Below are 50,031 nucleotides of genomic sequence, written 5' to 3'. Positions count from 1 at the left end.
AACCACCCTATGATGTAACGCCACTTTAGATAGCAATATCTATCGGGGATTAAAGGTCGGAGGTGTAAGCCGTTAGTACGACTGGGCAGTTACAAGCCCATGACCTTTAGGTCGTGGGTAGTTGACATGGGAAAAGGAAAAAAGAGAATTATTTTAGTTGCGGCTTTAGTGGCGGTTTTACTCTGTGGCAGTGTATTTGCCAAGGAAACAATCCGGGAGTGGAGAAGCAATCTTATTGTAAAACAGGAAGAAGATGGTTTACGGATTGAATATGGTGGAAAAGAAAAGGAAGATACCAGGGAAGATAGCAAAAATGCAGTTTTGCAAAATGAAAAGCAATCAGAAAACAAAGAAAATGAGAAAATAACAGCAAATCAGAAAAAAACAATTGATTATAGTGTACCAGCTAAGTATAAATTAAAGTGGGTTCCTGAAGGCTACAAAAAAGAGACTGAAAACAGCGATGAGAAAGATCTATACTGGTATTATATGACTTATAGTAACGAAAAAGGAGATTTGATCATATATAATCAGCATGATGCAGATTATGTGATTCAGATGGCTTTTGACAAACAAAAAGACAGGAAAGAAGAGGTTTCTGTTTGTGGTGTAAAAGGAAAATACTTTACGCATGAAGATAAAGGAGTCATAATCTATGAAGTAAATGGAGTTACATATACGATACAAGGTGCTGTATCAAAGCAGGAGTTAATCAAAATGCTGGAGAACAGAGAAAGGATAGGGTGACTTCTAAACAAAAAAATATCCCCACCATTGTGGAGCAGCACTCCACCCGGTGGGGATATTTTTATGTCATTAACAAATAAAAATTGATGAACGCTATATTAGTAAACGATAACAGGGAATCCTTCTTCTACATATTTATAAAGGACTGCGGCAGTAGAATATGGACAGTTTACACATCCATGAGAACCGTTGCCTCTGTAAATAGAACCGCCGAAAGAAGAACGCCATGTTGCATCATGAAGTCCCTGACCACCATTAAATGGCATCCAGAAGCTTACCTTAGAAGAATAGGAACCGCCGCCTGCATTAGGACCGGTTAAAGTTGCGTTTCGCTGCTTGTAAGTGAGCGCATAAACACCGGTGTAGGTCTGGTGTCCTTTTGTTGGGTCCCCGGTAACAACAGAGGAGTTTACTTTACATTCTCCATTTACGAAGAGCCATACTTCCTGATTAGAAATACTTACTTCAACATAAGAGTTACCGATATCATTTTTAGCAGATTTTCTGCATCTTGCCTTGTAGGAATATACAGGTTCTCTTTCAACATCTTTTCCGGATTTTAGTTCTTCGATCAACTGGGCTTTTTCTTTATCGAAGTAGATCTTCCATCCATAGTCACCACCGTATACATTGATTTTAGAACCGTAGGCAGTTGTGAAAGGACGGGAAGAACCCATCGTATTGTATTTAGAACCAAGTTTTTCGATATAGTCTCCCACTTTGCTTTCGTCTAAAGTTACTTTAAAGTCTTTGGAAATCTTAACCCAATCTTTGGATGTATTGTAATCAAGAGTTTCCTTTGTGTAGTCAAAATCATAGGTAATTGTGCCGCTGGCGTACTTATTCGCTTTGGCAAGTGCATCTGTCACAGCCTGATCTTTCGCATAGTATTTTGGAAGCTTGTAAAGATTTTCTTTTTCAAAATCAATCTTTGTAATACCGGTAGATAAGTCAGTTCCGATTAACTGAAGCAATGCTTTCTTTTTCACAGTGTTTCCGAGAACTTCCGGAACAATCTCAAACTGGCTGTCTCCTGCTTTTATGTAAGCACTCTTTGGTGCGGTTACATTCTCTTTTTTGAAACATTCAAGATTATTTACAACTTCCTCTAACTTCGCTTCATCATAAGTTACATCTAATTTAACTGTATATTTCTTTTCTCCAAACAGGTTTGTAAACCATAACCATGGATTCATAGAATCATGAAGATCGGTAATCTGACTGCCGACATTGATTACGGTTCCGACATCATTCGCATCGATTACTTCAGTACGTTTCTTTTCTTTTAAGGAAATCTTATGTGATGCGAGATCATCTGTAAATGCCTTCTCTGCGGCTGCGGTATCCATCTCTCCGACTTTTACGTGATTGATTACGGTATTGTGTGGAAAATGATTGGAATAATAGTAAACACCGCCACCGTAAACAGCGATTAGAAGAATAAGAATAACAGCTACGATGATTTTACCTGTATTAGAGGCTGCCTTCTTATTACTGCGGCGATTTCTTGTTGCATTGCTGCCAGAAGCAGCATTCTTTGTTTGTGTATTATCACTCATTCGTTAATATTCTCCCTTCTCAAAATAGTTTTGTTAAAAAAAATATAAAGCTCAAGTAACAAAACAGTATCATTATAATACATTTCACAAGAAAATGATATTAATTATTCTTAAAATTCTGTTACAAATCAAAAATCACATTGTTTGGATAAGCCTAAGAAATTCTTTGATCTGGTCTGGAGTACGCTTACTTAAGCTTGAGTTATGAAAGCGGGAATCCATGGTAACTTCCGGACCAAACCAGGAAGGTGCCTTATAAGCGTTGGCATGCTCGATATCAGGAAATTCTACCTCTGCCATACAAAATCCGCTGTAGTCCCCTTCAAATACATCTAGTTCAATCAGATAAGGGTCATCTGGAATCTTATAGCGTTTTTTTTCAATAGAAATCCCATCTTTTTTTGTAAGAAGATGTGCAAAAGATTCTTCTGACAGGGGCATCTCAACTTCTTCTCTTGCAAGAAGACCAGCTGATTTTAAGGTTAAGATATAGTCTGTATTTTTTTGTCTGACACGTATAACTGGTTCTGTAGAAATATAGGCCTGTGTTAAAGTATCACAAGGGTAATGATTCAGGTCATCAGGTAAAGATTTTATTAAAAACTTTCTTTCGATTTCCATTTCAATTTTCCTTTCTAATCAGATGAATTATTATAATAATAACAACGTATTTTTATATGATAGCATATTTTTCAAAGAAATAAAGTGAAAAAAGTATGACCAAGCTTGATAAAAAGAGGTAATTAAGCTACAATTAAGGTTAATGAATTTATCATAAAGACAAAGGAGGGCTTATTTATGCGTTCAATATATGTATTTTGTGCCGATGGTTTTGAAGAAGTGGAAGGCTTGACGGCAGTAGATTTATTAAAAAGAGCGGGTATCGATGTGAAAATGGTGTCTATTATGGGCAGATTACAGATAACAGGCTCACATAATATTTCTGTGAATACAGATATTTTAATAGAAGATATCAAGGAAGAAGCGGATATGCTTTTACTGCCGGGCGGAATGCCAGGAACGAATTATTTAAGGGAACATGAAGGTTTAGCGGATCTTTTAAAGAAGCAATATGAAGCTGGAAAGTGGGTCGCAGCTATCTGTGCAGCGCCATCAGTATTTGGCGGTCTTGGTTTTTTGAAAGATAAAGAGGCAACAAGTTATCCGGGATGTCTTGATGGTATTTCGGTTGGAGTATATAAAGAAGACCCGGTTGTTGTTGATGGGAATGTAGTAACGAGCAGAGGTGTAGGGACAGCGATTGCATTTGCGCTGAAGCTTATTGAAGTATTAATCAGTAAGGAGAAGGCAGAAGAGATTGCTGCTTCTATCATATACTCAGCGTAGGAGGAAGAAGATGCAGCAGGAGAGTAAGATTGGATTTTTGTGGCAATACGTGATTGCCTGTGTCCATCCGTCTCAGTATAAAGAACTGATCAGAAAGAAAAAAGGAGCGTTTATTGGATATATCAGTGTTCTTATTATGTTTCTTGTTTTTATAGAGAACGTGATTCCGTTTGCAGCATGGACAGCGAGTGTGGGAGGATTTGAGAACCTGTTTTTAGAGCGTATTCCTGGATTTACTTTAGAAAAAGGAGAGTTCCATAGTGAAAGCCCGATTGATTTTACCATAGGTGGTGTGGTTCGTGTTAAAGCGGATTCATCGGTAGAACAATTTAAGGAGTCCGATTTTCAATCAGACTATGTACAGGAGCTTTTGGTTGGAAAGAAGAATATTTTGATTAAAATGCCAAGTGGGAAGCAGGTTATCAGTCTTTCTCAGTTTAAAAACTGGAGGCTTAATAACCAGGGATTGGTGGAAATGCTGCCTGCGCTGTATATGTTCCTGGCGTTTTATCTGGTAGTGCTGCTCATTACGAAGGCAGTACAGTATCTTCTTGTGGCATTGGCATTTGCTTTAATCTGCAGGGGAAGTGTCCGAAGAAGTGATGGGAAGATGGTGTCCATGGCAGAATCTTTTTATATTGCAGTGTATGCAAGAACATTGGCTGCAATAATCGGGAGTGTGAATGCAGCGCTTGGGTATAGGATAGATAGTATGATTCTTATGATCGTGACAGTATTTATTACGATGGGATTTATCATGCGTGGAGAGATTTCTGTGCTGGATACACAGACATCAAAGGAATAATGAGTGTAAAAGAGTTCATAACGAACTTGAAAAGAGACGAATCAGTAATCTGTTGAGAAATCAGCAGAGAGGTTTAAGGAGGAATTTGTTATGTCAAAGGTTATTATGGTTACCGGCGGTAGCCGAAGCGGAAAGAGCGTGATCGCAGAGCAGAAGGCAAAGGAATATGGAAAGCGCAGTGTTCTTTATCTTGCGACAGCGATTCCAGTCGATGATGATATGAAAGAACGTATCCGTATCCATCAAGAAAGACGAGATTCCGAATGGGGAACTTATGAAGGATACCGAGATCTTGGAGAAGTTGTAAAGAGTACAGAAAAGAATACGATCCTTCTTGATTGTGTTACCGTTATGATTACCAATATTTTATGTGAAGATGAGGAGAGAGATTTTGATAAGATTTCTGCTTCCGAAGTAGAGAAGCTTGAGAACGAAGTGATAAAGGAACTGAGTAATCTTGTAAAGGCAATTCGTGATGAAGATAAGACACTTATCATTGTATCTAATGAGGTTGGAATGAGTGTGGTTCCGTCATATCGTCTTGGAAGAATTTTTAGCGATATTTCAGGAAAGGCAAATCAGGTTCTTGCTTCTTTAAGTGATGAAGTTTATGTAGCGATCAGTGGTCTGCCACTTCGTCTTAAATAGGTGTGCCTATGGCTAAAAAGAAAAAAAGAAAAGGGAGCGGATTTTTTTCAAATCTGCTTCTTATATTGTGCATTCTCATTTTTTGCGTTGCGGCATGGAAGCTGTGGGGGTATTATAGACATTACCATGGTGGGAAAAAAGAGTATGAGCAGTTAAGACAATATGTGAAGGAAAATGCTGATCTTGACGAACAGAAAACGAAGAAGGGGAAGGATAAATGTCCGGTTACAGTAGATTTTGAGGCACTTGCTAAGGTGAATCCGGATGTAAAGGCCTGGATCTATATTAAGGGTACGGGCATTAATTATCCGATCGTTCAAGCGGCAGATAATACGACATACCTTCATCGGACATTTGAAGGAAAGGACAGTTTTATTGGTGCGATCTTTTTAGATGCAGGATGTGAACCGGATTTTTCTTCGGAAAACAGTATCGTTTATGGACACAATTTGAAAAATGGACAGATGTTTGGTATGCTAAAGAAGCATTATGATACAGAGTATAATCCGGATGCCGATTATAAAAAGCATCAGAAAATCTGGATCATCACACCGGAGGAAGAGATAGAATATAAGGTGTTTGCAGCAAGAGAGATTGATGTTAATGAGGATTCTGATGTATATACGATTGCATTTGCTTCTGAGGAAGACTATGCATCTTATTTGAAGAATTCTATTGAAAAGGCACTTTATAGTCTGAAAACAAAACCAGACAGTGAAGAAGATATTTTGACATTATCCACATGTACTTCTTCTTCGGAAGCCGGCCGTTTTATTGTGCAGGCAACACAGATACAAAGGACAGCAAAGTAGTAGACAAGGAGTAGATATGAGAGAGAAAAATATATGGGAGAGAATCAGGAATTCTTCGAATTGCAGAGTTCTTATTCTTAATCTGATTCTGACTCTTTGCCTGAATCTTCTTTTAGAATTTACGGAGAGGAGATCTGTAGGTGAGGTGATTACATTTGTTCAGGAAAGAACATTTGTATTTCTCTATAATGGATTTATTATATTTTTATGTTTTTCCATTGTATTTTTAGTAAGGAAAAGGATTTTTGCCTATGTATTTATCAGTGGCTGCTGGATTTTAGTAGCGATTGCAAACGGAGTAGTTTTAAGTGACAGAAAGACACCGTTTACGGCAGTAGATCTTACATTAGTAAAGTCAGTTCTGCCGATTCTGGGCAGTTATCTTGAAGTGTGGCAGATTCTTGGAATAGTCATCTTATTAGTGGTCGGGACAGGCGCTCTTGTATGTCTTTACCTTTATTCTCCGGAAGATAAGCGCTCGAGGCATTTGGTAACAGAAGTTTTATGTACAGCAGTTACTGTAGTATGTTTTTGTGCGGTGACGTATGTCGGAGTCGGTAAAGGAATGCTGATTAAGAAGTTTGATAATCTGATCGCCGGTTATAAAGATTATGGAGTTGCCTATGGTTTTTGTGTCACGGCAATAGATACAGGGATTGACCGTCCGATTAATTATTCAAGAGAAACGGTAAACCGCATAAAGAAAAAAGTAAAAAAAGCAGAAAAGAAACAAAAAGAAGCAAAAAAGGCAGGAGTTGTACGTCAGCCTAATATTATATTTATTCAGTTAGAGTCTTTTTTTGACGCAACAACAGTAAAGAATTTAAATATTTCAGAAGATCCGATACCTACATTTCATAAGATTCAGAAAGAATATACATCAGGATATTTAAAAGTTCCAGTTTATGGAGCAGGAACAATCAATACAGAATTTGAAGTCATTACAGGAATGAATATCGATTATTTCGGTACAGGAGAATACCCATATCGAAGTATTCTTCACAAAACAACCTGTGACAGTATAGCTTATTGGTTAAAAGAGAAGAAATATGCATCAAGTGTGATTCATAACAATAATGCATCTTTTTATGATAGGGATGCCGTTTTTTCCAATCTTGGATTTGATAATTTTATCAGTATTGAAAATATGGATATCGAAAGCAGAAACGAAGCTGGATGGGCGAAAGATTCTGTTTTAACCAGATATATCATGGATACTTTACAGCAGACAGAGAAGAAAGATATTATTTATACGATATCTGTACAGGGGCATGGAGATTATCCTACAGATGATCAGAGTAATTCTCCAATTACCGTTTCTGGTGAAGGTTTGAGTCAGAGCTATCTTAATCAGTTTACATACTATGTGAATCAAACAAGAGAAATGGATGATTTTATTAAAGCACTGACAGAAAAACTTTCCGATTATCCAGAAGACGTGATGGTGATCGCCTATGGTGATCATTTGCCGGGAATGAATCTTGAAAATAAAGACCTCAAGGATAATTCAAAGTACGAGACACCGTATTTTATCTGGGATAATTTTGGATATAACAAGGCAAACAAAAAGAAAGAATCCTGTAAAGTAGAAGCCTGGCAGCTTGCATCGAAAGTACTTAGCGAGGTAGGAATCTATAATGGATTTTTAAATAAATATCATCAGACGATGCAGTCTAGTGAAAAATACCGTAAAAATCTAAAACTTTTACAGTACGATATGCTTTATGGAAGTGATTTTGTACGAGAAGGCAAAAAGCCTTTGGAACCGACCAAGGTAAATTACAGCTTAGATCCTGTAGAAATTACAGAAATAAAAGAATGTGAAGATAGCTATTTATTAATTGGAAATAATTTTACAGATGCAAGCCGGGTTTTTGTAAATGGAGTGAAAGTAGCTTCAGAAAAACAAAGCAGTGGTGTGTTAAAAATTTCTAAAAAGGCTGTAAAGGAAGGTGACAAGATTACGGTTCATCAGGTAAGTGTGACGAATGAAAATATTACACTGAATCAGTCTGAAGAATATGAATTTCGTAAAGATAAAGTAAGATTGTTATACAAAAATTTGTATGATGAATAAATTAAAGCAGCTGTTTATAACAAAGTTATAGAACGTGGCCTTGCCACGTATGGACAACTGCAAATAAGAGAAAACAGGAGGATAAAGTATGTCAACAACAACCGCAATATTATGCGCCTTTGGCGTGTACTTGCTGCTGATGATTGGAATTGGTGTCTGGTGTATGAAAAAGACAACGGGAGCCGATGACTATTTCTTAGGAGGAAGAGGTCTTTCCGGTCCGGTAGCTGCATTATCTGCACAAGCATCCGATATGAGTGGATGGCTGCTTATGGGACTTCCAGGTTCTGTATATGCATTAGGTACAGGACAGGCATGGATCGCTGTCGGTCTTGGACTTGGAACAATCGCAAACTGGTTAATTATTGCAAAGCCGCTTCGTGCGTATACGATCGTGGCAAATAATTCCATGACTCTTCCGGAATTTTTTGGAAATCGTTACCATGATAAGAAGAAGATTCTTTTAGGAATCTCTTCAGTTATCATCGTTGTATTTTTCTTGGTATACACAGCCTCTGCGCTGGCATCAGGAGGAAAGCTTTTTAATACGGTATTTGGTATTGATTATCATGTAGCATTATTTATTGGAGCAGCCGTTATTTTAATTTATACATTTATGGGCGGTTTCCTTGCAGTATGTACAACTGACTTTGTACAGGGAACCTTAATGCTTATCGCATTATTAGTTGTTCCGATTGTTGCATGGGGATTTGTAAGCGGAGATTTCTCTGCATTATTAACACAGAGTGGAGTGAATTCAGAACACTATATGAGTCTTATGTATAATGGAGATCATCCGATTACGCCGATTGAGATTATATCTAATCTCGCATGGGGACTTGGATACTGCGGAATGCCTCATATTTTGATTCGATTCATGGCAATCAAGAATGAAAAAGAACTTCGTAAATCATCTGTTATTGCAATTGTGTGGGTTATTATCTCTCTTACACTTGCCGTAGCAATCGGTGTGATCGGTCGTGCTTATCTTCTTCCGGCAATTCTTGGAGAAACAGCAGGAGCCCCATCAGCAGAATCCGTATTTATTCAGATGATTCAGGAAACATTTACAAATAAGATTAATCTTCCATTTATCGGAGGAATCTTTATCTGCGGTATTTTAGCAGCAATCATGTCTACGGCAGATTCTCAGCTTCTTGTATGTTCCTCTTCTGTATCCGCCGATATTTATCAGGATATTTTTAAACCAGAAGCAACAGATAAAGAAGTATTAAATGTAGGACGAATTACGACAATTGTTGTCGCAGCACTTGCATTTATTATCGCCTGGAATCCAAATAGCTCTGTTATGGCCCTTGTATCTGATGCATGGGCAGGACTTGGTTCTGCTTTCGGACCATTAGTAGTAATGAGTCTTTTCTGGAAGAGAACAAACCTTCCGGGAGCAATCGCAGGACTCCTTTCTGGAGCGTTAACTGTAATTATCTGGGATTATATCCCACTAATCGGTGGACAGACTCCATATGTCGCAACTGGATTATATTCACTGGTTGTTGGATTTATCATCAGCTTGCTCTTCATCATTGTAGTAAGCCTTATAACAAAAGCACCGGAAGAATCCATTGTTGAAGAATTTGAAACCTATAAAGCATATAAAGAACAGTAATTTGCTGGGGACACAGACGCCGCTTTAGTAGAAGATATTGAGCTAAATTGTAGTTAGCCTTCTAAAGAAAAAAGAATTGTGATAAGTTTGATTTTGTTCCGTTGCGCTAAGCATTCCATTCTGCCCGGAAAAACAGGAACTTGGGAAAAACGAGTCCCAAGTTCCTATGGTCAGAATTCCATAGCGCAAAGTCTCAAAATGCAATACTTATCACAATTCTTTTTTCTTTACCATAGTTTCCTTACAATTCAGCAGGAAATTTTGTTTCAGCGGCTGTCTGTTTTTAATAGCAAATAGCAAATTAGTGATTTCTGTTGGAAAGAGAAGGGGATTCCCCAAAAGATTATGATTTTTATTCAGAATGAAAATTTTCAGAAGGGAAATCTCTTCTTACGGAATTGTAAGGATATTATGGTGAAAGAAAACGGATTAAGTAGAAGGCATTGGCTGTCACTGTTCTCTGATTAAAAATTATAGACTTCTGGACAATCTCCTTATTCCCATCCAAGCTTTAAATACTAATTTCCATCTGGAGCCAAAGAACAGAAAACCAGAAATTTGATATAAAAGAAAATGTGATGTCGGAGCGAGTAAAAATGCCGAACAGGCATTTTCTACGAAGCGACTATCTTCACATTTTCTTTTATATCAAATTTTTGGTTTTCGTTTCTTTAGTTCCTCAAATTCGCATTTAAGCCCCATTCTCACCAACCGTAGATTTAGATAGTCAGAAAAAAGAAATACCGGCATATCCCAGATGCGGCTTCGGAGCGTGTTTAAGATGCGAACGAGCATTTTAAACACAGCGACTATAGAGCAGATGGGATATGCCGGTATTTCTTTTTTCGTCTACACGAAATCTACAAATTAGTATTTGTTTATTTTATTCTTGAAAGTACCGCTCTTGCGGCTTTAATTCCGGAAGCTCCTGCCTGTGCAAGTCCTCTTGTTGTGCCGGCACCGTCTCCAATCGCGAAGAATCCAGGAAGCTTTGTTTCAAGTTCGTGGCTTAACTCTAAACGGGAAGAGTAAAATTTAACTTCCGCACCGTATAAAAGAGTGTCATAATTTGCAGTACCTGGGGCAACTTTATCAAGAGCGTAGATCATCTCGATAATATCATCAAGCTGACGTTTCGGAAGTGCTAAAGATAAGTCACCTGGAATAGCCGCTGTCAGTGTCGGTTTTACGAAAGACTGACTTAAACGATGTTCATTTGTGCGGACTCCTTTTACAAGATCACCGAAACGCTGTACAAGGACACCACCTGCTAACATATTAGAAAGAGAAGCGATGTGTTTACCATAGCGATATGGTTCGTCAAATGGTTCTGTAAAACGGTTGGAAACAAGAAGGGCAAAGTTTGTATTCTCACTGCGAAGAGAAGCATCAGAGTAAGAATGTCCATTTACAGTGTTGATACCTTCTACATTTTCAGCAACAACGTGACCGTAAGGATTCATACAGAAAGTACGAACACTGTCACCATATTGTTTGGTACGGTAAACAAGCTTTGATTCATATACAACATCTGTAATGTGTTCGAATACTCTGGCAGGAAGTTCAACACGAACCCCGATATCTACCTGATTATTAATAAGTTTAATTCCAAGATTCTTGCACTGATTTGCAAACCATTCGGCACCACTGCGGCCGGGAGCGGCAATCAGATACTGACAACGTGCAATATCTCCCTTTTCTGTTACAAGCTCATATCCTTCAGAACAAGTTTTGATCTCAGAAATAGCTGTATTAAAATGAAAATCCATTTTATCTTTTAAATCTTCATAAATATTTGTAAGAATCATAAGATTTTTTTCAGTACCAAGATGTTTGCACTGTGCCTGCAGAAGATGAAGGTCAAATTCAAGAGCTTTCTTTGCAAGAGCCTGTGCCTCCGGAGTAGTTGTAGAGAAATAATTTGTAGTAGCCCCATGAGCTACATTTACATCATCTACATAATGGATCAATTCCATAACTTCGTTATGATCCATGTAGTCTGTCAGCCAGCCGCCAAATTCCGTAGTAAAATTAAACTTACCATCAGAAAATGCACCAGCTCCACCAAAACCACACATAGTATCACAGACTTTACAGTTAATACACTGTTTCACTTTCTTTGCTACAATCGGGCAGCTTCTTTTATAAATATCTCTTCCCTGCTCAAAAACCCCAATTTTTAAGGAAGGATTTTTTAAACTAAGCTCATAACCGGCATAGATACCAGCCTCACCACAGCCAATAATAATAACATCATACATCTGATTCATGCGTACCTCCAAAATCAATAGTTTACATTTGGTGTAATGTAAAGATAAGTGACATCCTCCCCCACCTTAGAGGTCGGAGTCTTCTTGCTAGAAAAGGATAAAAAATCTTTACATATTATAAAATATTATAAAATAAAAACATGTCAAATGCAATTCGGTCATTCACTTTTTCTTATGTATTCTATGTTCACTATAGCAGATAAAAATAGTATGAGTTGTTTTCGCTGCGTTCTCATGTTATGATGAATGGGACAATCTTGAAAGGAGCTGAACGAAATGGAATTTTGGGATATTTATGATGAAAATAAACAGTTAACTGGACGTACAATGAAGCGTAATGACTGGTGCTTAAAAGAGGGAGAATACCATCTGACTGTTCTTGGCGTAATCGCAAGACCGGATGGGACTTTCTTAATTACAAAGCGTGTTATGACAAAGGCATGGGCACCTGGATGGTGGGAAGTTTCCGGTGGCGGAGTACAGGCAGGAGAATCTTCCGAGGAAGCGGTAAGAAGAGAAGTGAAGGAAGAAACTGGTCTTGACGTGCGTAATGCAGAAGGCGGATATGCATTTACTTATAAAAGAGTGAATCCTGATGAGGGAGATAATTATTTTGTAGATGTCTATCGTTTTGTGATGGATATTGATGAGAAGGATGTATCTTTTCAGGAAGCAGAGATTGACGGTCATATGTTTGCAACAAGAGAACAGATTGAAAGTTTTGCTAAAGAAGGCAAGTTTCTTCACTATGACAGTATCAAACAGGTATTTTCTTTTGACTGAAAATCTTTGCGGTGAAAGCTCCATCTGAACTATGGCTCAGGTGGAGATGTTTACAGGTAGTGTAGTATAAGTAAAGCAGAGGTATTATCTTTGTAAAAAGGGGAAAACGCTTGCTTTTATAAGTATATTATAGTAGAATGTCAACGGTTTAAGTTTGATTTTGATTAGGAAAAGAGGTGAAATTCATGGACAGTTGTGATAGTACGGGGCAGAGTATAATTTGCGGTGGTATGTGTTATAAAGAAGAGTTTAAAAATTTGGATGTGACTGGATATGGATTTCGTCAGAGAAGTAGTTTAAGAAACATCTGATTTTTTATGTTTTTATTGTATAATATATAGAACTACTACTTTTAGATAGTTACCATTATACATTGATCGTTTTTCCACCGCGTGGATTCCTATACTTCACAGTTAGTAATTGGTTGACATACTGCTGAAAAGTTTTGGAAACTTGATGCGGTGGGTTTTTTATGCCCTTTTAAGGGTCGAAGGGAGATGTATGATGGAGAAAATGTTAAAAAAACCAGATTATGCGAAAGAGATTCTGGAGATTATGCATGGCTCTTTTTCGGAAGAGGATATGCTGGAAAGAATTTCAGATTACCATGAGAATGATATCGCAGAAGCCTTTGAATTACTGTCAGAAGCGGAGCGAAAAAGATGGTATCGGATGTTTGGTCCGGAACAGATTGCAGAGATTTTTTCTTATATTGATGATCCGGATTCCTATTTGAAGGAATTACCGCTAGATGAGGCTGCAAAGGTACTTTCTTATATGGATTCGGATGATGCAGCTGATATTTTAGATGAAATGGATGACTCCACCCAGGAAAAACTGGTGGGATTACTTGATGAAGAATCAGGACATGATATTAAGATGATTCTTTCCTATGAGGATGATGAAATGGGTAGCAGAATGACTACGAATTTCATTGTGATTCATAATAATCTGACAATTCGTCAGGCGATGCGTGAACTGGTGCAGCAGGCAGGAGAGAATGATAATATTTCTACAGTGTATGTTCTTGATGAGAATGACAAGTTTTACGGTGCGATTGATTTAAAGGATTTGATCGTAGCAAGACAGCAGGATAACTTAGAGGATATCATCAGTACTTCTTATCCGTATGTAAATGATCATGAAAAAGTTGACGAATGTATTGAAAGAATTAAAGATTATGCGGAAGATTCGATTCCGGTTCTTACGCAGGAACATCTCCTGATCGGTGTCATCACAGCTGTGGATATTGTAGAAGCTGTTGATGAAGAGATGGGAGATGACTATGCAAAGTTAGCCGGTTTGACTGCGGAAGAAGATTTAAAAGAGACGACAGCGCAGAGTATGAAAAAAAGACTGCCATGGCTGATTATTCTTTTATTTTTAGGAATGGGTGTATCTTCTGTTGTCGGAGTGTTTGAGACAGTTGTTGCTGTACTTCCAGTTGTTATGTGTTTCCAGTCTTTAATTCTTGATATGGCAGGAAATGTCGGAACACAGTCTTTGGCTGTGACAATTCGTGTACTGATGGATGAAACATTAAGTACAAAGCAGAAATTTGGTCTTGTAGTAAAAGAAATGCGAGTTGGATTTTGCAATGGTCTTTTCCTTGGAATTCTTGCTTTTGTATTTATCGGATGTTATATCTGGCTGCTAAAAAGTAATCCGATAACACATGCCTTTGTAATTTCCGGCTGCGTTGGATTTTCTTTGATGACAGCGATGGTTATTTCAAGTATGGTCGGAACACTCGTACCGATGTTTTTCCATAAAATTAAAATAGACCCGGCGGTTGCATCAGGACCGTTGATTACAACAATTAATGACCTGGTTGCAGTAATTACTTATTACGGTCTGGCATGGCTTTTGTTAATCCATGTCTTACAAATGGTTTGATTACTATTTGATTCATTAGGGAAAACAGACGAAAATAAAAAGAATAGACCATAGTAAATGTAAAGATATCACTGCGTAGAAAATGCCTGTTCGGCATTTTTACTTGCTCTCACATTACATTTACTATGGTCTATTCTTTTTATTTTCTGTGTTTTGGCTCCAGAAGGAATGAATGAAATAGTCTTTGGAGAGAGATGGGGGGAGAAATCAGAAGACTACTGCTTGCTCGGAAGATGTATCGTATAGGAGATTAAAGTAGTCACCTTTAGATTTGTCTTGTTGCGAGATATTGTGACAATATAATGATAAATTTATCATGTATAGTGATAGCTTGCAATAGCATCTTATCATCATTGACAGCATCGCGGAGATAGTATCAGAATAAGCCACAACTTTTTGAACTCTTCCCCCGTCCTTCTGGAGCCAACAAACAGAAAATAAAAAGAATAGATTATAGGAAATGTAATGTAAGAGCAGATAAATAAAATTGTCTGACAGATATACTTTCTAAGCAGCAGGAGACTTCAGACCTCTTCCCCTCAACCCTCCCAGAGACTATTGCATTCCGTCCTTCTGGAGCCAACAAACAGAAAATAAAAAGAATAGACTATAGGAAATGTAATGTAAGAGCAGATAAATAAAATTGTCTGACAGATATACTTTCTAAGTAGCAGGAGACTCCTGACCTCTCCTCCTTCTCTTCTCAAAAACTATTGCATTCATTCCTTCTGGAGCCAACAAGCAGAAAATAAAAAGAATAGACCATTGCAAATGTAATGTGAGAGCAAGTAAAAATGCCGAACAGGCATTTTCTACGCAGTGATATCTTTACAGTTGCAATGGTCTATTCTTTTTATTTTCGTCTGTTTCCCTCTAATGAATCAAATAGTTATGTTGTAAATTTTCTTGGGGTAGGGTATACTATTATACTGACACAAAAGAAGGTGTTTCATTTGTTTTTTTTCTGGAAATTTTAATAGTAGAAGATGGTTTTCAGAAAGTGTTGCAGGAGACATCTGAAGAAAGGAAGTGTATGGCTGGTGAAGGATGATGAAATGAAGAGGTATTTAAAGATAGGAATTACCGGAGCAGCAATACTGACATCAGGTATTTTATGTGCGTTTGTACTGTTTAAAATGAGGGTTATTATTGAACTGTTAAAAGGCATTACAGGAATTTTGAAACCATTTTTATATGGGGCAGTAATTGCATATCTGCTTGCGCCATTATGTAATAAAATAGAAGAAAAGCTGTTTCAGACTTTTCCAAAGGCCAATAGAAAAGCAAAACGTTTTATCTGTTTTATAGCGATTGTCATATCGTTATGTGTGGCATTGGCAATCGTGTGGATGGTAATTATGCTTATTATTCCACAGGTATGGGACAGTGTAATGAAGATTATTGATATGGTACCGCAAAAAATTACGATACTGAATAATTGGATTGAACATATGCTGGAAAATCAGCCAGAACTTCAGGCATATTTTGAAGAATTTGCAAATCAGGCAGAGAGCCATATTAACAGTCTTTTAAATGTGGATACGATACAAAAAGTACAGAGTATTATCAATAGCCTCAGTGTACAGGTTTTTGGTGTGCTTGGTGTTTTAAAAAATATTTCGCTTGGATTTTTGATTTCGGCATATCTTCTCGGAAGCAGGAAGCTGTTTGGAGCACAGGCAGGATTGATTTTACATGGTGTATTTCCTGATAAATGGGCAAGAATTATTGAAGAAGAGATTCGTTATACAGATAAGATGTTTAATGGATTTTTAGTAGGAAAGATTATTGACTCTGCGATCATCGGATTATTGTGCTTTGCGGGACTCTCTTTCATGGGATTTGAAGCGCCGGCATTTATCGGTGTGATCATAGGAATTACCAATATTATTCCGTTTTTTGGACCGTTTATCGGGGCAATTCCATGTGGTCTGCTGTTACTTTTAGAAAACCCGATGCACTGTCTATATTTCATTATTTTTATTTTTGTATTACAGCAGCTTGATGGTAATGTAATCGGACCAAAGATTCTTGGTAATACGACAGGTGTTTCAAGCTTTTGGGTATTATTTTCCATTCTTTTATTTGGAGGAATGTGGGGAGTTGTCGGTATGGTTATCGGAGTACCGTTATTTGCGGTTATTTATGACATTATAAGGAAACTGGTTTACCGCGGACTTCGCAAACATAAGAGAGAATCCATGATAACGGATTACGAAGAAAAATATCATAAATCTTGATTTGTAGATTTAATGTAGACGAAAAAAGAAAAACTACCCTATCCCATCTGCTCTGTAGTCGCGGCATTTAAGATGCTCATCCGCATCTTAAATACGCTCCGAAGCCGCATCTGGGATAGGGTAGTTTTTCTTTTTTCTGACTAATATAAATCCATAGTTGGTAAGAATGGGGATTCTTCAGCAGGTTGTGGCTTCCCAGAAAATTAAATTTGAAAGGATTGACGTTCAAATTGTTGTAGGTTGTCTACTCTTTCTATTCAAATGGAAACTTCCAGAGGAAATGTGTCAGACCTTTAGAAGTTAAATTCCCGAAAAGTCATATCCTTCTGGTGCATTCCATGTTGCCCAACTGTGGATTTAGCATAGTCAGAAAAAAGGGAAAAATACTATATCCCAGATGCGGCTTGGGAGCGTGTTTAAGATGCGATAAGCATCTTAAATATAGCGACTACAGAGCAGATGGGATATAGTATTTTTTCCTTTTTTCGTCTATATCAAATCTACAAATCAGAATTGCATTTTTTCTTCCGAAGGTGTATAAATATTTTATATTATGCGATTTGAATTAGGAGGTGTTGGTATGACATATGAAGAGGTAATGAAGAAAGCAAAATCAGAAATAGGACCATATTGTAAGGTTTGTCCGCAGTGTAACGGAAGAGCCTGTAAAAACCAGATGCCAGGACCGGGGGCTAAAGGTGTGGGCGATGTTGCTATGAGAAATTATGATGCGTGGAAAGAAATCCGTATTAATATGGATACCATTTGTGAGAATGTAACACCGGATACAAGTATTGAGTTGTTTGGAGAGAAGTTTGCCTATCCGTTTTTTGCAGGACCGGTAGGTGCGATGAAGCTTCATTATGGAGAGAAATATGATGATCTTGAATATAATGATATTTTAGTATCTGCCTGTGCGGCAAATGGAATTGCAGCATTTACGGGAGATGGTACGAATCCGGATGTATTTAAAGGGGCAGCGGCAGCGATCAAGAAGAATCATGGACAGGGAATTCCAACAGTGAAGCCATGGAATATTGAGACGATTCGTGAAAAGATGGATATGGTACAGGAGGCAGGTGCTAAGATGGTTGCGATGGATATTGATGCAGCAGGTCTTCCATTTCTTAAGAATCTGAATCCGCCGGCAGGAAGTAAGACAGTAGAGCAGCTTAGTGAGATTGTTAACGCAGCTGGAATTCCTTTTATTGTAAAGGGAATTATGACTGTGGCAGGTGCAAAGAAGGCATTTGATGCAGGTGCGAGTGCAATTATCGTGTCTAATCATGGAGGAAGGGTGCTTGACCAGACACCGGCAACAGCGGAAGTGTTAGAGCGGATCGTAGAATGGAATCAGGGAAGAATGAAGATATTTGTAGATGGCGGTATCCGTCAGGGAACAGATATTTTCAAGGCGCTGGCGATGGGAGCCGATGCTGTCCTGATCGCAAGACCATTTGTACAGGCGGTGTACGGTGGAGCAGAAGAAGGAGTAAAGCTTTATATTGAGAAGCTTGCAGCAGAACTTGCGGATACGATGGCGATGTGTGGAGCAGCTTCGATCAAAGATATTAATCGAAGCATGCTGTACCGTCCAATGTAAATTTTAGATGTGGGAGTCATCTCACATCTGATATAAAAAGAGAAAGACAGGAAACAGGAAAATGAATAAAAAAGACACTGTGGTATTTGATTTAGACGGAACATTACTTGACACATTAGAAGATTTAAAAAACAGTGTAAATTATGCAATGCGTCATTTTGATTATCCGGAACGTACATTAGATGAAGTTCGAAGATTTGTCGGAAATGGAATTATGCTACTTATCCAGAGGGCGATTCCGGGAGGAAAAGATGATCCGAACTTTGAAGAGGCATTTGCCTTATTTAAAGAGCATTACGGAAAGCACTGTAATGATACGACAAAGCCATATGAAGGAATCATGGAGCTTTTGCATATTTTAAAAGAACATAACATTAAGATTGCGATTGTTTCTAATAAGGCAGATTTTGCAGTAAAAGAATTAAATGAAATATATTTTAAAGGGATGATTTCTGTCGCAATCGGTGAAAAAGAAAGTGAAGGAATTCGAAAGAAACCAGCGCCGGATACAGTGAGAGAAGCCTTAAAAGAGCTTGGAAGTACGGCAGAAAGTTCTGTTTATGTTGGAGATTCTGATGTAGATATCGAAACGGCACGAAACAGTGGTATGGATGAGATTTTATGTGACTGGGGATTTCGTGGCGAAGAATTTTTAAAAGAACATGGAGCTAAGATCATAATCAAAAAGCCAGAGGAAATCCTGACTTTTATCGGAGTGGATTAGAGAATCCAAGAAGTAAGAGTAAAAATAAAAAACTTACCTTTATTTGCCATTATATTTCTTTTGAATCTGCACACAATAGGATTACGGTATTCCAATCGAAGACTCATTACGGAGGTAGAGACAATGGCAAGTAATAAAAATTCTTCATCCAACAGAACAGAAGTACCGGAAGCAAGAGATGCAATGGATCGTTTTAAAATGGAAGTAGCTGATGAGCTCGGTGTGAATTTAAAACAGGGTTATAACGGCAATATTACTGCAAAAGAAGCCGGCTCCATTGGAGGAGAAATGGTTCGTAAGATGATTAAGAAACAGGAAGAGGAGATGGCTGGTCAGAGCCGTTAAATCTTGTTGATTCTTTAGCGATTCTTTAGAGAAAGTCCCTTACTGAAATCAGAATACCGTAAGAACAAGCTGCCTGTCCTTTAAAAATATAAGAACAGACGGCTTGTTTCTATGTTTTTCTATCAGTTTTTCGTCAAATTTTTATAGACAGTGAATATTTCTCATGTTATAATATTTAAATGTGTTTTCATATATTAAAATACAAAGTGAGTTTACTATGAATAAACTTTAAATAAGGAACATATTAAGGAGGATACTAAAAAATGAGCGTACAGGTTGAAAAATTAGAGCATAATATGGCCAAGCTTACTATCGAGGTAGAGGCATCTAAGTTTGATGCAGCAATGAAGAACGCTTACAATAAGAAGAAAGGCTCTTTTAATCTGCCAGGTTTCCGTAAAGGAAAAGTACCTATGTATATCATTGAAAAAGAATACGGAGCAGGAGTTTTCTATGAAGATGCAGCGAACGAACTTATGCCAGAAGCATATGCAGAAGCATTAGAAGAGAGCGGTCTTGACGTAGTTTCCCGTCCGGAGGTAGACGTAACTCAGATTGGAAAAGGACAGAACTTCATTTTCACAGCAGAAGTAGCTTTAAAGCCTGAAGTTAAATTAGGTCAGTATAAAGGTTTAGACGTACAGAAAGATTCTGCTGATGTAACAGATGAAGAAGTAGAAGCTAAATTAAAGGAAGCACAGGAACAGAACGCCAGAGAAATCATTGTAGAAGACAGAGCAGTTCAGGATGGAGATATCATTACTCTTAACTATGCAGGAACTGTTGACGGTGTTGCATTTGACGGCGGTACAGCAGAGAACCAGCAGTTAGTGATTGGTTCCCATACATTCATTGACAACTTTGAAGAGCAGTTAATCGGTGTTGAGATTAACGGTGAGAAAGATGTAGAAGTTACTTTCCCAGAAGAGTACCATGCAGAAGACTTAGCTGGTAAAGCTGCAGTATTCCATGTAAAAGTTCTTGGAATTAAAGAAAAACAGCTTCCAGCAATTGATGATGACTTTGCACAGGATACAACAGAGTTTGATACTCTTGAAGAATACAAGAATGATATCAAAGAAAAGCTTGCTACAGCAAAAGAAGAGCAGGCAAAAGCTGCTGCACAGAACGCTCTTATCGATCAGATCGTAGAGTCTTCTGAGATGGATATCCCAGATGCTATGGTAGACTTCCAGGTAGACCAGATGGTAGATGAGTTCAAGCAGAGACTTGCTTATCAGGGACTTTCTCTTGAGCAGTACGTTCAGTTCTCCGGACAGAGCATGGATGCTTTAAGAGAGAGCATGAAAGGTGATGCGTTAAAGAGAGTACAGGGAAGCCTTGTTCTTGAAGCAATCGTTGCAGCAGAGAACATCGAAGCAGACGAAGAAGACTTAAAGAAAGAGTTTGAGAAGATGGCTCAGATGTATCAGATGGAAGCAAGCCAGATTGAAGGTATGATTCCAGAAGAACAGAAAGAGAACATGAAGAAAGACATCGCAGTCCAGAAAGCAGTTGAATTTGTACTGGATCAGGCAAATGTAACAGAAGCTACGGAAGAGCTTGATTTCGAAGAAAAATAATCGTAACTATAATCTGGTTACAGATCATTAAAATTTCTGGTTGCTGTTTATGTAGAAACAGGAGGAATTATGAGTTTAGTACCTTATGTCATTGAGCAGACAAGTCATGGGGAGAGATCTTATGACATCTATTCCCGCCTTTTAAAAGAGAGAATTATTTTTCTCGGAGAAGAAGTTAACGATACCACAGCGAGTCTGATCGTATCTCAGCTGCTTTTCTTAGAGTCAGAAGACCCTGAGAAGGATATCAGCTTATACATTATGAGTCCGGGTGGTTCTGTAACTGCTGGAATGGCGATTTATGATACCATGCAGTTTGTAAAATGCGATGTATCCACTATTTGTATGGGTATGGCAGCCAGTATGGGAGCATTCCTTCTGGCTGGCGGCGCAAAAGGAAAACGTCTGGCTCTTCCGAATGCTGAGATTATGATCCACCAGCCATCCGGCGGTGCTCAGGGACAGGCTACAGAGATTGAGATTGTAGCAGAACAGATTCTGCGTACAAAAGAGAAATTAAACAGAATTCTCGCAGAGAATACTGGTCAGCCATACGAGAAAATCGTGCAGGATACGGAAAGAGATAACTATATGACGGCCGAACAGGCAAAGGCATATGGTATTATTGATGCCGTCGTTGAAAAAAGACAGTAGTATGTACTTTCAGAATCTCAATGTATCAGCTTTTATGGTGGATTTTAGAAGATTTTGAGAACGCATCAAATAATAGGGTTACCACAGCTTTTATAGTTGTGGTAACTTTTCTATGAGACAGATTGCAGCAGGAGTGAGGTGACAATATGGCAACACGATCCGACAACAACAAGCAATTCAGATGTTCATTTTGTAATAAAACCCAGGATCAGGTAAGAAAGCTCGTAGCCGGTCCAAAGGGTGTCTATATCTGTGATGAGTGTATTGAAGTATGCATGGAAATCATGGAAGACGAGTTTGAAGGTTTTAACGAAGATACACAGGAAATCAATCTTATGAAGCCAAAAGAAATGAAGGCTTTTTTAGATGATTATGTTATCGGTCAGGACGAGGCAAAAAAGGTCTTATCCGTAGCAGTATATAATCATTATAAACGTATACTGGCAGGTGGAAGCTATGATGTAGAACTTCAGAAGAGTAACATCATCATGCTTGGACCTACCGGTTCTGGAAAGACCCTTCTTGCACAGACATTGGCAAGACAGTTAAATGTACCATTTGCAATTGCAGATGCGACAGCTCTTACAGAGGCAGGTTATGTAGGTGAGGATGTAGAGAATATTCTTCTTAAGCTGATTCAGGCTGCTGATTATGATATTGAGCGCGCGCAGACAGGTATCATTTATATTGATGAGATTGATAAGATTACGAGAAAGTCAGAGAATACTTCAATTACCAGAGATGTTTCCGGTGAGGGAGTACAGCAGGCTTTATTAAAGATTTTAGAAGGAACGGTTGCTTCTGTTCCGCCACAGGGTGGAAGAAAGCATCCACATCAGGAATTCCTTCAGATTGACACAACAAATATTTTATTTATTTGTGGTGGAGCTTTTGATGGGCTTGAAAAGATTATTGAGAACCGTATCGGTAAGAAGTCGATTGGTTTCCAGGCAGAGATTATGGAACAACGCAAGAAGGATGTTGGTGTTTTATTAAAACAGGTTCTTCCGGAAGACTTTGTGAAGTTTGGATTGATTCCAGAATTCATTGGTCGTGTTCCAGTTAACGTATCCCTGAATCCATTAGACAAGGAAGCTCTTGTGCGAATTCTTACAGAACCAAAGAGTGCATTAGTAAAACAGTATCAGAAGCTGTTTGAGATGGACAGCGTTGAACTGAAGTTTACAGAGGATGCTTTAGAGGCAATCGCAGAAAAGGCTATTGCAAGAAATACAGGAGCCAGAGGACTGCGTTCTATCATGGAATCTGTTGTGATGGATTTAATGTATACTATTCCATCGGATGATATGGTAGCATCCTGCACGATCACAAAAGAGACTGTGGATGGAAGTGGAGAACCGGAACTGGCATATCATGACCAGCCGGTAACGAAGAAGACGGTTACAAGAAAGCGTCAAAAGAAAAATAATGATGAAATCGCTTAACAGTTACTGTTAAGAGGCACAGGCTGACACAGGAGGGAGATTTGTTACCTTTGTGCCAGCCTTTTTATCTCAGTCGAGAAGACTCCCATTTCTATAAGTGGTGAGTAATCAATACATTACTCCCAAAAAGGAGGAAAAGATGAAGAAACAGATATTACCTTTACTTGCTTTGCGAGGAAAGATGGTTTATCCAGATACTTCTGTATATTTTGAAGTATCCAGACCAAAATCAATGGCAGCTTTAGAGCAGGCGGTAAATCATGAACAACAAATATTTCTGGTGAATCAGATAGATCCTTCTATTGATAAACCAGATCAGGAAGATTTATATACAGTCGGAACGATTGCGAAGATTCTTCAAATGGTGAAGGCAGGACAAGGAGTTTTAAGAGTATTTGTAGAAGGGCAGACAAGAGCACGTATCTCTTCTTATACAGAAGTTGATGGATGTGTGAAAGTAGAAGTAGAAGAACTGCCTGATACAGGCTATCCAGAAACCCCTGTGGAAGAGGAAGCCTTTTTCAGAATGCTTGAAGAAGGAGCGGAAGAATTTTCCGAGAAAAATCCGGGATTTTTTGCTCCACAGCTTCAGAAGGCTATCGATGAAAGAGATTTACGTTCACTTGTGAGCGAACTTGCTTCTCAGCTTCCATTTGAACTTGGAAAAAAGCAGCAGCTTTTAGAAGAGTCCGATATAAAACAGCAGATTCAGAGTCTGCTTGCTATTTTGACAGAAGAAGTAGAAATCAGCATCATTCGTAACGAACTTGCAGAAAAAGTAAAGAAGAATGTAGATAAAAATCAAAAAGATTATCTTTTAAGAGAACAGCAGAAGGTGATTCGGGAAGAGCTTGGCGAAGAAGATATTGTTTCAGAAGCGGATGAATATCTTGAGAAGTGTGAAAAGCTAAAGGCATCGAAAGAAGTAAAGGATAAGATTAAAAAAGAGATAAAGCGTTATAAAAAGATGCCTCCGATCGCAGCGGAAAGCATAATGACAAAGAACTATATTGAAACGATGCTTGAAATGCCATGGAATAAAGTTTCTAGAGACAGTAAAAGTCTTGAGAAGGCAATGGAGATTTTAGAAGAAGATCACTATGGGCTTAAAAAAGTGAAGGAACGAATTCTTGATTATCTGGCAGTCCGTTTCCTTACCAAAAAAGGAGAGACCCCTATTCTTTGTCTCGTAGGACCTCCGGGAACCGGTAAAACATCTATCGCAAGATCGATTGCAAGAGCGCTGAATAAAAAGTATGTCCGTATTTCTTTAGGTGGAGTGAGAGATGAAGCGGAAATTCGTGGACATAGAAAGACATATGTAGGTGCGATGCCGGGAAGAATTGCTGAAGGAATCCGTCAGGCAGGCGTGAAGAATCCGGTAATGCTTTTAGATGAGGTAGATAAAGTAAGCAGTGATTATAAGGGAGATACCGCATCTGCACTGCTTGAAGTGTTAGATGGAGAACAGAATATAAACTTCAGGGATCATTATCTTGAAGTGCCGATGGATTTAAGTGAGGTATTTTTTATTGCCACTGCGAATGATCTTTCTCCAATTCCAAAACCATTGCTTGATCGTATGGAAATCATTGAACTTTCTAGCTATACAGAGAATGAAAAGTTCCATATCGCAGAAAATTATCTTATAAAGAAGCAAAGAAAGCTGAGCGGACTTACGAAAAAACAGGTAAGCATATCCGAGGAAGTTGTCAGAGAAGTCATTCACTCCTATACAAGAGAAGCAGGTGTGCGTAATCTCGAACGTACCATTGGCCAGCTTATGCATAAAGCAGCCCGTAAAATTGTCGAAGGGGAAAAAGAAGTTGATATCAAGAAGAAGTCTTTAAAAGAACTTCTTGGTCCGGCACCGTTTGAAGATGAGGATGAGAACCTGAAACCACAGATTGGTGTCGTGAGAGGACTTGCATGGACCAGTGTTGGTGGAGACACGCTTTCTATTGAAGTAAATGTTATGCCGGGAAAAGGAAAGATGGAGCTTACCGGATGTATGGGCGATGTCATGAAAGAGTCGGCACAGATTGGTCTTAGTTATGTACGCTCTATTGCAGAAGCATATGGAATTGACAGCGACTATTTTGAAAAACATGATATTCATCTGCATATTCCAGAAGGAGCTGTACCAAAAGATGGACCATCTGCAGGTATTACAATGGCTCTGGCAATACTTTCTGCAATTACAGAAATTCCTGTTCGCGGAGATATCGCCATGACAGGAGAAATCACACTTCGAGGTAAAGTACTTCCAATCGGCGGATTAAAAGAAAAATTATTGGCAGCCAAAATCGTTGGAGTAAAAGAAGTACTTGTTCCTGCAAGAAATAAAAGAAATGTTGCAGAACTTGATGAGGAGATCATAAGCGGCCTGAAAATTACTTATGTAGAAGAAATGAACGAAGTAATTAAATGCGCTCTGAAAAAGTAACTGCGATGTTTGCATAATTAAGTCATTGATTTCGATCAAAGATAATACCTAAATAATCAATAGGAATGAAAAAATGAGTCAGGGAATCAATACATATTATGATTTAGATTAACTGATATATTGAAAAATGGTTTAAAAAGTTAGAGAAAGGAGGAAAATATATGGTAATCAAAAATGTAAACTTAGAAACGGTATGCGGAATTACAAGCAAGCTTCCTAAAAATACTTTGCCGGAAGTTGCATTTGCAGGCAAATCCAATGTAGGAAAATCCTCACTGATTAATGCACTTGTAAACAGAAAGTCTCTAGCAAGAACTTCCGGTCAGCCAGGAAAAACGCAGACTATTAACTTCTATAATGTCAATGAAGAGATGTATATCGTAGACCTTCCAGGTTACGGTTATGCCAAAGTATCCAAAGAAGTCGCAGCCAAATGGGGTCCGATGATAGAAAACTATCTTCATACTTCTGAGCAGCTTCGTATGGTATTTTTATTGATTGATCTTCGTCATAAGCCAACCAATAATGATGTACAGATGTACCGTTGGATCTTAAGCAACGGCTTCTCCCCGGTAATTGTAGCAACCAAAGCCGATAAAATCAAACGAAGCCAGCTTCAAAAACAGTTAAAACAGTTAAAAGACACTTTAAAAGTAATCGAAGGCGTTCCGATCGTACCATTTTCTGCTGTCACAAAAGCAGGAAGAGATGAAATCTGGGAACTAATTGAGGAATATGCGTTAGTAGAAGAATAAGACGAAAAAAGAAACAATACCCTATCCCATCTGCTTTGTAGTCGCTGTATTTAAGATGTTCGTCCGCATCTTAAATACGCTCCGAAGCCGCATCTGGGATAGGGTATTGTTTCTTTTTTCTGACTATCTAAATTCACAGTTGATGAGAATGGGGATTTTCCAGAATCTCCTTGTTTTTTGACTGATTTGCAGAATGAGGTTAGACAGCTACTGTAATAGAACTTTTTGCTGAATTGCAAGAGAAATATGGTAAAGAAAAGATAAAACACTTTACGATAATAGATAATATCTTTATGCGAAATGTATTAAAAGGAACAGAGGAGGGAGTAAAACAAATGTGTAAGGAATTAGAAGAAATGCGTCAATTCTTCCGAATTTAGTTTCTTGGGAAACCATAACCTTCTGGAGAATCCCATTTTCACCAACTGTAGATTTAGAATAGCCAGAAAAAATAATACATCCCAAATGCGGCTTGGGAGCGAGTTTAAGATGCGGATGAGCATTTTAAACATAGCGACTACAGAGCAGATGGGATGTATTATTTTTTTCTTTTTTCGTCTCTTACCAAATCTACGAATCAGAGTTTGTCAGCAGCAACATTTCCATTAACTTCCCGTAGACAGCATCGCTTTTCTTCTCCCAGCTATCGCAGATCGCGATGGCTTGTTCTTTGGAGACGACGTTGATGCTTAGTTCTAAGAGCAGGGAACCTTTTTCTTTAATCTGTGTTTTTACCATATATTCTCCCCGTTTCTTTTTGAGGGGGTAATAGTCGGCAGTGATATCCACTTCTTTTCGGAGCTGGTATTTTTTTTCAGCAAAATAATCAAGAATATCCTTTTTGATCGGTTCAGAAATCTGGGTGTGGAACATTGAAAGTGCTTCTTTTCCGGATTCCATGAGATGATAGTTTGTTGTGTTGCGGATAGTTTCTGTACGTACAAATTCAGATTCTACCAATTCGCTGATTGCCTGTTGTAAATGAAAATAGGATGTATATCCATGATTTACAAAAAATTCGCTTAGCTGGGAATTGGTCAGTGGAAAATCCAGATTATCTAACATAAACAGTATCATTAATTTATATAATGTTAAAGATTCTTCTGACATAGGCTTCCTCCCTGCATAAAGTTTCGTTGTTTCATTTCTTTATGAATCGTATTTAATACAAGACGTTTGTGTCCGATCCATTTTGGAGTGATCAGGAGATCTTTTGGGCCGTCACCGGTAATTCGTTCCACAACGATATCTTTTCGAAGCCAGCTAAGACAGCCGATCAGGTGATCAATATATTCCTCCATTGTGAGGATATGAAATGGATGTTGTTTATAATATTCAGCCAAAATCGTGTTTTTTAATACATAGAGCATGGAAATCTTAATGCCGTTTATTGGAAGAGAATTCAGATAACGTATTGTTTCGATTTCCATATCAGCTGTTTCACCGGGAAGACCGAGAATGATGTGAGCGGTGACCCGGATTCCTGCATTTGAAAGAGCATGACAGGCAGCAGTAAAGGTTTCTGTTGGATAAGCACGATTTAAAAAGGCAGCAGTATGATCATGTGCTGTTTGTAGTCCCATTTCAATAAATACAGGCTTTCTTTTATTTAATTCCTTTAGTAAAGAAAGAACTTCAGGAGAAAGACAGTCAGGTCTTGTGCCAATCGATAATGCAACAATTTCCGGAGCCTCTATCGCCTCTTCGTAAAGAGCCCGGAGACGTTCTATTGGTGCATAAGTGTTTGTAAATGCCTGAAAATAAGCAATATAATGTTCCCCATGGTATTTTTCAGCGGTCTGTGCTTTTCCAAGACGAATCTGTTCAGAAACAGAGAGGGAAGCGTTCTCTGTAAATTCTCCGCTTCCCCCTTCACTGCAAAAGATACATCCGCCGGTTGCAAGTGTCCCGTCACGATTTGGACAGGTAAAACCACCATCCAGACAGATCTTGTATAGTTTTTCTCCAAAATATTCTTTAATAAAACGACTGTAGGTATAATAGCGTTCCATAAAAACTAGTCAATATATTCTTTGACAGCAGCGCTTACAACATCAGCAATCTGTGGGTCGAATGCATGTGGAAGAATATTGTTATCGCTTAATTCTTCCTGGGGAACCAGACCAGCGATCGCATGAGCAGCAGCAAGCTTCATTTCAGAAGTAATATGTGTAGCGTGACCTTCTAAGGCACCTTTAAAGATGCCAGGGAAAACAAGTACATTATTTACCTGATTTGGAAAATCAGAGCGACCGGTACCAACAACCTTTGCACCAGCTTCTTTTGCAAGGTGAGGAAGGATTTCCGGATCTGGATTCGCCATAGTAAATAAGATAGAATCCTTTGCCATAGAACGAACCATATCCTGATTTATAATACCAGGAGCGGATACTCCGACAAAAATATCAGCACCTTTCATCGCATCGGCAAGAGTTCCTGTTTTATGAGAAAGATTTGTAACCTGAGTCATCTTTTCCTGCATCCAGTTTAAAGAAGGATCACCAGAACACAGTATTCCCTGACGATCACAAAGTGTTAGATCATGAAAACCGTAAGCTAAGAGCATCTTTGCGATAGCAATTCCGGCAGAACCGGCACCATTGACTACAACTTTACAATCTTCTTTTTGTTTGTTTACAACTTTTAATGCATTAATGATTCCTGCAAGAACAACGATAGCTGTACCATGCTGGTCGTCGTGGAAAACAGGAATGTCAAGCATCTGATCAAGGCGTTCTTCTATTTCAAAACAGCGTGGAGCTGCAATATCTTCTAAGTTAATGCCACCAAAAGCCGGGGCGATTCTGACAACAGTTTCAATAATTTCTTCTGTATCCTGTGTATCAAGACAGATAGGGAAGGCATTAACACCGCCAAAATCTTTAAAAAGGGCAGCTTTTCCTTCCATAACAGGCATAGCAGCAAGAGCACCGATATTGCCAAGTCCGAGTACGGCACTTCCATCAGATACCACTGCTACGGTGTTTGACTTGATCGTGTAAGTATAGGCTTCTTTAGGATTTTCTGCGATAGCGCGGCATGGCTCAGCAACACCGGGAGTATATGCAATCGCAAGATCTTCTGCGGAAGCTACCGGACATTTGGCTTCTACAGAAAGTTTACCGTTCCATTGTTTGTGCATTTCTAAAGCTTTTTCTTTATTTGTCATAATTATTTCCGTCCTTTCCCAGAATATATTCTAGCATCGCTTTTCTTATTGTGCAATCAAATATTTCACAAAAACAGGTTGTTTTCTTCCTAATCTGTGGTATTATAAAAAAGATAATTCTAATTCGTCTTAATAATCTGATGTGAAAAGATGTTTTTTCTTGGTATCACATCATGTTTTTAGTTATAATCTTTTGATTTCCCAAATGATTTAATTGTTATTTTTTTTATCTCAGTCGAGAAGACCCCCACCTCTTTCAGGTGGCTGCTCGACTTGAATAGTATGTGAAAATATCCCTGTCAGTGAAGTTGACAGGTGATATTGAAATGAACATATAAGACAGATTTTTTGTGGAGCCGGCAGAAAAATGCAGAGACATTCTTGAAGTCGGTTGTGAAAACGTATACAAAACGTATTTAAAAATATTTTAGAGAAATTTTGGAGGCAGGAATGGATTTTAAAGAAATGACACTTCTTCAATTGAAGGCATATGCGAAAGAAAAAGGAATTCGTGGGATAAGTACGCTGAAAAAGGAACAGTTGGTGGAAAAGCTTATGAAAAGCGAAAAATATGAAGAAAAGAGAGAAGAGAAAAAAGAAGAGAACATAGAAGTAAAGAGAGAAGAAAACAGGAAAGAGAATAAAAGAGCAAACAAAGAAGAGAAGCGAAAAGAACATAGAAAAGAACATACAGAAGAAAGTAAAAAAGAAAACAGAGAAGAAGAAAAAGCAGAGGAAAAAGCAGAGGATACAGAAGAAAAAAAATCAGAAGCAGAAGGTAAAAAGAATGACATATCCAGCTTAGACAGTGGAAATATGGCAAACGGTATCCTTGAAGTCATGCCGGATGGTTATGGATTTATTCGTTGCGAGAATTATCTTCCGGGAGAGAATGATGTCTATGTTTCACCGTCTCAGATACGTCGTTTTAATTTAAAAACCGGGGATATTTTAGTGGGAAATATTCGTATTAAAACGCAGAATGAAAAGTACAGCGCTTTACTATATGTACAGTCAGTCAATGGATATAAACCATTTGATGCAGCAAAAAGAAAGAACTTTGAGGATCTTACACCGATTTTTCCAAATGAGAGAATTAATCTTGAAACAGAGAATGCACCATTATCCATGCGTATGGTAGACCTTCTTTCCCCGATTGGAAAGGGACAGCGTGGAATGATCGTTTCTCAGCCAAAGACAGGAAAGACCACATTATTAAAACAGATTGCAAGAAGTATTACGGCAACAAGACCCAATATGAAGGTTATCGTTCTTCTAATTGATGAACGTCCGGAAGAGGTAACGGATATCAGAGAATCCATTGAAGGACCAAATGCAGAAGTTATTTACTCTACGTTTGATGAATTACCAGAACATCATAAAAGAGTATCTGAAATGGTATTAGAGAGAGCAAAACGTCTTGTAGAGCATAAACAGGACGTCGTGATTTTATTAGATAGTATCACTCGACTGGCAAGAGCATATAATCTGCTGGTTCCTCCAAGTGGACGAACACTTTCCGGTGGTCTTGATCCGGCAGCACTCTATATGCCAAAGAAGTTTTTCGGAGCAGCAAGAAATATGCGTGAAGGAGGAAGTCTTACAATTCTTGCGACAGCACTCGTTGAGACAGGAAGTAAGATGGATGACGTTGTATTTGAAGAATTTAAAGGAACCGGTAATATGGAGCTTGTGTTAGATCGTAAACTGGCAGAAAAGAGAATTTTTCCGGCAATCAATATCCAGCGTTCCGGAACACGAAGAGAAGATTTACTGTTAACAAAAGAAGAGCAGGAAATCGTATATGCACTTCACAGAGAATTATCCGGCAATCGTGCAGACGAAAATATGGAGCAGATACTGAATTTCTTTAAAAGAACAAAGAATAATAAAGAGTTTATCCAGCTCATGAAACAGTCATTACTTAAAAAATAACAGAGAATCACGTAATACCGACATAATTCGTAAACGACAGTGATTGACGGACAGAATAATGTGTAGTATTATTTGGAGCGAAACAGTTATAAAAGCAAATATCTATAAAATAAATCAAATTGAAAAGGAAGATAAGATGATTAAACATTATTTAACAGTATTTTTAATTTCCATGGTTCCAATCGCAGAATTGAGAGCAGCCATTCCTTACTCACAGGCAGTAGGACTTCCATTGATTCCTTCTTATATCATTGCGATTATCGGAAATATGATTCCGGTACCCTTCATCTATTTATTTGCAAGAAAGGTACTTGAAATTGGAAACGATATGCCGGGAATCATCGGTAAGTTCTGTCGCTGGTGTACGGCAAAGGGCGAGAAAGGCGGAGAGAAACTTCAGGCAACAGCAGGAAAGGGACTTTTTGTTGCGTTACTTTTATTCGTAGGAATCCCGCTTCCGGGAACAGGAGCATGGACAGGAACATTAGCAGCTAGTTTCTTAAAGATGAATTTTAAATCCAGTGCGATTGCAGCTATGTGCGGTGTTTTACTTGCAGGAGTCATCATGATGACATTAAGCGCAGGATTTTTTACATTGATTCGCTAGATAAAAGGAGTAATGTTGGGGATGAAACGGTTAGGAAGTTTTTTAGATGGAATATACGGTTTTGACGGAATGTCCTGTTTCTTACTGGCAGTCAGTGTCATTTTGAACTTGCTTACAGGACTGTGGCCGTCACAGGCGGTGAATAACGTTAACTTAATCAGTTATCTGCCATTACTCTGGTGCATCTTCCGGGTATTTTCTCATAACTACGAAAAAAGAGAACAGGAGAATGAGAAGTTTTTGCATATGATCCGCCCAATTTGTGAAAATGTCATTGAAAAACGAGAAGAAAAAGCCGAAGCAAAATTATTCCGCTTTTTTAAATGTCCGCTGTGTAAGCAGAAACTTCGTGTCCCGAAAGGAAAGGGAAAAGTAGAAATAACCTGCCCAAAATGCGGAAATAAATTTATTAAAAAAGCTTAGAATTTCTGATTTTGCCGCAGGCAAAGGAGACGCCCACTGAAAGGGTTGATTAAAACAGACGAACTTATAAAACAGAATCGTATAGAAATGCTCAGTAGTCGCTGCGAGCAAAATGCCTCAGTCGGCATTTTCACGCGCTCCGAGTCGCATTTTCTATACGATTCTGTTTTATAAGTTCTGTTTGCTGACTGAATTTTTCGGTGGGCTGTGCTACGGCTGGAGGAGCTTAGAATTTCTCGCTTTTTGTTGAGGAAGAAGGGGATAAGACAGAAGGTTGTGGAAGGTATAAGGGGTTAAAAATTTGAAGAGGTGGCAGAGAGGAGGTTTATATGAATAAGAATAATAATACAAATAATATGCAGAAAATAAATTACCAAAAGCTGCTTGATAAAGTCACAGATAAGATTACAAAAAACTGTGCGGAAGGAAACAAACGTCCATCCCTTTTCCTTCATGCCTGTTGTGCACCTTGCAGTAGTTATGTACTTGAATATTTAGTAAAATATTTTAAAATCACGATATTTTATTATAATCCAAATATCACACCGGAAACAGAATACATAAAAAGAGTAAAGGAACTGAAACGCTTTATTCATGAAGCCGGATATGAGAATGATGTTACTTTTGTAGAAGGTACTTATGATCCGCAGGTATTTTTTGATATGGCAAAAGGAATGGAAGATCTGCCAGAAAGAGGACCCCGCTGTTATCATTGTTATGCACTCCGTATGGAAGAAGCTGCTAAGAAAGCTGCGGAAACTGGGGCAGATTATTTTACAACAACACTTTCAATCAGTCCGCATAAGAATGCACAGTGGATTAACGAAATCGGAGAAAAACTCGCTGATCAATATGGGGTGAAACATCTGCCATCTGACTTTAAGAAAAAGGGAGGATATCTGCGCTCCATCGCACTTTCTGAGGAGTATCATCTGTATCGCCAGAATTATTGTGGCTGTGTGTTTTCAAAGAAAAATCTTGATCTGTAGATTTAATGTAGACGAAAAAAGAAAAAAATACCATATCCCATCTGCTCTGTAGTCGCTGTATTTAAGATGTTCATTCGCATCTTAAACACGCTTCCAAGCCGCATCTGGGATATGGTATTTTTTCTTTTTTCTGACTACTCTAATCCACAGTTGGAGAGAATGGGGAGTTTCCAGAAGGTTATGGATTCTCAGGGAATTAAAGTTTAAAGGATTGATATTTAAATTGTTGCGTATGCTTGAAATTTAGTTGTATTAGATGTGAGATGACTTCACATTTACAGGGTATCATTGAAAAAACTCTAAAAATTTTTGGTTTTTTGTATGTTTTTTGGAAGGTTATATGATATATTTATAATAAAGCTATAAAAGTGCTGGGATGCTCACAAAATCAAGCATAAAAAGATTCGGGGAGTACACTGAATTGAATGGAGGAGAAAATATGAATAAAAAATCTATTATTATTGTATTGATGATTGCGGCATTATTTTTTATTCCCAAAGAAGTACATGCATCAGATACAGTAAACAGCACAAATGATAGTATAGCGTCTACAGTAATAGGACAGATAACTTTTAATAATGAAAATAATCAATCAGATGTAGGTGCGGCAGCAGGAAGTGCAGACTATGCAAGTACAGTTACTTTGGCAGCAGATAGACTTCGTACGCAGATAATAAATCGTCAGGCTGAGTGCACGGTATATTATAAGGCAGATTCAGCATCGTTTGATAATGATAAGTTTACTAAACTGGCAGAGCAGATATATAATAGTGCATTAAAGCATACCGGTATATCAGATCAGGGAGATTATTTGCGCTGGGGAGCTATAGCATCTGTAAATATTTCTGGAAAAACTACAAGTCAGGGTTTGGTAATAACATATAACTTCACATATTATATAACAGAGAATCAGGAATTAGAGCTGCAAAAGAAATTAGTAGAGATTATGAAAGAATTAAATCTTGATGGCAGAAGTAATTATGAGAAAGTAGTGGCTATATATAATTATATTTGTAATCATGTCGCCTATGATTATGAAAATGATGCAGATAATAGTTATGGATTGAAAAGAACTGCTTATGGGGCGATATTTAAGGGAAAAGCAAATTGTCAGGGATATTCTGTGCTTTTTTACCGTATGGCTTTACAGGAAGGAATTGATTGTAGGATTATTGGAGGATATGGAATTAATCGAAGTCATGGATGGAATATTGTAAAACTAGATAATTACTATTATTATGTGGATGCAACATGGGATGCAGAACAAGGGACGAGGACTTATTTTTTAAAGGGTCAGAATAATTTTCCAGATCATACTCCGGATGCAGAGTATAAAGGATATGATTTTACGAATAAGTATCCGGTAGATACGAAGGATTACAAACCCAATAGTACATCCGGTAGTTGTGGAAAGAATCTTACATGGAAGCTGTCAGAAAATCACGTTCTTACCATTTCAGGAACAGGTTATATGTATACCTATTCAGAAAGTGTTCCTGCTCCGTGGGATTATGTCAAGGAAGATATCCAAAAAATAGTTTTTGAATCCTCTGTACAGTTCATAGGCGAATATGCATTTGCAAACTGTACGGAAGTAAAAGAAGTTACATTAGGTTCTTCACTTTTCAAGATTGGAGAGGCAGCATTTAAAAATTGTAGTAAGCTAGAAAAGGTAGATTTCCCCAAACGCCTTGCTGTGATACAGTCAAAAGCATTTTATGGATGTAAACAGTTAAAGAGATTTACATTTAGCGGGGAGTACCCTACGATAGAATCGTATGCATTTAATAAAGTTTCTGCAACAGCTTATTATCCTTATAGTGATTCTACATGGAATCCAATTATCTTAACTCCTACTAGTCATCAATTTGGAGGATTTATTACATGGAAAGTATGGTCAGGAAAAGCAGAAGATGATCCGGAGGCTAAAAGTGGTACTTGTGGTAATGGTGTGACCTGGGAATTACAGACTGATCTTTTGAGAATCAATGGAAGAGGGAAAATGAACGATTGGACAGATCCAATGACATGTCCATGGTACAATTATCGCAATATTATAAAAAAGGTATCAATAGATTCTAGTGTGGAAAATATTGGGCAGAATGCTTTTTCTAATATCTCGAATTTATCGAAGATTGAAATTCCTAACAAAATCACATCAATTGGGGGAAAAGCCTTTGATCAGTGTACTTCTTTAAAGAAAGTTGAATTTAAAGGATCACTGCCAACGATTTCATCAGATGCTTTCAATGGGGTAAGTACAGAAGGATATTATCCTACGGAAGCAGATTCTTCTTGGGATAGTATAAAAAGATATCCAGAGAATTATCAGTATGGAGGAAAAATCGTTTGGAAACAACATGAATACTTTATATTAAAAACACACAATAATAGTTTTGGTCATGATTCAGATAATTTTACTGCAGATTATTCAACAGATTACGCAGATAAATTACTTGCAAATGCGAAAAAAAGGCAGAAAAAGAGCGTTTAAAAAAACAAATGAAAGAAAAATGGGAGGGATCCTGCTTTGGTATAGAGACAGCTATTATTCAAAATAAGAGAAGGGTGCTCGGATACAACAAAGATTTTTATTTTTTAAATAATCCGAGGGCTGATTCTAAGTTATTAAATATTATAAATTATTATCAGCTTACACAGTATTTGAAGGCTTTCTCGCCAACAATAAAGACACAAAAGAATTCTAAATCGACTTCTTTAAAAACATTTTTAGAGTCATTTGTTTCACAGGCAAAACTGGATCAGGAAAAAGAATCCCTTTCTATATTCGATTATTACTATATAGATGATAACAAAGAAAATACTGGTCATGCAGTGATTCTTTGTGGATATGAATATGGAGACTTTGATCGTGATGGAAAGAAGGAACATCGTCTCAAGATATATGATTGCAATAATAGGTCAGGATATTATTACATGTATGTATCAGATGATTATACTTCATTTACATATACAAACGATGCGATTAGAGATGGAATAAGACTTGAGAATTGTTATACACAATTAGACTATGTGAGTGGAAATGACATCAGTACAAAAGATTATTATAACCTTGGATTAACCGTAGATGATCTTATTCTAACTCCTACCCCTATCCCTGGTATTGATCATATGGTTGGCTCTGCCGGAACTACAATTCCATCTAATGCGATTACATTGCACGTATATGCTGATAAGCCATTTACTATGATGAATGCAAATGGACAAACATTAATTTATAAAGACAATACTTTTACCGGTACAATGAAAGTGTATGATTATAGAATGGTAGGAAGTCAGAATACAGAAATATATATTACTGTTGATCCAAGTGATAGTTTTTCAGTATCAGATATTAAGGATAGATTTTATCTTGGAGCGGAGATTGATGGTCATTACTATGCTGCAAAGTCTGATGGGGCTAAAAGTGTTACGTTAAGTAAAACTAAAGGTGTTGAGTTAAAAGGAAGTAATCTTTTTACTTTTGAAGTGACAAGAGGCACAGATTTAGAAAATAGTGATTTGATTAGTATTTCCGGTACAGCGGAAGCAGACGTATGTTTAAACAGTGATAACGACAAGGTACAGTTTACTTCGGATAAAAATTGTAGCGATTTAAAAGTCGAAACATATAAGGATACTGATAAAAAAGAACAATCCATACAACAGAAAACAAATTCAGTAACTTTTACAGATAACCAGGATAACACCATAAATATAGATACGAAACCAGTGAAAAAGAATATTAACTCTTGTCAGATTAGTTTTGAGCTTGTTAGAAAATATATTTATGATGGAAAAGAAAAGAAACCAGAAGTTATTGTGAAAGATGAATCTTCACAGAAACTGACTTTGTCTAAAGATTATAAGATTTCATATTCTGATAATATAGATGCAGGAGAAGGTAACGTTACGATTACGGGACTCGGAAATTATGAAGGGCAGGTAGAAAAGCACTTTTCTATTGAAAAAGCAGAACAGAACTTTGAGTTAAAGAAACAAAAATATGATTTATATGTTGGAGATACAGAAACGATTCGACTGGAAAATGCGATAGGAAAAGTAGAATTTTCTTCAAAAGATCCAGAGATTGTTTCGGTAGATTCTGACAAAGGAAATATAAAAGGACTTCGTGAAGGAAGAACAGTGATTTATATAACTGCAGACGGAAGCGATGAAAACGGAAAGCAGAATTATAAATCATGCCAGAAGGAAATAGAAGTTATTGTAAAAGAAAAACCTTCTGATTCAGGATCAAAAGGAGAAAACATACCAACCGATAAAGATAAGGAAAATGTACTGCCGTCTCAACCTCCATATTATAGATATAACTATATTAAATATACTTATTATTATATCAGATTATATGCACCTACAATAAAAAAAGTGCAGAGTAAAAAGAAAGGACAGCTTCGAGTAAAATGGTCTAAACGTGCCCAGGTAGACGGTTATCAGATTCAATGTTCTACAAAGAAGAATTTTAAGAAGAATAAAAAGACAGTGTTAATAAAGAAAAATGTAACATCTGCTCAAATTAAAAAGTTAAAAAGGAAAAAGCGTTACTATGTAAGAATTCGAAGCTATAAACAGTTCTTTTTTAACAGATATTATTCGAAATGGAGTAAGGTAAAAACAATTAATAAGATTAAATAATAATCATAATAACAATAGTCCGTCTCGTCAGTTTGTCACAGCATTGTGCCTGCAGAATATTATAATAAAAAACGCAGGTGTATCATTATGCCAGATGTAGGAACCTTACAGGTATCTCTTGTTTCTAACCGGGGGAAACGCCCGATTACGGATGCTGCAGTGGAGATTTCTTCTGCAGGGGAACCGGATAAAATATTAGAAATATTAAAAACAGATGTGTCGGGACAGACAGAAGTGATTGAGTTAGAGACCCCTCCTTTAGAATATTCAATGGAACCAGGATTGAATCAGCCATACTCAGAGTATAATTTAAAAATAACAGCTCCGGGATTTGAACCGGTAGAGGTTTCAGGGAGTCAGATGCTTTCTGGGCAGCTTGCTTTGCAGAATCTCTCTTTGGAACCGACAATTACCGAAATGGCTTCGTATGAAGTCCTTGCAATCGGACCGCACACATTATATGGTGATTATCCTCCAAAAATCGCAGAGAGCGAGGTTAAGGATATTCAGGCAACAGGAGAGGTTGTATTGAGCAGAGTGGTAATCCCGGAGTATGTTATAGTACATGATGGAGCCGTTTCTGATAATACGGCAAAGAATTATTATGTACTATATAAAGATTATATTAAAAATGTCGCTTCCTGCGAAATTTATTCTACCTGGCCAAAAGAAACATTGAAAGCAAATATATTGGCGATTATGTCATTTACGTTAAACAGAGTATATACGGAGTGGTATCGGAACCACTGTTCATTCATGGTTGAAAAGTGCGGTAATGCAGGCATTTTTACATAGGAAAGTGTAGTCGGTATTTATCAGTGGAAAGGTGACATAGATCTTGCAAATATTATAGAAAAGAGTTTGTGGTAGATAGGAAAAGAGTTGAGGAATATTGCTTTACATATCAAAGTTGGGATATAATAAAAAATAAATAGTATTTGGTGCAGAAAAAGCATTTATGTATAAAAAAGAAAGGAAAAATATATATGGAACAAATCATTTATCATGGTAGTAATGTGGAAGTATCCAAGCCACGTATCCTTCAAAATGGGTTCTATAAAGATTTTGGTTATGGATTTTATTGTACAAATATGAAGAGACAAGCTAAGCGATGGGCAATGACACGAAGAGGGAAAACAGTGGTAAATTATTATAAATATATATCAGATAAGAATCAGAAAATTCTGAGTTTTCCAGAAATGTCTGATGAATGGCTGGATTTTGTTGTATCCTGTAGACGAGGAATAGAACATGATTATGATATTGTGGAAGGACCAATGGCAGATGACCAGATTTGGAATTTTGTAGAAGGATTTATTGCAGGACGGGTATCTAGGGCAGCTTTTTGGGAGTTGGTTAAATTTAATTATCCTACTCATCAAATAGTATTTTGTACAGAGAGGGCATTGAAAACTCTTGTTTTTGAAGGGAGTGATACATTATGAAAAATAAATATTTCCCAGAAGAAAAGATAACTATGAATGATTTATATTTTATTTGCTATATGATTGAGCGGGTAGCCCGGCATATTAAGCAAAAAAACAGCTATGTGGTCAATGCCATAGGTAGAGACGAATTATATCATTTACTCAGTTGTGCCAATGTCCTACATTGTGAAAATCCAGAAAAAGTAGAAGACGATTGGATTAGAGATTATGAACTTAAAGAGGGAGATTTTGATATTACAAAGGTTGACCCGGAGTTAGCAACAATTATTCCAACGCCGTTAGATATGGGAGAAGTATATCAGAGATTGATTGCAGATACCCTTTCCACAAAGGAAGATTTGGTGGATGGAATTATTCGTGTGTATAATGATTCAATTTGTGATGTGATTGATAATTATAATTGCAGTGCTTTTTATGAACCGTCATATGTGATTGCAAGAGCGTATCAGGATGGTGGATTTTAGTAAAGAAGTTGCCTTAAAAAGAGGATGTGAACGATATGTGTAATTTGAGTCAGGGAATAAAAGAAGAGGCATATGCAGAAGGAACGGAAAATGGCATTGCGAAAGGTGTTGCAAAATTTATAATTAAGATGTATAGAAAAGGATATGAAGTAGAGCAGATAGGCGATATATTGGATATGGAAGTTGAGGAGGTACAGGAAATTATAGAGTTTGAGTAATCCGTTTCAATCTAATAGATAAAAAAGAAACCGACATAAAGCCGGCTTCAAAAGAAAGTAAATCACAAAAACTCCCCGGAAAATATGACCGAGGAGTTTTTGTGATTATTTTTCTGGTAATAATTTTCCCATTGTGTTGGCGATGTCTTTTAACTTTTCAACAGAATAGCCTGTATATAAAATAATTTTGTCTAAAGGTTCTTCATTTTCAATCATCATCTGAGCAAGGGAATAGCTTTTTTTATCTTCGCCTAACGCTACAAGACCATTACTAAGATTACACATATTTTGCACCTCGCTTTCAAATTCTTCTGTCATTGCAATATGAAAATCATCGTTTAGACGCTGCTTTTTTTCTTCTGGAGATGTAGAGGGTGAGAAGAGTACATTTAGTAAATCAAGAATCTCCAAATCACTTTCTTTATCAGCATCACCAAGATTTAAAATAACAACTTCCATTAAATCATAACTTTCAGGGGAAGTGTAGGGAGTGCCATGTATGGTATCTTCGACAGTATGATATTTAAAAATACCATTTTTCCGCTTCTTTGCCGGGTCAGGACATATCCATATACTATATACTTTTTGAATTTTCTCATAATGTTCATCAGTAAACACTGTTCCGTATTGTTCAGAAATCATTCGGGCACAATAATAAAATCCTCGTGTTACTAATGGATAACCCGGTGTATCATTTAATTGGATTTCAAGATTTATAATGAGTTGTACAGGCTCATCACTGTCTGGTAGACAGGCTTTGAAACGAATATCATAGTATACAGTCTGTTCTTTGATAGAGTTTGCTTCGGTGTTAAGTCCGTCAATTCGTTGGTTGCCATTTAATCGAGTGTTTTTATCGAGGTAATCTTGATGTACAGAGCGTTGTGATATTTCAATGTCTCCTGTTAAGCAGTTATCGCATATAAATTGAACACTATATTGCGAGAATTCTTTTGTACAGGATTTTAGTATCCATGCAATAACGGCATTATAAGTTAATAGTTTTTTTGCACATTCATCGTACTTGGCTCTGTCTGCGGTTAAATCAATAGTATGTGCAATATTTGTTTGCTTTAGAATTATAATCACCTCCGATATACGGATATTGTGTAAGTCTATGTTAACATAATTATCTTTAATATGCTATACTTAATTCCAATAAAATGTAAATAAATTCCAATGGCGTAATAGATAAATTTAAAAATATTAAGGGTATATTATAATACTGTCAGACTTGGGATACATCTGAGGTGTCATTGGAACATAGGAAATATCCTCTTTTTAGCGAAAGTAAATAAATTCAATGATATATTATAAGCTTGTATACATTATAATCTTACATCATGCATTTATGCATGAGACTTTTTTCATTGTGGTAAAAAGAAAGGGGGATTGCAGGAGCGTATCAGGATGATAGATTAAAAAAGAAACCGACATAAAGCCGGCTTCAAAAGAGAGGAAAGTATGAAAAAAATCTATCAAAAATCTGTTGTTGTTTTTGATGGTTTTATGATACTGGAAATTTGTGAACAGGTTGTGAGCAAAGAATGAAGATAATCTGACGAAAAAAGAAATTGCTGACGTTTTTCTGTAAGAAATAGAATAGGGTAGTAGTATCAAAAGAAACCTATAACGAAATAGTGTCAAAAGTAGACCGTTAGGTTTGATAAGTCATATAAAAATGAGTGTCAAATCTAACGGTCGTTTTTTGTGATATGGAAAGGAAAAGAATTATGGGAAAGATTTATGGGTATGTGCGAATTTCAACTAAGAAACAAAACATGGATAGACAGATTCGGAATATTCAGAAAGAGTATCCCGAAGCGGTCATTATAAAAGAAGTGTACACAGGAACAAAGTTTCAAGGTAGAAAGGAATTAAATAAACTGATAAAGCAATTAAAGGTGGGGGATACCATAGTCTTTGATTCAGTATCAAGAATGAGTCGTGATGCGGAGGAAGGGTTTCAAGTATATCAAGATTTATATGAGAAAGGGATAGAGCTTATCTTCTTAAAAGAGCATCATATTGACACGATAACATATAAGTCTGCTATAAATAACGGGATTCCGCTTACAGGGACGAATGTGGATTACATTTTGGAAGGTGTCAATAAGTATCTGCTGTCACTAGCAAAGGAACAGATAAGACTAGCGTTCTTACAGTCACAAAAGGAAGTTACGGATTTGCGGCAAAGAACAAAGGAAGGAATTGAGACAGCCCGGATAAATGGAAAACAGATAGGTTTAGCATCGGGAACAAAGCTTATTACAAAGAAATCTATCGAATGTAAGGAAAAGATTCAGAAATATAGCAGAGATTTTGAGGGGATGCTGAGTGACAAAGAGTGCATACAGCTTATTGGAATTGCAAGAGGGACGTATTATAAATATAAAAGAGAAATAAAAGACGGAATTTGTTAAAAAAGTAATGACAAATATAGCAAAAAGTGGTAAAATCAATACAAATAATTTAGGAGAAGATAATATAATGAAACAAAACTTGAGACTTACGAGAAGTGAAAAAGAAATTATGGATAAATTTTGGGAGAAGGAAGAAGGGTTCACATGTTCAGAGATTGTAGATGCCTCGCCAGACAGATCATGGCGTAAATCCTCTGCTCATTTGCTAATCAATGCCCTATTAAAGAAAGGGTTTCTTGAGGTATCTGGATTTAAGAAATCAGCAAAGAATTATGCAAGAGTTTTCAAGGCAAAATTTTCTTATACAGATTATGCAATTAAAATTATCATGGCGGGTTCAACAGACGATAACATAAGAAAGCTGATATATAAGTTGATTAATGAAGCAACATTAGAAGAATTAGAGGAAATGAAAATGATTGTGGAGTAGAATTGGCATAGACAAGGAGAATATTTCTTATATTAAACAAAGGAAGAACCGTTTGCTAAACGGTTCTAAGAGAGAAAAAATATGAAAAAATCTATCGAAAAATAAGTTATTACCTTTTTGATGTTTTTATCATACTGAAAAATTGTGAATAGTCTGTGATAGAAAAATGAAAATAATCTGAAGAATATATAGGCAAGCAGTTAAGAAAGTCTTAAAAAGGTTAACAAAAAGATGGTAATTAAGAGGGCAAGTAAATTACACTTTCCCCAATCATTTCGTTTTAAGTTTATCTATAGAAATCAAATAGGTAACAATAAAATTGTAAAAATTTTGATTTTATATTTTCAATTACGTTACAGGGAAGGATGAGGATTGATTCATCCTTCCCTTTTCTTGACTTTTTTTATTTTCTATAGCAACTCCATTAAAGTTGGATTTTAATTATTTAACTTTCTACCGTAAATTCTCAAATCATAATGATACACCATCTTCCTGTAACAAGAGTAACATTCCATCACCATAAGGAGGATATATCCAATGGGAATTATTAAATCAATCGTAACTATCATTATTATCATTACAGGAAGAAAAGGAGGAAAATAAGATGGCAGCAAATGTAGAAAGTATGTTTTATACAAGAACGGCACCCTGGCATGGATTAGGAGTCAGAGTAGAAGAAGTACTAGGGTCTAAAGAAGCATTGATTCAGGCAGGACTCGACTGGAAAGTAGAGCAGACCGATGTATATGCGGCATCAGGAGAAAGAATTCCAGGATATAAAGCCAATATCCGAGATATTGACCGTAGTGTATTAGGAATCGTGGGTGACAGATATAAGATTGTCCAGAATGAAGAAGCTTTCGCTTTTACAGATGGATTGTTGGGAGAAGGGGTAAAGTACGAAACTGCCGGAAGTCTTGCCGGAGGGAAAATCGTCTGGATGCTTGCAAAACTTCCAGAGAAATACATTATCTCTGGAGATGCTATTGAACCATATCTAGTGTTCTGCAACTCTCATGATGGTTCAGGTGCAATTCGTGTCGCTATGACACCTGTGCGTGTTGTATGCCAGAATACACTTAATCTGGCATTAAAAGGCGCAAGTCGTGTATGGTCCGCCAGACATACGGGCAATGTAATGAGTCGCATGGATGAAGCAAGAGAGACATTACAGCTTGCCAATGCCTATATGTCACAATTAGGACGGTCTATTAATGAATTACAGGCGAAGAAGCTTACGGATAAGAAAGTACTTGCTATGATTGATTCTCTGTATCCGGTAAGTGAGGATTTAAGCGAGATGCAGAAGAAAAATAATCTGAAACAGCAGGAAACTTTAAAGATGTGCTATTTTGATGCACCTGATCTGCAGGGAGTAGGAAAGAATGGGTATCGCTTTATTAATGCGGTATCCGATATGGCTTATCATGGTAAACCATTACGTCAGACAAAGAACTATAATGAGAATTTATTCAGGAAAACGATTGACGGTCTGCCAGTCTTAGATAAGACATATCAGATGGTGTTATCGGCATAAAGGAGGGGATACAGTTGAATCCAGTAAAAGATGTAGTTGAAGGGAAAATTCTTTCAGAGATGAAAAAGTACAGACAATCAAACAGCTTTGTATCCAGTACAACAGACTGTGATACTGGAGATACAGGACATCCGGTCTATGAGATTTTCTGTATCATTTTAAAGAAATTTGACCCAGTACTCTTAGAAAAGTTATTAGGGGTAGCCGATTTATTTGAATACTTAAAGCAGTTATGGAACAAGTCAGAGAAAACAGAAGAAAAGAAAGGTGAGGAAAGATAATGAAAACATTAGAACAGAAAGTATTAAAGAAAATTGCAAAAAAGAGTTTATTTGTAAAGCTGGTTAATACAGAAAGAAATGAGTCATTAGTTGAGCAGTCCATATCAAAAGAATTTTTAGATCTTTCCGCAGTCGTAAGAGTTGTTCTGAAAATGGATAAAGAAGGAATGTCTTCAATGGCATTATCAAAAGGGGCTGCTGAAATCTTAGGTATGACCGAAGAAGAAATTTATGCTGCGGCATTGGCAAATACATTAAGACTCTTCCCACCTAAATTAATGAATTTAGGGCAATATGTAGAAATGAGTATTGGCGGAAAGCTTCTATTTGGAGAAGATGAAGTAACAACATACATCCTTACCAATCAAAAGGAAGTGGATGGTGCCTTCTATCTTATGAGTCCAGAAGTAGTTGGAGCCATTGCCGAGGCATTAGAAGATGATTTATATATCCTTCCATCTTCCGTAAATGAGGTTCTTCTTGTAAGAGCAAGTGAACTGGAAGGCGGAGTCGATGAACTGAAAGAAATGGTTCGAGATGTTAATGAAACCGTTGTATCCGAAAAGGATATTTTAAGTTATAGCGTATATCATTACGATAAAGAAAACGGTATTACCATTGCAGCATAAAGGAAGGGGCGGTTAAAAATGAATTATGATATTGTGTGTTCCACGAAAAATTTATCAACAGAAGAATGGCTGAAAATAAGAACGCTTGGAATCGGCGGCAGTGATGCAGGTATCATTGCCGGATGTAATCCTTACCGCAGCATCTTTGAGTTATGGCAGGAGAAACGTGGGGAGATTCCAGTAAGGGAAGAAGAATCCGAAGTAACGCATTTCGGTAAGGTTCTTGAAGATGTCGTAAGAAAGGAGTTCATCCAGCGTACAGGCTTAATGGTAAGAAAGAAAAATTCCATTCTTAGAAGCAAAGAATATCCTTTTATGATTGCAGATTTAGATGGTGTCGTCAGTGAGTTTGACGGCACTTATTCTATTTTTGAAGCAAAGACCGCTATTGAATTTAAAAATAATGACTGGAAGAATGGAGAGATTCCTAAAGCCTATCAGTTACAGGTTCAGCACTATCTGGCAGTTACAGGTTTTCAGAAAGCGTATATTGCGGTTCTGGTCGGCGGAAATAAATTCTATTGGACGGAAGTATACCGGGATGAACAGCTTATCAAGATGCTGGTAAGCATGGAATCCCACTTCTGGCATTGTGTTAAGACTGGGGAAGAACCGGATGTGGATGCATCTAAAGCCACAAGTCTTTATTTGGGAGCAAAATATAGTAATCCAAAGGTTGGTTCTATCATTGATTTGGATGAGCAGATGCTTTCAGCCATCGAAAAATATGAGCAGATAAAAGTAGAGTTAGATTCATTAACAGAGCAGAAACAGCTTATTGAGAATCAGTTGAAATCTGCATTAGCAGAAAATGAAGCAGGCAGAGTAGGAGGACACATCATAAAGTGGAAACCAATAGTTCAGACTAGAATTGATTCTAATAAACTCAAAAAAGAACACAAAGAGATTTACGATGCCTGTAAAAAGGAAGTAAGCTATCGTAAGTTTTCAGTAGCATAATAATAAAAATATAGTGAGAGGGTATCTATAATGGTATTCTCTCTTTTTTGGAGGTATAAAATGAAGAAGATTCGGGAATTAAGAGCAGATGAGATTGAAGTTCGTGTAGGTGTTGTTAGGAAAAACGGTATATCATTATTGCTGTACAAAGATGCACGTTGTGATATGAATATATTAGATGAAACATTCGGAATCGCGGGTTGGCAACGGAAACATGAACTGATAAACGGGGCATTATTCTGTACGGTTAGCATCAAAGACGAGAATGGAGAATGGATTTATAAACAGGATGTAGGAGTAGAGTCTTACACAGAAGCAGTAAAAGGAGCAGCATCAGATTCTTTTAAACGTGCCTGTTTTAATATCGGCATAGGCAGGGAACTTTATACTGCCCCGTTTATCTGGATTCCGTCAGACAAAGTAAGTATTGCAGAGAGCAATGGAAAGTTAAAAGTAAGAGATTCTTTTAATGTGTCATACATTTCCTATGATGAAAATGGGAAAGTCATTAAAAGTCTGGAAATCCGCAATCAAAAGAATGAGATTGTATGTCAGTTTAACATGGGGAATAAAGTTTCTAAACAGGCTTCTCAAACGGCAAATAAAAACCAGCTTTCCGATTACCGTATGGGAAAACTGTATGATGAAATGAAACGTACAGGTGTGACAGAACAGCAGATTGTAGAACGCTTTCATGTATCTTTGGCGAATTTAACAGAGAGGGATTATAAGAAGATAATGAGTGCGTTAAAGAATACAGATACAAGAGCAGCATAAGAAAGGAGATTGTCATGGAGAAAAACAAGTTTATTGAAGAGCTATTCTATGAATTATCGTGTCAGTTAGGTAAAGAATTTGAAATGAAACAGAAGCGTGTCTGGAAGAATAACGGTGTATCTTATGAAGGATTGGTTATTGAAAAGCTGGAAGAGGAGTTATCGCCTGTTGTTTCTTTAGACAGGTGCTATGAAGATTTTCAGGCAGGAATCAGTGTGCAGGAGATTAGCGAGCAGGTTTTAAAAGAGTACCGCAGGACAGCGGGGAACATTTCGTTATTAAGTCAGCAGGATATATGGAGTTATGAGCGGATTAAAGACCGGCTCTATGTAGAGATGGTGAACAAAGAATGGAACGAGCAGTACTTGGAGCATAAATACTATGTTCCATTTCTTGATTTAGCGGTCGTGTATTACATAGATACACAGCCAGATTACAAAGAGGCTCCGTCGCATCGAGGGACTGCGGTAACAAAGGATATTTTTAAAATCTGGTCGGTAGAGCCGGAAGTAATATGGAAACAGGTTTTAGAAAACATGGGAAAAGAAAGCCTGTTTTTGATGCTGATCGTGACAGAGGAAGAAAATTCACTTATGACTTTGGAAGATGTTTTGCAGAAAAATCAAGGAGCATTAGCCTTATTACAAAAGAGTGTCTTAGATGAAGCAAAGAAAAAGATTGGAGAGTCATTTTATATGCTGCCTGTTTCAATTTTTGAGTTAATGATAGTTCCCGAAAGCCAGGCAGATGAAGTGGAGGAGATGAAAAAAGCAATTATTGAATCTAATAAAGAACTGCCAGCGGAATACCTTCTTTCAAATAATGTATATTATTATGGAGAAAAGGAAGAGGCAGAGATAGCAGGTTAGGCATATAATAAAAACAGGAAGAAGCATGATGTTTCTTCCTGTTTTTTTATTTAGAATCTTTTTTTGAAGAGTAGATTTTATGGAACATCTGTATATATTGCTTAAATAAATCTAATTCTGCATCTGTTCCTGACTGTAAAGACTGAATTAAAGAATCAGGGAATAAGTCAATATATTTATTGGAAGAACGGCGACCAAGAATAAGATAGTCAAGGGTGACATGGAATAAATCGGAAACTTCAATAAGCTTTTCAATAGATAAGCGAGCAGTACCACATTCAATCGCACTACAATGTCTGACGGAAATATTTAATTTTTCTGCAAGCATTGCCTGAGTCATATGATTTTCTTTACGAAGTTTAGCGATTCTCTCACCTATTAACTTGTTTAAATTTTCCATTCTCTCATCCTCCGTTTCTTTTTGAAATTTATATAACTATTATATCGACTTGATAGAATAGAGAAAATGAATTAATGCAAGGTGTAATATAGAAGTAATATATCCATAAAATTAAAAAAATAATAATTAGATAGAATTAATAGTTCTTGCATATAGAAGTAAAAGGTGTATAATGTGAAGTATAATAGATGAAAGGAAGCAATAGATATGAATTCGGACTTAAAAAGTGCTTTAGATTTTGCGATTGGATATGGTTCCGTAGAAAACTTAGAGAAAGATTATAAGTTTCAACGCCGGATTTATAGAGTTATCACTTTAATTGAACTTGTTATTTGTGGAGTGATTCTGGCGATTAAATTTCATTAATCAAATCTGGGAGGAAAAGAAACATGGGTTTATTAGAAGATTTATTGGAAGGAACCTCTGCGGTAGCTGATACCTTGGATAAAGGCAGTCAGGCTCTCAGACAGGGGCAGGAAGGACTTGAATATACAAAAGAACGCTTAGATTGGGCGAAATCAGACCGTCCTAAAAAGGACAGAGCAGCCTGTGCAGATATTCGAAGGAAAATGGATTCTATGAGAAGAAGATATATTTTTCTGTGGATATTGATTATTGTCGGTACCGTAGCAGTAATGCATTTCCTGTAGGAGAGGTTTTCTATGAGAGTAGATTCCAGAGAAGATAATTTATGTGTTTTTTGTAAGTATTGGCTTGGAAAGAAAGCAGATGTCAGTCTAATTACAGGAAAAGGGAAAATGGAAGTTACACAAGGGTTGTGTGCGGCTTCTGGAAGTAATAAACAATTCAAAAGTAACGGTTTATGTTATCGCTTTGATAGAGATATTATATACTGTTGATTTTACATTTTTACGAATAAGGAGGATATAGGAATGGCAAGATGGATTGAATGGATGTGTACAGTTTGTGGAACGAAAACAGGAAGGAGTGCAAGGACAGGTAGACCAATGCCTGGTAGATGTCCGAGAAATAACGGCAAACCTCATAGATGGGTAAAAAATAGAGAAAGCTGAAAGTGCTTTTTTAGAAAGAAGGGATTTTTAGATGATAGGATGGGGAACAGCGACACTGGGAAATCCATCAATGAAAAAATGTGCTTTTTGCAAGTATTGGTATGACCCGACTTGTGAAATGATTGCACCATCTACAGCTGGACGATGGAAATATAAGATGGGGGTTAAAAGACCTTGTCGATTAAAGAAAAATGTAGAGATGAAATCTTCTATAAGTTGTTCTAATTTTGAATGCAAATTGTAGAAGCAAGATAAGTACCAGTGGTATGATATTATATCGCTGGTATTTTTGGGTAGTGTAAAGTAGCCTATGAAAAAATGGAGCTGAAAAAAAGGCTCCATCGGAACCTTGAAAATTGCAGATATGTTAGCTTTCGGCAGCGTACGCCACCCTTGACGGCACACCAAAACAATGCTCT

49 protein-coding genes are annotated in these 50,031 nt (G+C 37.2%); 40 read left to right on the top strand and 9 right to left on the bottom strand.

The window, feature by feature from the left end; translation table 11 throughout:
* The first annotated feature begins 126 nt into the window (after positions 1-126).
* Entirely contained in the window at positions 127-747 is a 621-nt protein-coding gene (locus FYJ25_RS10435; protein ID WP_157908545.1) for a DUF4367 domain-containing protein, read from the top strand.
* 98 nt (positions 748-845) lie between these two features.
* On the opposite strand, the gene FYJ25_RS10430 is transcribed toward FYJ25_RS10435, so the two are convergent.
* Both FYJ25_RS10430 and FYJ25_RS10425 read right to left on the bottom strand, forming a co-directional pair.
* Positions 846-2,306, bottom strand: coding sequence for a L,D-transpeptidase family protein (locus FYJ25_RS10430; RefSeq protein ID WP_154581269.1), 1,461 nt, complete (start codon positions 2,304-2,306; stop codon positions 846-848).
* 135 nt (positions 2,307-2,441) lie between these two features.
* Positions 2,442-2,927 (bottom strand): CYTH domain-containing protein, encoded by a 486-nt coding sequence (locus FYJ25_RS10425; RefSeq protein WP_154581268.1) that lies wholly within the window; start codon positions 2,925-2,927, stop codon positions 2,442-2,444.
* Between the two features lie 177 nt (positions 2,928-3,104).
* Between FYJ25_RS10425 and FYJ25_RS10420 the strand changes: the two genes are divergently transcribed.
* The 6 genes from FYJ25_RS10420 (at position 3,105) to putP (ending at position 9,622) form a co-directional block, all read left to right on the top strand.
* On the top strand, positions 3,105-3,653 hold the full coding sequence (locus FYJ25_RS10420; RefSeq protein WP_154581267.1) for a DJ-1 family glyoxalase III: 549 nt from the start codon (positions 3,105-3,107) through the stop codon (positions 3,651-3,653).
* Between the two features lie 10 nt (positions 3,654-3,663).
* Positions 3,664-4,458, top strand: a complete 795-nt coding sequence (locus tag FYJ25_RS10415; protein ID WP_021907870.1) for a DUF1189 domain-containing protein — start codon at positions 3,664-3,666, stop codon at positions 4,456-4,458.
* A 90-nt stretch (positions 4,459-4,548) separates the two neighbouring features.
* The gene (gene cobU, locus FYJ25_RS10410) at positions 4,549-5,106 is read left to right on the top strand and encodes a bifunctional adenosylcobinamide kinase/adenosylcobinamide-phosphate guanylyltransferase (RefSeq protein WP_096239352.1); all 558 of its coding nucleotides are present in this window, start codon (positions 4,549-4,551) and stop codon (positions 5,104-5,106) included.
* Positions 5,107-5,114: 8 nt separating this feature from the next.
* On the top strand, positions 5,115-5,918 hold the full coding sequence (srtB, locus tag FYJ25_RS10405) for a class B sortase (protein ID WP_154581266.1): 804 nt from the start codon (positions 5,115-5,117) through the stop codon (positions 5,916-5,918).
* Between the two features lie 16 nt (positions 5,919-5,934).
* Complete coding sequence (locus FYJ25_RS10400) at positions 5,935-7,995, top strand: sulfatase-like hydrolase/transferase (RefSeq protein WP_154581265.1); 2,061 nt, start codon at positions 5,935-5,937, stop codon at positions 7,993-7,995.
* Between the two features lie 88 nt (positions 7,996-8,083).
* A complete protein-coding gene (gene putP, locus FYJ25_RS10395) occupies positions 8,084-9,622 on the top strand; it encodes a sodium/proline symporter PutP (RefSeq protein ID WP_154581264.1) in 1,539 nt (512 codons plus the stop codon).
* Between the two features lie 878 nt (positions 9,623-10,500).
* On the opposite strand, the gene FYJ25_RS10390 is transcribed toward putP, so the two are convergent.
* Positions 10,501-11,892, bottom strand: a complete 1,392-nt coding sequence (locus FYJ25_RS10390; RefSeq protein ID WP_021907865.1) for an NAD(P)/FAD-dependent oxidoreductase — start codon at positions 11,890-11,892, stop codon at positions 10,501-10,503.
* A 276-nt stretch (positions 11,893-12,168) separates the two neighbouring features.
* On the opposite strand from FYJ25_RS10390, the gene FYJ25_RS10385 reads away from it, so the two are divergent.
* From FYJ25_RS10385 to yihA, 11 genes are all read left to right on the top strand, one after another.
* Positions 12,169-12,675, top strand: a complete 507-nt coding sequence (locus FYJ25_RS10385; protein WP_154581263.1) for an NUDIX hydrolase — start codon at positions 12,169-12,171, stop codon at positions 12,673-12,675.
* A 501-nt stretch (positions 12,676-13,176) separates the two neighbouring features.
* Positions 13,177-14,571 carry a magnesium transporter gene (gene mgtE / locus FYJ25_RS10380; protein WP_154581262.1) on the top strand — a complete coding sequence of 465 codons (1,395 nt, stop codon included), beginning with the start codon at positions 13,177-13,179 and terminating at the stop codon, positions 14,569-14,571.
* A gap of 1,055 nt (positions 14,572-15,626) precedes the next feature.
* A complete protein-coding gene (locus FYJ25_RS10375) occupies positions 15,627-16,811 on the top strand; it encodes an AI-2E family transporter (RefSeq protein ID WP_243145733.1) in 1,185 nt (394 codons plus the stop codon).
* A 580-nt stretch (positions 16,812-17,391) separates the two neighbouring features.
* Positions 17,392-18,414 carry an alpha-hydroxy-acid oxidizing protein gene (locus FYJ25_RS10370; protein WP_096239360.1) on the top strand — a complete coding sequence of 341 codons (1,023 nt, stop codon included), beginning with the start codon at positions 17,392-17,394 and terminating at the stop codon, positions 18,412-18,414.
* A gap of 61 nt (positions 18,415-18,475) precedes the next feature.
* Positions 18,476-19,138, top strand: coding sequence for an HAD family hydrolase (locus FYJ25_RS10365; RefSeq protein WP_154581260.1), 663 nt, complete (start codon positions 18,476-18,478; stop codon positions 19,136-19,138).
* A 123-nt stretch (positions 19,139-19,261) separates the two neighbouring features.
* On the top strand, positions 19,262-19,483 hold the full coding sequence (locus tag FYJ25_RS10360; RefSeq protein WP_021907858.1) for an alpha/beta-type small acid-soluble spore protein: 222 nt from the start codon (positions 19,262-19,264) through the stop codon (positions 19,481-19,483).
* A gap of 263 nt (positions 19,484-19,746) precedes the next feature.
* The gene (gene tig / locus FYJ25_RS10355; protein WP_154581259.1) at positions 19,747-21,066 is read left to right on the top strand and encodes a trigger factor; all 1,320 of its coding nucleotides are present in this window, start codon (positions 19,747-19,749) and stop codon (positions 21,064-21,066) included.
* A gap of 69 nt (positions 21,067-21,135) precedes the next feature.
* Positions 21,136-21,720, top strand: a complete 585-nt coding sequence (clpP, locus tag FYJ25_RS10350) for an ATP-dependent Clp endopeptidase proteolytic subunit ClpP (RefSeq protein WP_021907856.1) — start codon at positions 21,136-21,138, stop codon at positions 21,718-21,720.
* 146 nt (positions 21,721-21,866) lie between these two features.
* Positions 21,867-23,165: an ATP-dependent Clp protease ATP-binding subunit ClpX gene (clpX, locus tag FYJ25_RS10345; RefSeq protein ID WP_154581258.1), complete on the top strand. Its 1,299-nt coding sequence runs from the start codon at positions 21,867-21,869 to the stop codon at positions 23,163-23,165.
* A gap of 139 nt (positions 23,166-23,304) precedes the next feature.
* Entirely contained in the window at positions 23,305-25,611 is a 2,307-nt protein-coding gene (gene lon / locus FYJ25_RS10340; protein ID WP_154581257.1) for an endopeptidase La, read from the top strand.
* Positions 25,612-25,730: 119 nt separating this feature from the next.
* The gene (gene yihA, locus FYJ25_RS10335) at positions 25,731-26,366 is read left to right on the top strand and encodes a ribosome biogenesis GTP-binding protein YihA/YsxC (RefSeq protein ID WP_330578337.1); all 636 of its coding nucleotides are present in this window, start codon (positions 25,731-25,733) and stop codon (positions 26,364-26,366) included.
* 570 nt (positions 26,367-26,936) lie between these two features.
* Here the strand turns inward: yihA and FYJ25_RS10330 are convergent.
* Genes FYJ25_RS10330 through FYJ25_RS10320 form a run of 3 tightly spaced genes read right to left on the bottom strand, consistent with a single transcriptional unit; the run spans position 26,937 to position 29,535 of the window.
* Positions 26,937-27,476, bottom strand: coding sequence for a DUF4364 family protein (locus tag FYJ25_RS10330; protein WP_021907852.1), 540 nt, complete (start codon positions 27,474-27,476; stop codon positions 26,937-26,939).
* Positions 27,458-28,378: a tRNA modification radical SAM protein MnmL/YtqA gene (locus FYJ25_RS10325; RefSeq protein ID WP_021907851.1), complete on the bottom strand. Its 921-nt coding sequence runs from the start codon at positions 28,376-28,378 to the stop codon at positions 27,458-27,460. The genes FYJ25_RS10330 and FYJ25_RS10325 overlap by 19 nt, the downstream gene beginning before the upstream one ends.
* Before the next feature lie 5 nt (positions 28,379-28,383).
* Entirely contained in the window at positions 28,384-29,535 is a 1,152-nt protein-coding gene (locus FYJ25_RS10320; protein ID WP_021907850.1) for an NAD(P)-dependent malic enzyme, read from the bottom strand.
* 450 nt (positions 29,536-29,985) lie between these two features.
* Here FYJ25_RS10320 and rho point away from each other — a divergent pair, with 450 nt between their 5' ends.
* The 10 genes from rho to FYJ25_RS10270 all read left to right on the top strand — a co-directional run bounded on the left by rho (position 29,986) and on the right by FYJ25_RS10270 (position 40,272).
* Positions 29,986-31,470, top strand: coding sequence for a transcription termination factor Rho (gene rho / locus FYJ25_RS10315; protein WP_096239366.1), 1,485 nt, complete (start codon positions 29,986-29,988; stop codon positions 31,468-31,470).
* A gap of 136 nt (positions 31,471-31,606) precedes the next feature.
* Positions 31,607-32,077: a COG2426 family protein gene (locus FYJ25_RS10310; RefSeq protein ID WP_096239367.1), complete on the top strand. Its 471-nt coding sequence runs from the start codon at positions 31,607-31,609 to the stop codon at positions 32,075-32,077.
* Between the two features lie 21 nt (positions 32,078-32,098).
* Complete coding sequence (locus tag FYJ25_RS10305; protein ID WP_021907847.1) at positions 32,099-32,500, top strand: hypothetical protein; 402 nt, start codon at positions 32,099-32,101, stop codon at positions 32,498-32,500.
* 329 nt (positions 32,501-32,829) lie between these two features.
* Positions 32,830-33,489 carry an epoxyqueuosine reductase QueH gene (locus FYJ25_RS10300; RefSeq protein ID WP_330399859.1) on the top strand — a complete coding sequence of 220 codons (660 nt, stop codon included), beginning with the start codon at positions 32,830-32,832 and terminating at the stop codon, positions 33,487-33,489.
* A gap of 439 nt (positions 33,490-33,928) precedes the next feature.
* Positions 33,929-35,983, top strand: coding sequence for a leucine-rich repeat protein (locus FYJ25_RS10295; protein ID WP_167513819.1), 2,055 nt, complete (start codon positions 33,929-33,931; stop codon positions 35,981-35,983).
* 8 nt (positions 35,984-35,991) lie between these two features.
* The gene (locus tag FYJ25_RS10290; RefSeq protein ID WP_154581254.1) at positions 35,992-38,142 is read left to right on the top strand and encodes a fibronectin type III domain-containing protein; all 2,151 of its coding nucleotides are present in this window, start codon (positions 35,992-35,994) and stop codon (positions 38,140-38,142) included.
* Between the two features lie 87 nt (positions 38,143-38,229).
* Positions 38,230-38,937, top strand: coding sequence for a carboxypeptidase regulatory-like domain-containing protein (locus FYJ25_RS10285; protein ID WP_154581253.1), 708 nt, complete (start codon positions 38,230-38,232; stop codon positions 38,935-38,937).
* Positions 38,938-39,128: 191 nt separating this feature from the next.
* A complete protein-coding gene (locus FYJ25_RS10280) occupies positions 39,129-39,587 on the top strand; it encodes a DUF3990 domain-containing protein (RefSeq protein WP_154581252.1) in 459 nt (152 codons plus the stop codon).
* Positions 39,584-40,054 carry a hypothetical protein gene (locus tag FYJ25_RS10275; RefSeq protein ID WP_154581251.1) on the top strand — a complete coding sequence of 157 codons (471 nt, stop codon included), beginning with the start codon at positions 39,584-39,586 and terminating at the stop codon, positions 40,052-40,054. Before FYJ25_RS10280 ends, FYJ25_RS10275 begins: the two co-directional genes overlap by 4 nt.
* A gap of 35 nt (positions 40,055-40,089) precedes the next feature.
* Positions 40,090-40,272 (top strand): hypothetical protein, encoded by a 183-nt coding sequence (locus FYJ25_RS10270; protein WP_154581250.1) that lies wholly within the window; start codon positions 40,090-40,092, stop codon positions 40,270-40,272.
* Positions 40,273-40,377: 105 nt separating this feature from the next.
* On the opposite strand, the gene FYJ25_RS14885 is transcribed toward FYJ25_RS10270, so the two are convergent.
* Positions 40,378-41,361, bottom strand: a complete 984-nt coding sequence (locus FYJ25_RS14885; protein ID WP_330578335.1) for a PD-(D/E)XK nuclease family transposase — start codon at positions 41,359-41,361, stop codon at positions 40,378-40,380.
* 644 nt (positions 41,362-42,005) lie between these two features.
* On the opposite strand from FYJ25_RS14885, the gene FYJ25_RS10260 reads away from it, so the two are divergent.
* From FYJ25_RS10260 to FYJ25_RS10225, 8 genes are all read left to right on the top strand, one after another.
* Positions 42,006-42,695 (top strand): recombinase family protein, encoded by a 690-nt coding sequence (locus tag FYJ25_RS10260; protein WP_154581249.1) that lies wholly within the window; start codon positions 42,006-42,008, stop codon positions 42,693-42,695.
* 67 nt (positions 42,696-42,762) lie between these two features.
* Entirely contained in the window at positions 42,763-43,125 is a 363-nt protein-coding gene (locus FYJ25_RS10255; RefSeq protein ID WP_167513818.1) for a BlaI/MecI/CopY family transcriptional regulator, read from the top strand.
* A 604-nt stretch (positions 43,126-43,729) separates the two neighbouring features.
* Complete coding sequence (locus tag FYJ25_RS10250) at positions 43,730-44,662, top strand: DUF932 domain-containing protein (RefSeq protein WP_154581247.1); 933 nt, start codon at positions 43,730-43,732, stop codon at positions 44,660-44,662.
* A 14-nt stretch (positions 44,663-44,676) separates the two neighbouring features.
* A complete protein-coding gene (locus tag FYJ25_RS10245; RefSeq protein WP_154581246.1) occupies positions 44,677-44,943 on the top strand; it encodes a hypothetical protein in 267 nt (88 codons plus the stop codon).
* Positions 44,943-45,572: a DUF5688 family protein gene (locus FYJ25_RS10240; RefSeq protein WP_154581245.1), complete on the top strand. Its 630-nt coding sequence runs from the start codon at positions 44,943-44,945 to the stop codon at positions 45,570-45,572. Before FYJ25_RS10245 ends, FYJ25_RS10240 begins: the two co-directional genes overlap by 1 nt.
* An 18-nt stretch (positions 45,573-45,590) precedes the next feature.
* Positions 45,591-46,532, top strand: a complete 942-nt coding sequence (locus FYJ25_RS10235; protein ID WP_154581244.1) for a YqaJ viral recombinase family nuclease — start codon at positions 45,591-45,593, stop codon at positions 46,530-46,532.
* Positions 46,533-46,592: 60 nt separating this feature from the next.
* Positions 46,593-47,309, top strand: a complete 717-nt coding sequence (locus FYJ25_RS10230) for a Rad52/Rad22 family DNA repair protein (RefSeq protein WP_154581243.1) — start codon at positions 46,593-46,595, stop codon at positions 47,307-47,309.
* Between the two features lie 14 nt (positions 47,310-47,323).
* Complete coding sequence (locus FYJ25_RS10225; RefSeq protein ID WP_154581242.1) at positions 47,324-48,178, top strand: DUF5688 family protein; 855 nt, start codon at positions 47,324-47,326, stop codon at positions 48,176-48,178.
* A gap of 46 nt (positions 48,179-48,224) precedes the next feature.
* Here the strand turns inward: FYJ25_RS10225 and FYJ25_RS10220 are convergent, their stop codons facing one another.
* On the bottom strand, positions 48,225-48,578 hold the full coding sequence (locus FYJ25_RS10220) for a helix-turn-helix domain-containing protein (RefSeq protein ID WP_154581241.1): 354 nt from the start codon (positions 48,576-48,578) through the stop codon (positions 48,225-48,227).
* Positions 48,579-48,785: 207 nt separating this feature from the next.
* Here FYJ25_RS10220 and FYJ25_RS10215 point away from each other — a divergent pair, with 207 nt between their 5' ends.
* From FYJ25_RS10215 to FYJ25_RS14410, 4 genes are read left to right on the top strand one after another with little or no spacing between them, the layout of a single operon-like run.
* Positions 48,786-48,944, top strand: coding sequence for a hypothetical protein (locus tag FYJ25_RS10215; protein WP_022170265.1), 159 nt, complete (start codon positions 48,786-48,788; stop codon positions 48,942-48,944).
* Between the two features lie 23 nt (positions 48,945-48,967).
* Positions 48,968-49,228 carry a hypothetical protein gene (locus FYJ25_RS10210; protein ID WP_154581240.1) on the top strand — a complete coding sequence of 87 codons (261 nt, stop codon included), beginning with the start codon at positions 48,968-48,970 and terminating at the stop codon, positions 49,226-49,228.
* Positions 49,229-49,240: 12 nt separating this feature from the next.
* Positions 49,241-49,438, top strand: coding sequence for a hypothetical protein (locus tag FYJ25_RS10205; protein WP_154581239.1), 198 nt, complete (start codon positions 49,241-49,243; stop codon positions 49,436-49,438).
* Between the two features lie 33 nt (positions 49,439-49,471).
* Complete coding sequence (locus tag FYJ25_RS14410) at positions 49,472-49,612, top strand: hypothetical protein (protein WP_167513817.1); 141 nt, start codon at positions 49,472-49,474, stop codon at positions 49,610-49,612.
* A gap of 27 nt (positions 49,613-49,639) precedes the next feature.
* Here FYJ25_RS14410 and FYJ25_RS14465 read toward each other — a convergent pair.
* A partial coding sequence (locus tag FYJ25_RS14465; RefSeq protein WP_205677394.1) for a hypothetical protein occupies positions 49,640-50,031 on the bottom strand: 392 nt, incomplete at its 5' end.

This window comes from Anaerobutyricum soehngenii, assembly GCF_009697165.1.
Classification (GTDB): Bacteria; Bacillota; Clostridia; order Lachnospirales; family Lachnospiraceae; genus Anaerobutyricum; species Anaerobutyricum soehngenii.
Note: the sequence above shows the minus strand (reverse complement) of the source record. Positions and strands in the feature narration are given on the sequence as shown.

Bases quoted from the DNA above. Each gene is read 5' to 3' on its own strand.
- FYJ25_RS10330 (WP_021907852.1), bottom strand. From the start codon at position 27,476: ATGTCAGAAGAATCTTTAACATTATATAAATTAATGATACTGTTTATG.
- lon (WP_154581257.1), top strand. From the start codon at position 23,305: ATGAAGAAACAGATATTACCTTTACTTGCTTTGCGAGGAAAGATGGTT.
- srtB (WP_154581266.1), top strand. From the start codon at position 5,115: ATGGCTAAAAAGAAAAAAAGAAAAGGGAGCGGATTTTTTTCAAATCTG.
- FYJ25_RS10310 (WP_096239367.1), top strand. From the start codon at position 31,607: ATGATTAAACATTATTTAACAGTATTTTTAATTTCCATGGTTCCAATC.
- FYJ25_RS10205 (WP_154581239.1), top strand. From the start codon at position 49,241: ATGAGAGTAGATTCCAGAGAAGATAATTTATGTGTTTTTTGTAAGTAT.
- FYJ25_RS10290 (WP_154581254.1), top strand. From the start codon at position 35,992: ATGAAAGAAAAATGGGAGGGATCCTGCTTTGGTATAGAGACAGCTATT.
- FYJ25_RS10425 (WP_154581268.1), bottom strand. From the start codon at position 2,927: ATGGAAATCGAAAGAAAGTTTTTAATAAAATCTTTACCTGATGACCTG.
- FYJ25_RS10420 (WP_154581267.1), top strand. From the start codon at position 3,105: ATGCGTTCAATATATGTATTTTGTGCCGATGGTTTTGAAGAAGTGGAA.
- clpX (WP_154581258.1), top strand. From the start codon at position 21,867: ATGGCAACACGATCCGACAACAACAAGCAATTCAGATGTTCATTTTGT.
- FYJ25_RS10210 (WP_154581240.1), top strand. From the start codon at position 48,968: ATGGGTTTATTAGAAGATTTATTGGAAGGAACCTCTGCGGTAGCTGAT.
- FYJ25_RS10365 (WP_154581260.1), top strand. From the start codon at position 18,476: ATGAATAAAAAAGACACTGTGGTATTTGATTTAGACGGAACATTACTT.
- mgtE (WP_154581262.1), top strand. From the start codon at position 13,177: ATGATGGAGAAAATGTTAAAAAAACCAGATTATGCGAAAGAGATTCTG.
- FYJ25_RS10320 (WP_021907850.1), bottom strand. From the start codon at position 29,535: ATGACAAATAAAGAAAAAGCTTTAGAAATGCACAAACAATGGAACGGT.
- rho (WP_096239366.1), top strand. From the start codon at position 29,986: ATGGATTTTAAAGAAATGACACTTCTTCAATTGAAGGCATATGCGAAA.
- FYJ25_RS10390 (WP_021907865.1), bottom strand. From the start codon at position 11,892: ATGAATCAGATGTATGATGTTATTATTATTGGCTGTGGTGAGGCTGGT.
- FYJ25_RS10325 (WP_021907851.1), bottom strand. From the start codon at position 28,378: ATGGAACGCTATTATACCTACAGTCGTTTTATTAAAGAATATTTTGGA.
- FYJ25_RS10385 (WP_154581263.1), top strand. From the start codon at position 12,169: ATGGAATTTTGGGATATTTATGATGAAAATAAACAGTTAACTGGACGT.
- FYJ25_RS10415 (WP_021907870.1), top strand. From the start codon at position 3,664: ATGCAGCAGGAGAGTAAGATTGGATTTTTGTGGCAATACGTGATTGCC.
- FYJ25_RS10260 (WP_154581249.1), top strand. From the start codon at position 42,006: ATGGGAAAGATTTATGGGTATGTGCGAATTTCAACTAAGAAACAAAAC.
- FYJ25_RS10285 (WP_154581253.1), top strand. From the start codon at position 38,230: ATGCCAGATGTAGGAACCTTACAGGTATCTCTTGTTTCTAACCGGGGG.
- tig (WP_154581259.1), top strand. From the start codon at position 19,747: ATGAGCGTACAGGTTGAAAAATTAGAGCATAATATGGCCAAGCTTACT.
- FYJ25_RS10430 (WP_154581269.1), bottom strand. From the start codon at position 2,306: ATGAGTGATAATACACAAACAAAGAATGCTGCTTCTGGCAGCAATGCA.
- FYJ25_RS10280 (WP_154581252.1), top strand. From the start codon at position 39,129: ATGGAACAAATCATTTATCATGGTAGTAATGTGGAAGTATCCAAGCCA.
- FYJ25_RS10370 (WP_096239360.1), top strand. From the start codon at position 17,392: ATGACATATGAAGAGGTAATGAAGAAAGCAAAATCAGAAATAGGACCA.
- FYJ25_RS10375 (WP_243145733.1), top strand. From the start codon at position 15,627: ATGAAGAGGTATTTAAAGATAGGAATTACCGGAGCAGCAATACTGACA.
- FYJ25_RS10270 (WP_154581250.1), top strand. From the start codon at position 40,090: ATGTGTAATTTGAGTCAGGGAATAAAAGAAGAGGCATATGCAGAAGGA.
- FYJ25_RS10360 (WP_021907858.1), top strand. From the start codon at position 19,262: ATGGCAAGTAATAAAAATTCTTCATCCAACAGAACAGAAGTACCGGAA.
- FYJ25_RS10305 (WP_021907847.1), top strand. From the start codon at position 32,099: ATGAAACGGTTAGGAAGTTTTTTAGATGGAATATACGGTTTTGACGGA.
- clpP (WP_021907856.1), top strand. From the start codon at position 21,136: ATGAGTTTAGTACCTTATGTCATTGAGCAGACAAGTCATGGGGAGAGA.
- FYJ25_RS10250 (WP_154581247.1), top strand. From the start codon at position 43,730: ATGGCAGCAAATGTAGAAAGTATGTTTTATACAAGAACGGCACCCTGG.
- putP (WP_154581264.1), top strand. From the start codon at position 8,084: ATGTCAACAACAACCGCAATATTATGCGCCTTTGGCGTGTACTTGCTG.
- cobU (WP_096239352.1), top strand. From the start codon at position 4,549: ATGTCAAAGGTTATTATGGTTACCGGCGGTAGCCGAAGCGGAAAGAGC.
- FYJ25_RS10215 (WP_022170265.1), top strand. From the start codon at position 48,786: ATGAATTCGGACTTAAAAAGTGCTTTAGATTTTGCGATTGGATATGGT.
- FYJ25_RS10225 (WP_154581242.1), top strand. From the start codon at position 47,324: ATGGAGAAAAACAAGTTTATTGAAGAGCTATTCTATGAATTATCGTGT.
- FYJ25_RS10240 (WP_154581245.1), top strand. From the start codon at position 44,943: ATGAAAACATTAGAACAGAAAGTATTAAAGAAAATTGCAAAAAAGAGT.
- FYJ25_RS10255 (WP_167513818.1), top strand. From the start codon at position 42,763: ATGAAACAAAACTTGAGACTTACGAGAAGTGAAAAAGAAATTATGGAT.
- FYJ25_RS10220 (WP_154581241.1), bottom strand. From the start codon at position 48,578: ATGGAAAATTTAAACAAGTTAATAGGTGAGAGAATCGCTAAACTTCGT.
- FYJ25_RS10300 (WP_330399859.1), top strand. From the start codon at position 32,830: ATGAATAAGAATAATAATACAAATAATATGCAGAAAATAAATTACCAA.
- FYJ25_RS14410 (WP_167513817.1), top strand. From the start codon at position 49,472: ATGGCAAGATGGATTGAATGGATGTGTACAGTTTGTGGAACGAAAACA.
- FYJ25_RS10435 (WP_157908545.1), top strand. From the start codon at position 127: ATGGGAAAAGGAAAAAAGAGAATTATTTTAGTTGCGGCTTTAGTGGCG.
- FYJ25_RS10275 (WP_154581251.1), top strand. From the start codon at position 39,584: ATGAAAAATAAATATTTCCCAGAAGAAAAGATAACTATGAATGATTTA.
- FYJ25_RS10230 (WP_154581243.1), top strand. From the start codon at position 46,593: ATGAAGAAGATTCGGGAATTAAGAGCAGATGAGATTGAAGTTCGTGTA.
- FYJ25_RS10295 (WP_167513819.1), top strand. From the start codon at position 33,929: ATGAATAAAAAATCTATTATTATTGTATTGATGATTGCGGCATTATTT.
- FYJ25_RS10235 (WP_154581244.1), top strand. From the start codon at position 45,591: ATGAATTATGATATTGTGTGTTCCACGAAAAATTTATCAACAGAAGAA.
- FYJ25_RS10400 (WP_154581265.1), top strand. From the start codon at position 5,935: ATGAGAGAGAAAAATATATGGGAGAGAATCAGGAATTCTTCGAATTGC.